The organism is Bacillus sp. PK6-16 (assembly GCF_056530295.1).
Window position 1 is genome coordinate 829,228 of the sequence record NZ_CP096511.1, and the last position, 57,671, is coordinate 886,898.

The window sequence follows — 57,671 nt, forward strand, 5'->3', positions numbered from 1 at the left end:
AGTCTCTGAAAGATTGAAGGATGTATTTGGTATTCATAAGTTTAACTTAGCGATGAAAGTACCATCAGAATTAGAAGACATTAAAGAAGGTGCATTAGCAGCTTTCTTACAAGTAAAAGGTGATGTGAAAACATTTAAAATTACTGTACACCGTTCTTATAAGCATTTCCCAATGAGAACGATGGAATTATTACCTGAGATTGGCGGACACATTCTAGAAAACACAGAAGATATTACAGTAGATGTTCATAATCCAGATGTAAATGTACGCGTAGAGATCCGCAGTGGCTATAGCTATATCATGTGCGATGAGCGTATGGGAGCTGGTGGTTTACCAGTTGGCGTTGGCGGAAAAGTAATGGTACTTCTTTCTGGTGGTATTGATAGCCCAGTAGCAGCTTACTTAACGATGAAACGCGGCGTATCTGTGGAAGCAGTTCACTTCCATAGTCCACCTTTCACAAGTGAGCGTGCAAAACAAAAAGTAATCGATTTAGCGCAAGAGTTAACGAAGTATTGTAAACGAGTAACGCTTCACCTTGTTCCGTTTACAGAAGTGCAAAAAACGATTAATAAAGAAATCCCATCTAGCTATTCAATGACGGTTATGCGCCGTATGATGATGCGTATTACAGAACGTATTGCTGAGGAGCGTAACGCACTTGCAATTACGACTGGTGAAAGTCTTGGACAAGTAGCAAGCCAAACGTTAGATAGTATGCATACGATTAACGAAGTAACAAACTATCCAGTTATTCGTCCGCTTATTATGATGGATAAATTAGAGATTATTAAAATCGCTGAAGAAATCGGCACGTATGATATTTCAATTCGTCCATATGAAGATTGCTGTACTGTATTCACACCAGCAAGCCCAGCGACGAAGCCGAAACGTGAAAAAGCAAATCGTTTTGAAGCGAAATACGATTTCACACCATTAATCGATGAAGCTGTAGCGAACAAAGAAACAATGGTATTACAAACGGTAGAAGTAGTGGCGGAAGAAGAAAAATTTGAAGAACTTTTCTAAAACCATAAATTACCATATCTAAAACGTGTATGAAGTCATGTTATTTATCACACTCTATACTCACAAGGAGGTGATATAACATGTCACGTAGCACAAATAAATTAGCGGTTCCTGGTGCTGAATCAGCATTAGACCAAATGAAATACGAAATCGCTCAAGAGTTTGGTGTTCAACTTGGAGCTGATGCAACAGCTCGCGCTAACGGTTCTGTTGGTGGTGAAATCACTAAACGTCTAGTTTCACTAGCTGAGCAACAATTAGGCGGTTTCCAAAAATAATCCCATATGATGGCTTAGAAAGAGCGGGTTCTCCCGCTCTTTCTTTTTTTGTGTTGTGTCGCTATTTGTCGGTAAGTCGATGTAATTTCGTTTACTAATTCGACAGAACTGAAAAATTTGTCAAAAGAAGAGGGTTCAAAATTAACAGAAAATTCTTTATTATATAAAGGAGGCATAAAGAAAAGGGAGGATATTTTATGAAGCGAGAAGAATTGTTGGCGCCACCGTCTTATAATTTAGTTTCTGAAATAGAGAAATATACAGGTGATAAAGGGAAGTTAGCTTTAATTTGGCAAGATGATAAAGGGAATCGAAGGGAAGTTACATACGCTGAATTAATGCAAGGTGCGAATAAAATTGGAAACGCTTTTATAAAAAGTGGTTTGCAAAAAGGGGACAAGCTTCTCATTATGATGCCGCGTTTAATTGAAGCGTACATGACGTATATTGCTGCTATTAAAGCAGGATTTGTCGTAATTCCAAGCTCGGAAATGTTACGTAAAAAAGATATAGAATATCGAATTGGACATGGAGAAGTAAAAGCGATAGTAAGCTATGAGCCGTATATTAGGCAGTTTGATGATATAGAAGCGATGGAATCTCTTCGAAAATTTGTCCTGAGCGAGCAGTCAGTAGATGGATGGGTTAATTTAAAAACAGCGTTAGAAACAGAGAGTGACATGTTAGAAATGGCGAAGACAGATAAAGAAGATATGGTCTTTTTATCTTACACGTCAGGAACGACAGGAAATCCAAAAGGTGTCGTTCATACACATGCGTGGGCATACGCTCATTTACGTACGAGCGCTCCAAATTGGCTCGGAATTGAAGAGAATGATATTGTATGGGCAACAGCTAGTCCAGGCTGGCAAAAGTGGATTTGGAGCCCGTTTTTAGCAACTTTAGGATCAGGGGCAACAGGGTTTGTATATCACGGTAAGTTTGAACCGAAAACGTACCTGAATTTATTAGACGATAATAAGGTGAATGTGCTTTGTTGTACACCGACTGAGTATAGATTAATGGCAAAGGTAGAAGATTTAAGTCAGTACAATTTAGAGGCATTACATAGCGCTGTATCCGCAGGAGAACCGTTAAATAGAGAAGTTATTGAAACATTCCAAAAGCACTTTCATATTACAGTAAGAGACGGCTATGGGCAAACGGAAAATACATTACTTGTTGGTGTAATGAAAGGGATGGATATTAGACCAGGATCAATGGGGAAACCAACGCCAGGTAACCACGTCGATATCGTAAATGAGGAAGGTACTCCAGTTAAAGTAGGCGAAGTTGGTGATATTGCAGTTCACATTGAAACGCCAGCCCTCTTTAAACAATATTACAAAGACGATGAACGTACAGCGATGCAATTTCGCGGTGATTATTATATTACAGGGGATAAAGCGAAGAAAGATGGAGACGGCTACTTCTGGTTTGAAGGGCGCGGTGATGATATCATTATTAGTTCTGGTTATACAATCGGGCCGTTTGAAGTAGAGGATGCTCTTGTAAAACATCCGTACGTAAGAGAATGTGCAGTTGTCGCAAGTCCTGATGAAATTCGTGGAAGTGTCGTGAAGGCATTTATCGTATTAAGAGAGAATATAGAAAAGAACGAAGAAACATTAATTCCAACACTCCAACAACACGTCAAAGAACTCACTGCACCATATAAATACCCTCGCAAAATTGAATTTGTAGATGAACTACCAAAAACGATTTCTGGAAAAATTCGCCGTATTGAACTTAGAAAACAAGAGATGGAGATTCCGTCAAAATAATTTTGAAAACAGTGAAGTAAATAGTTGAATGAAATGCAAAACAATGATAATATAAAAACGAACACAAGTTCGATTTTATAAACTTAAAAAAGAGGTGTCCGTATGATTTTAGGTATTAATCCGTACTTAGTTTTAGATGGTAGTGGGCAAGAAGCTGTACAGTTTTATAAAGAGGCTTTAGATGCAAAAGTAGAAGTTATGCAAACTTTTGGTGACATGCCTGAAAATCCAGAATACCCGATTCCAGCTGAAGCGAAAGAGCGCGTTTTACACGCTACTTTAAAAGTTGGTAATACGGATCTTATGATTTCTGATACATTCCCAGGTCAAGGGCATGCAATCGGATCTCAAGTAACAATCGCAATTCAAATTAGTAATGCAGAAAAAGCAAAAGAAGTATTCGATAAGTTACAAGAAGGTGGAGAAGTTATCATGCCACTTCAAGAAACATTCTGGAGCCCAGCATACGGACAAGTAAAAGATAAATTTAATATTGAATGGCAAGTTACAACGTCTACTACTGAACAAAAGTAATTTTTAGAAAAGCACCATGTTTTGAAATGGTGCTTTTTTTTATACAATAAAAAATAAAGGAGATGGGATATATGGGAGAAATTTGGTATGGCGGCACCATTTACACAATGAGAGAAGAAAATGAAAAAGTGGGCGCTGTTTACGTTGAAAACGGTACGATCGTTGATGTTGGAAGTAAAGAAGAGTTAGAAAACCAATATGCCGCGGTTACATTGCACGATTTAAAAGGCAAAACAATGATTCCAGGTCTCGTTGATAGCCACATGCATCTTATTGGGCATGGGGAGAGATTGCTTCGTTTAGATTTATCAAATTGCACATCTTATGGTGAAGTGCTTACTCTTGTTCAGAAGCGAGTGGAAGAAGCTCCAAAGGGCTCTTGGATTATTGGAGAAGGATGGAATGAAAATAACTTTACAGATACGAAAGATGTTCATGCGCGTGATTTAGATGAAATTTCGAAAGAACATCCCATTTTATTAAAGCGAGTTTGTCGTCACGTTACATGGGTGAATGCATACATACTGCAAGAAGCGAATATAACAGAAAAGGCAGAAGATCCAAAAGGCGGAAAAATTGGCCGTGATTCATCAAATATGTTAACAGGGCTTTTATATGAACAAGGACAAGAGTTAATTAAACATGTGCAGCCTGAAATTGATGAAGCTTATTTACAAAGCGCTTTGCAAACAGCGATTAAAGATTGCTGGCAATACGGACTAGTTGGAGGGCATACGGAAGATTTAAATTATTACGGTGGTTTTAGAAAAACGCACAATGCGTTTTCTCATGTCATACAAGAAATGCCATTTAAAGCCCATTTGCTCGTTCACCATGAAGTAGCAAATGAACGAAAAGAATATGAAAATGAACATTATATTGAATTTGGAGCAATGAAAATTTTCTCTGACGGTTCTTTTGGCGGAAGAACAGCATTATTAAGTGAACCGTATGAAGATGCGAAGGAAACAAATGGAGTTGCGATTTTCTCACGTGAAGAACTTGCGGAATTAGTAAAGAAAGCACGAGATTTACATATGCCAGTTGCGATTCATACTATCGGTGACTTATCGCTTGAATATGTCATTGATGCACTCGAATTATATCCACCAGCAGAAGGGTTACGTGACCGCATTATTCATTGTCAGCTTGCTCGTGAAGAGTTGATAGAAAGAATGAAAAACTTGCAAGCCATTATCGATATACAGCCAGTCTTTCTTTCATCAGATTTTCCGTCAGTCATTGAAAAACTAGGCGAGCACCGTCTTCGTTATGCGTACGCTTGGAAGACGTTACTGGAAGCAGGATTACACTGCAACGGTGGCTCAGATGCTCCCATTGAACAAGTGAATCCGTTTTTAGGCATATATAGCGCTGTTACACGTAGAAGTTTTATTGACGGTATATGCTATATGCCTGAGGAAAGATTAACGGTATATGAGGCTGTTTCTTTATTTACAACAGGAAGTGCCTATGCAATTGGAAAAGAAGCGAAGCGAGGGCAAATTACAAAAGGATATGAAGCAGACTTTACAATATTAGACCGCAATATTTTTGAAATTGAGGCAGAAGAAATAAAAGAAGTACAAGCAGAAATGACCGTAATAGATGGCCAAGTTGTCTATAGAAAAGATGCGTAAAAATATATGAGCGGTTTTCGGAATATATCGAATTACCGACAAAAACTGACAAGAATAACGGCCGGATAGTAAGAGAGTATTGTTCGCGTCAATCGGGGTAAATAAATAACCGCAGAATTATGGAATTCCATAATTCTGCGGTTATTTTAATCCTATAAAAACGTTCTCTGTACTTTTTCCCAGAAAGAATTGTTTTTTAATTTAACTGTTTTAATTTGTTTATCGCTTAAGCGTACAACAGCTTTTTCCACTTGTTTAATGCTAAGCGCTTCGTTATCCATGCCGATAACAGGATAATCGTTGCCGTCTGGTCTTAGTTTTAAAGTTAATGTACGTTCGTGATTTAAAATGAAAGGTGAACCGAGCGTACGGTAAGTGTTGTTGTTTAAAGATGCTAGTTCGCTTACTTGGAAACATGGGATAAGCGGGTCAACAACTGCACCATGCAATGATTTATTGTAAGCAGTACTTCCTGTTGGGGTAGAAACTACTAAACCGTCACCTCTAAATGTTTCGAAATATAAATCATCAACGTGAACATCTACAACGAATGTTTTAATAATGCTAGAACGTAATGAGAACTCATTTAAACAATGGAAAGATGTACTGCCATCTACATCTACCTGAATTGTTGGATATTTTCGCACTTCAATTTCATTTTTTGTAATTTCTTGAAGGGCTGTATCAACGTGATCAATATGGAAATCGCAGTAGAACGAAATTTCATCTTTCGTAGAAATCCCTGCGTATAAGCAATCTTCTCTAAAACCAGTTTTACGAACGGCTTGTAAGAAGGTTGCATCATCTCCAACACTGACGATAGCGTTTGCATTTTTTGGATGATCTAATATGGTAAATCCATTCTCTTCTAAAATACGATAGATTGGTTTCATTTTTTCAACGAGCGTTGCTTTGTCATCACCATAAAAGAAAAATAAATTGCGACGATCTGCCATTATGTATCCCTCCACTGCAGTTAAATTTTCTGTTTTTCGTGCTACATATCATTAGAGTCCGTTCCCTGATGATATGTTCAAATAATATATTTCGATATAAATTGTCAAAATACCTTTTTATTTTTAGAAAAATTTTTATATTCAATCTTATAAAACTCTGTTTAACGATGAATAAACTTGTCGATAATGGGTACGGAGTGAAAGGATGATACGTATGAAGTGGCTCGTAATTGGAATAATAATTCTTCTTCTATTTATTTTGTTTATACTATTGTCGAAAATAAAGCTTAAGGTGACATTTTTATATTCAGAAATGGAAAAGCAATGTTTGCTTCAAGTGAAAATATGGATGATTCGATATACATTTGATGTGTTGGAAAGAATTGAAAAACAGCAGAAAAAGACAGGACAGAAAATCGAAAAAGCTGAAGAGGACGGCGGACTCGATAATAAAATTATGGCGCAACTTGACAGCATTGGTGAACTGATAAAAAAGCTTCAAGAAGTTCATACTATTGTTAAAGATTTTCTCAAACGAGTGAAAATCAATGGTTGGAAATGGCATACACAAATTGGAGCAGGCGATGCAGCTAGTACTGGAATTGTCACTGGATATGCATGGGGGACAAAAGGTATGGCTGCTGGAGTTGTCGGACAATATATGCATATTGTCGACGTACCAGAATTTGAAATTACCCCAGTTTTTCAAGGGAAAGGATTTGCATCAAGATGCGAGTTAACAGCATCTTTTCGTATATTCCGCGCTATAAAAACTGGCGTCAAATTACTCGTATTTATGAGAAGACAAAGATCTGGTATGACAGAAAAATCTGTTCAAGCATAGGGGGGATATAGAATGGACCATCCAATTCAAGGTTTAATGACAACAGCAATGCAGCATTTAAAACAAATGACTGATGTAAATACAATTGTTGGTGACCCAATTAAAGCGGCAGATGGAAGCGTAATTCTTACAGTTTCGAAAGTAAGTTTCGGATTTGCTGCTGGTGGAAGTGAATTTGGTAAAGTAGAACATTCAGGCCGTCATCCATTTGGCGGGGGAAGTGGTGGAGGAGTTTCTATTAATCCTGTTGCCTTTCTTGTTATAAATGGAGATGGTGTGAAAGTATTGCACTTAGATAAACAAACACACGTCATCGATAAAATAATTGAATTAGCGCCACAAGCTGTTGATAAAGTGAAAGAAATGATGGATAAACGAAAAGAAGATGATCCTGAATTTCAAATTTAACGAATAAAGAAGCTAATCAATAGGTTAGCTTCTTTAATTTTTTTGTAAATAAAGCGATTTTATTTGCATTATCGATAGGGACAAACTATCATTTACATTGTACATATTTTGTTTAAATAAGGGAGGATTTTCAAGTGGCAAACGTAACTTTTAAAGGTAATCCAATGACTTTAGTTGGAACAGAAGTTAAAGTTGGCGATCAAGCGCCAAACTTCCAAGTATTAGCAAACGACTTATCTCCAGTAAGTTTAGAAACATACAAAGGTGAAGTGAAATTAATTAGTGTTGTACCTTCAATCGACACAGGTGTGTGTGATGCACAAACTCGTCGTTTTAACCAAGATGCAGCAGGTATTGAAAACGCGAAAGTATTAACAATTAGCGCTGATTTACCATTCGCTCAAAAACGCTGGTGTGCAGCAAACGGTTTAGAAAATGTTGTAACACTTTCTGACCACCGCGACCTTTCATTCGGTGAAGCTTACGGCTTAGTAATGAAAGAGCTTCGTTTACTTGCTCGTGCAGTATTCGTAGTAGATAGCAATGACAAAGTAGTTTACGCAGAATACGTAAGCGAAGGTACAAGCCATCCAAACTATGAAGCAGCATTAGAAGCAGCTAAATCTGCGAAGTAATGTGAAGAGAATGACCTCTTATAAAGAGGTCGTTTTTTCTCATATATTGCTCTGTAACAGCATCGATATATGAGAAAAAACGTTATATCATATATAACTAAAGGGGAGCTCTTTACAGGAGGTCGCTTTTTCTTTTTGGAAAAAATCACTTTGTGGTATGATATAAGTTATGTGTAAAAGAGAGAAGGAGGAATGTACGTGAGTCAGACAGTAGAAACATTATTTTCTATTTTTGATTCTTCTGCGGTAGTTTTACGTAAAGAATTAGATGTAACATATTTAGAGGCGCTTGTAGAAACAGGTGATAACTTGTTTGAGGGAGCGATTTTACAAGAGGAATTATCCGAATCAGCAATTGAAAGGCTGAATCGTGAATATAGTACGTTTAATGAAGAAACATATAAAGGTGAAGAAATTCGTAAAGCATTTCAGTTAGCCATCTTAAAAGGAATGAAAGAAGGCGTACAAGCGAATCACGAAATGACACCTGATGCAGTTGGGATGTTCATGAGTTACTTATTCCATAAATTTATGCAAGGTCAAAATGAAATTACAGTTTTAGATCCTGCAATTGGAACAGGTAACTTAATGACTACAGTGTTTAATAGCGCCAAAGAAGGACTAACAATGAGTGGATTTGGTGTAGAAGTGGATGAAGTGCTAATTAAACTTGCTTTAGTAAATGCAAATTTACAAAAGCATGCAATCGAATTCTTCCATCAAGATGGACTAGCACCACTTTATATCGATCCAGTTGATGCAGTCGTTTCAGACTTACCGGTTGGTTATTATCCAAACGAAATCGGTGCAAGTGAATATAAATTAAAAGCAGATGAAGGAATGTCGTATGCCCATCACTTATTTATTGAACAAAGTGTGAAACATACGAAAGAGGGCGGTTACTTATTCTTCTTAGTACCAAACTTCATTTTTGAAAGTGACCAGGCACCAAAATTACATGCATTTATTAAAGAAACATGCTTTATTCAAGGGTTATTACAGCTTCCTGTTTCCATGTTTAAAAACGAGAAAAATGCAAAAAGTATATTTGTTCTCCAAAAGAAAGGCGCTAATGTAACAATGCCAAAACAGGCGTTATTAGTGGAGTTGCCTAAATTCTCTAACATGAAGGCGATGGAAGACATTATGGATCAATTAAATACTTGGTTTGCAACACATAAATAAAGCTAGGTATATGTAACAGCATTAGTGATTCGTGTAGTACAGTTTTATATAATATGTCATATTTTTAAATATATACAAGATTTAACTGAATTTTTTTGAAATCTGTAATATATATTTTTTCTTGGTGTTACAATTTTTTCACTTGAAATATATGTCGTACGATGTTTAAATTAAAATCGTGAGTATAAAATTTGCTAATGATGAAACGTTTTCATATTTGGTGAATTTGATCAGATAAAATCGAGCGGTTTGTGGAAACATCCACACAACTACCAAGAGAAAAAGGGGCGAAAGACTAGATGTCAAAAATCATCGCGATTAACGCAGGAAGCTCTTCCTTAAAATTCCAATTATTTGAAATGCCAAGTGAAACAGTATTAACAAAAGGTTTAGTAGAACGTATCGGTTTAGAAGATAGTATCTTCACTATTACTGTAGATGGCGAAAAACAAAAAGAAATTACAAACATTCCAGATCACGCAGTAGCAGTTAATATGCTTCTTAAAAAATTAACTGAAAACGGAATCGTTAAATCTCTAGATGAGATTGGCGGTATCGGTCACCGTGTTGTTCACGGCGGCGAAAAATTTGCTGACTCTGTTTTAATTACTGATGAAGTATTAGCTGATATCGAAGAATTAAGCGATTTAGCACCACTTCATAACCCAGCAAACGTTGTTGGTATTAAAGCATTCCAAGAAGTATTACCAAACGTACCAGCAGTAGCAGTATTCGATACAGCATTCCACCAAACAATGCCGGAATCTGCATTCCTATACAGCTTACCATATGAGTACTATGAAAAATTCGGCATCCGTAAATACGGTTTCCACGGAACTTCTCATAAATATGTAACTGAGCGTGCGGCTGAATTATTAGGTCGTCCAATTGAAAGCTTAAGCTTACTTTCTTGTCACTTAGGTAACGGTGCAAGTATCGCAGCAGTAGAAGGCGGTAAATCTATCGATACTTCTATGGGCTTCACTCCACTTGCTGGTGTAACAATGGGTACACGTTCTGGTAACCTTGACCCTGCGTTAATTCCATACATCATGGAAAAAACAGGCCAAACAGTAGAAGAAGTAGTTAACGTATTAAACAAGAAGAGTGGTATGTTAGGTCTTACTGGTTACTCTAGTGACCTACGTGACATCATTGCGAAAGAAGAAGAAGGCGACCACCGTGCGAAAGTAGCACTTGATGTATTCGTAAGCCGTATCCACAAATACATCGGTTCTTACACTGCTCGTATGAAAGGTGTAGACGCAATCATCTTCACAGCTGGTGTAGGTGAAAACAGTGCGATTATTCGTGAGCGTGTATTAGAAGGCCTTGAGTACATGGGCGTATACTTCGATGCAAAACGTAATAACGTATTCGGTGAAGAAGCATTCATCAGCTTCCCACACTCTCCAGTAAAAATTATCGTAATTCCAACTGACGAAGAAGTTATGATTGCTCGTGACGTACTACGTCTTGGAGATATTGGTTAATATATGAAAAGAAAGACGAGATCCTATAGGATTTCGTCTTTTTTCTTTTGGATGTATTTTAAAACTCCATCTGGATATAATATTTTTTCTTTCTGAATGAATGCCGTAATAGGAATCCATTTCGCATACGCTACTGTTTCTTCATCTTGTATATTTAATATTTTCATTTCATATAGTGACGTGTCTAATAAACGCAAAGAATATAGTTGAATGATTTCATGACCAATGTCTCCATCGAGATGAAAGACATTTTCTAAACACCCTAAATAATTGGTGATTTCTATCTCCGTATGAAGCTCTTCTTTAAACTCCCGAATAACAGTATGTGCTGATTTTTCACCAAGTTCAATTGAACCGCCAAGAGGACGATAATATATTTCGCCTTCTGTATAATATTCTTGTACGAGAAGGCGATCTTGATGTACAGCAAGACCGAAAGCTTTTGCACGTGGATACATATAGAATCACTCCTTATTTGTTTTGTATAAGGACGATTATAATGTATGGTGTGATAAAAGTATCGTGTATTTAAGTGTGCGGTCTAATTGTAATTCCATCAAATAAGTCTTTCCAAAATGCTTCATTGTATTGGTATACATCCATAATAGGACATTTCATAACGCAAATACGTTGTAATCCCCAATCTTCTTGGGTGATAGTTGGTATATCGGCAGGAATTAGTAACAGGACAGAGAATGTATGTGTAACGATTTGAGATAAACTTTGTTCTAGGGAACATGCTTCTTCATATGTTCCTCCAGTTCGAATAAATAATATGGATTCTGCCGTTTCAATTGTAGCTAGAAAACGATTAATACGATGTTCATAGTTTAACTTAATTTCTGTATAAGAAGGCCAAGAAGTTGGTGTATTTACATCTGTTTTAAAGTCATGACAGGAGTCAATTTCATAAAGGTTGTCCCTTAATCTTAATTTTGCATCATCATCCCAAAATGAGATGAAGGATAAATTTTCGAAATTTAAAAAGCGGTCAAATCGATTTTGTAATAATACATTCACTTTTTCTAATGAGGGACTTAGCATAAAATCAATAACGCCAAAAAATGGTGATAATTCTAATTGATATAATGCCCAAGCGGGCCAGCAGTTTTGTCCTAAGCTGAATACCGCATTATATTCTTTTTTTATATCGGATAGATTCATGTGATTTATCTCATCCTTTTTGTTAATATTTTATGCCATTCAAAAATGGTATGTGAATAAAGATAGACAAGCATATTTGCAAAGAATAAGCAGAAATATGTTACAATAGAAAAAAATCGAACGAGGTGGTTGTTACGATGCGATCGAAGCGAGAACAAGCCATTTTAGACAATATAAAAGAATGGGAAGCGCAATTAGTTGAGCAAGAAGCGACCGATTTTCAAAAAGTGTTTGATAAATGGTTACATGCTACAGTTGCGAAATTACCTGAGAAAAAGCGAAAAGAATTCTTCACGAAAGCAGATGGATGGCTCTTTCATTTGCATGCATTTATTCAAAGTTCACAAGCACAGTTAGATGCACGTAATCGGATTTTAGGAACATCAAGGTTATTTGATGAATCGATTGAACAGCTTGAAGATTTGAAAGCATTATCTATTGATCAATTAACATACATAGCAGAGCAGCAAACAGCACGTCATCGTCTATATTCATTTGTACAAGGTGGGGCAACAGGTGCTGGAGGTTTATTATTATTAACGGCGGATTTTCCGGTTATGATCGCGTTAAATGTGAAGGCAGTCCAACTTATTGCAACATCATTTGGACATGATGTGAACAAGCCGTATGAAATGATGCTTGCGTTAAAGGTGTTTCATGCGTCATTACTACCAGGAAGACTTCAGCAATATGCATGGTACAATTTATTGCAAGAGCTGGAGCAAGAAGATTCGTTCTTTTACGAAGGAGACGAAGCAGTGCTACAAACAGCTTCTACTGAGGTTGTGTTAAAACAAATTTTGAAGACATTTTCGATTTATGCTCTTCGTCGTAAATTATTCCAAGGTATACCGGTAATTGGAATGGCAATTGGATCTACAGTGAATTATCGTTTAACAAGAAACGTTACTGAATTTGCAAATAGATTTTATCAAGTGCGCCATATAGTCGAGAAAGAAAAAAGAGCATAAAAAAAGCGAGAGGCCGAAGCCTTTCGCTTTTTTAATTTGTTGCATGTTTTTTGGACATTGGAACAGATACTGGCTGCTTTTCTGCTGTTTTTGGATAATAAATTAAATCCAATGTTTTTGCCTGTACGGCAATCGAAAGAATAGTAAAAGCAATTTCTGTCCAATTTAAATAATATAATGAAAGCGCAAGAACAATCGCGTCAAAGACGAAGAAAATTTGCCCAATTGTAAAACGAGTTCGTTTACTTAATACAATTGTTAAAATATCGTCTCCACCGGTTGCACCGCCAAATCGTAATATAAAACCGAGTCCAATACCAGCTAACGCACCGCCAACTACTGCAGCTATAAATAAGTTATTTGATAAATCTACCGTAAATGGAGAATAATTTTCCATAAAGGAATAAAATACTCCGAATGAAATTGAACCTAGGAATGAATAACCAACCATTTTTCTACCTAAAAATGAAGCGCACAGTAAAATAATTGGGATATCCATTAATACAGTTGAAATAGATGGTGAAATATCATAAAAGTTTTGAATGAATAGTGCAATTCCTACAAATCCACCTTCTGTTAAGTGGTTTTGGAAGTGAATGTGATATAGCGCTGCTGCTAAAATAAATGAACCGATTAAAACCATAAAAATTTCTTTAATAATTTGCCGACTTTGGATGTTCCTCATCGTTATTCCTTCTTTCCGTAGTTAGTAGTCCTTTTTGTGTTGTAAACTAACTACGAGCTCACATGTAGCTTTCAGTTAGTTTACGAAAAAACTAACTACGCTATATGTCGCTGAAGAAATAACGAATAATCCTCTCGTCCATCAATTCTCCCTACCTTCGTTTTAGTTTAAGTCTTAAAACGACTAAACAAAACGTGGAGTAGGATTCGTCATTTAGCAATCCTGCTCTTCTTTGTTTTGTTTAGTTAGTAACAATTAAGTCCTAAACAAAACGCTATGTGTAAGAAGAGTCTTTTTTTTGCCAAATTATCCTTCGGGCAATCATAATTTCCCCACTCTCGTATTTTTTTCGCTAGACTAAAGTATCTGAGCTGAAAAATACGCTACGTGTATGATTCGTCAATACGATGCCACATGCTCCTTCGAGCGATCATGATATCAAAATCCCTTCCTTCAAGATTTATACTATTATATCATACTTTTAAAAAATGTATGCGGATGGAAACCGACAATAAACGGAGGGAATCTACAAAAAATGTTATGTTTAAATATTTTTGTAGAAAAGCCTAAGTTATTTCGGAGGATTGGACAGTTTATAACGGTTTGTCCAATAAGTAAGAAAAAAGGGTTTTATTCCGTTGTGTTCTTTTCATCACTTTTATCTTTAAAAAACGCATCCCAACTAATTACACTTAAAAAAGTTAAAGTGATAATAACGAAAGCACGCATAATTTTTAAACCTCCTTTTGTACATAGTATATGAATCATTCGATTCAGAATGTGTCATTTTTTTACAAGTCTTAACTATTATGAGAGTATATTAATATAGATAGATGAAGGGGAGAGTGAAGGTATGCTAAAAGACATGTTCAAAAGAAAAGAATTAATATGCATTTCATGTCAGAAAAAAATTCAATATGAAGAAGAGCTTGTTGCTTTTGTAAAGTTGCCGAAAGAAAGAAGTATATTAGTTGGTCCATTCGATGTATGTTTGGCGAAAACAGCACAAGAAATATATTGTAAATCATGTTATGACAAAAAAAGCATGACCCAAAGTTATTGAGGGGCATGCTTTTTTCATTGGTGTGCTTTCCCCTCAGATACATTTTGAGTGAGTCGATACCAAAGCCAAAGGTCATTAATGATGGAAGCAAGATCGGCAATTTCTGAATTTAGTTTACAAGAAACTTCGAAGTCTTCTTCGTTATTTAAATAATGTTGTTTTGTATTAATATAGTGCTCAAGTTCTTTTATACGATCAGGAATTTTCCCGCGAACTTGTTCCCATTTTAGTAAAATAGCATGTTGCATTTTTTCGGGGATTTCTTCCCAGTCTTCTTGTAAATGTGGAATTTCAATTCCTAGATGTTCATCGTATAAGAAATACTTTTCCATAAGTTCACCCCCGTTTTCCTGCTTATATTGTACATAAAAACAGAAAGAAGTTCGACGAAATTGTTTGAAAAAATTTGAAAATGACTCTTGATACATTTTGTGAAAGGTGGTAAAGTGTGAATTATTATAAAAGAAAATGAATATTTATTCTTTAGGGGGGATGCAAAATGGAGAAGAAAAAAGTTGTATTAGCATATTCCGGAGGTCTTGATACTTCCGTTGCAATTAAATGGTTACAAGAGAAGAATTATGATGTTATCGCGCTTTGTTTAGACTTAGGGGAAGGTAAAGACTTAGCATTTGTAAAAGAAAAGGCACTTTCAGTAGGTGCAATTAAATCATATATGATTGATGTTCAAGAAGAATTCGCGAATGAATATGCATTGATGGCGATGCAAGCACACACATTATACGAAGGGAAATACCCTCTTGTCTCTGCATTATCTCGTCCGCTTATTGCGAAGAAATTAGTAGAAATCGCAGAACAAGAAGGCGCAACTGCAGTTGCACACGGATGTACAGGGAAAGGAAATGACCAAGTTCGTTTTGAAGTTTCTATCCAAGCATTAAATCCTTACTTAGAAGTGATTGCGCCTGTACGTGAATGGAAATGGTCACGTGAAGAAGAAATTGCATATGCAAAAGAAAACGATGTACCAATTCCGATTAATTTAGATAGCCCGTTTTCAATCGATCAAAACTTATGGGGACGCAGCAACGAATGTGGAATTTTAGAAGATCCATGGGCAGCGCCGCCAGAAGATGCATATGAGATGACATTGGCATTAGAAGATACACCGAATAAACCAGAGTTTGTAGAAATCGGATTTGACGCAGGCGTACCGACTACTTTAAATGGCACTGCATATTCACTTGCAGAATTAATTAAAACGTTAAATGCGCTTGCTGGAAAACACGGCGTTGGACGTATTGATCACGTAGAAAATCGTCTTGTCGGTATTAAATCTCGTGAAGTATACGAATGCCCAGCAGCAATGACGTTAATCACTGCGCATAAAGAGTTGGAAGATTTAACACACGTAAAAGAAGTAGCGCATTTTAAACCAGTGATTGAACAGAAAATAACAGAACTTATTTATAACGGTTTATGGTTCTCACCTTTAAAACAAGCGCTTCATGCATTTTTACAAGAAACGCAAAAGAATGTAACAGGTACAGTGCGTGTGAAATTATTTAAAGGTCATGCGATTGTAGAAGGACGTAAATCTGAATACTCTTTATACGATGAAAAATTAGCAACATATACTGCTCAAGATGAATTTAATCATGATGCAGCAGTTGGATTCATTTCATTATTCGGTTTACCGACGAAAGTATACAGCCAAGTGAATCAAAAGAAGGTGGAAGCGTGAGCAAACTTTGGGGCGGACGTTTTACAGAAGAAGCGGAAGCATGGGTTGAAGAGTTCGGAGCATCCATCTCCTTCGATCAACAATTAGTAAATCAAGATATAAAAGGAAGTATTGCGCACGTCACGATGCTAGCAAAGCAGGGCATCGTGACGCAAGAAGAAGCAGAGAAAATAAAGATAGGTCTTCAATATTTATTGAAAGAAGCAAAAGAGAATAAGCTACAATTTTCAGTAGAAGCAGAAGATATTCATTTAAACATCGAAAAAATGTTAATTGAACAAATTGGCGAAGTAGGAGGAAAACTTCACACTGGCCGAAGTCGTAATGATCAAGTAGCGACAGATATGCATTTGTATTTAAAAGAAAAGGTAGAACATATTATAAAAGCTATAAAACAATTGCAAACTGTTCTTGTTCAACAAGCAGAAAATAATATTGAAACCATTATGCCGGGCTATACGCATTTGCAACGTGCTCAGCCGATTTCATTTGCTCATCATATTCTCGCTTACTTTTGGATGTTAGAGCGTGATGTAAATCGTTATGAAGATTCGTTAAAGCGTATTAATATCTCCCCATTAGGAGCAGGAGCGTTAGCTGGAACGACATTCCCGATCGACCGAGAGTATAGTGCGGAGCTTCTTGGGTTTAATGGAATCTATGAAAATAGTTTAGATGCAGTAAGTGATCGTGATTTTATCCTGGAGTTTTTAAGTAACTCATCTATGCTTATGATGCACTTATCGCGCTTTTGTGAAGAACTTATTTTATGGAGTAGCCAAGAGTTTCAATTTATTGAAATGAGCGATCAATACGCAACGGGAAGCAGCATTATGCCGCAAAAGAAAAATCCGGATATGGCGGAACTAATCCGTGGTAAAACAGGCAGAGTATACGGTAATTTATTTAGTTTACTTACAGTAATGAAAGGATTACCACTCGCTTACAATAAAGATTTGCAAGAAGATAAAGAAGGAATGTTCGATACAGTAAAAACAGTAGAAGGATGCCTTCATATTATGGCAGGCATGCTAGAGACGATGACTGTAAACAAAGAAAAAATGGGGCAAGCTGTGACGCAAGATTTCTCCAACGCAACAGAAATTGCTGACTATTTAGCGAACAAAGGACTACCATTCCGTCAAGCTCATGAAATTGTTGGAAAGTTAGTGCTATATTGCACACAAAAAGGAATTTATTTATTAGATGTCTCTCTTGAAACATATAAAGAAATGAGCTCCTTATTTGAAGAAGATTTGTATGAAGTGCTGTCACCATATGCAGCTGTAAAGCGTCGTAACAGTGCTGGCGGGACTGGGTTTGAACAAATCAAAAACGCTTTGGAGAAGGCGAAGGGGTTAACGAAAGAAGTTATTAAGAGTTGAGTTGGGAAGTACGCCAGTCTATTAAAGTCTGGCGTACTTTATTTTTTACTAGCATTTAAGTTAAAATGTAGTAAAAAATAACAATTTAGGGGAAGTCTATGAAAAAAATAGTGTTGATCATTGTACTGTTAATTAGCTTAATTGCAAATGCTAAAGTGTTTCTTTTGGACAAATATATATATGTTGGTGAAAAAGAAAAGCGAGAAGAAGCGGTTATCGCAACGATGTGGCATTTGCAAGATAAAGGATATAAAGAAAGTGATATTTTATATATAAAACCGGCCTTTTATAGCAAAATGGATTCGTATGGTATGAATGTACAGTTTAAAGATGAACCAAATGAATCATATACATATAGAGTTTTAAAAGATGCGAAAACAAATAAACTAACTGTACACCAAGATAGTAATGAGCCAGGTGGTATGGGCGGGAAGCATCAAGAGCTTAAATAAAGAAAGAAAACGACTGATGGCATTCGCCTGCAGTCGTTTTTCTTTTAATCATACTTATGTCGATCTTCTGTAATTCGAATATACTCTATATCCATCAAATCACGAAGTAATGCACCATTACTTAGTTCAACGCCGTGCTTCTCTTTAAAATGAGTGCGAATCGTATCTAGCATTTCAATTTCTTTGCCGTTCACATCTAAAATAATGCGTTCAGAATCATCCATATAGCATCCTCCTTTTTTACACATATATATTTTGTCCGTCTATTTCTAAAAAATGTATGTTAACGTAATGTTAGGAAATAAGAAAGGGATGGAAAATGAGACGTATTTATTTTATAGGGCTAATTTTGTATACATTCATTGTATTACATGTTGCATTCCCAAATATCTTTTCATTTGAGGATTTAGAAACAGTACACGTTGCGATATTTATTTTTGCTCTATTTGTAGTAGATTGCTTTATTTCTATATGGCTTTCGAAAAGAAAAGATATACAAGGCAAAAAAGAAATGGAACGGAAAAAGAGAAAACGTTCCTTTTGGATGATGACATACTGTTTGTCTTTAGTGCTTACTGCTGCTTTTTTTAGTGAACATATTCCATTAGAAAGAGTAAATATTGGATTTGGAGCATTCGTATTCGCATACTATTTTTTTATGCACTTTCTTCCTTATATGAAAGAAAAGCGAGGAGAAGAGGAAAATTCGCTTGTAGAAGAAGCGAAAGAACAAGAGCATAAGAGAATAGAAGGGGATATAAAGAAACTTGGAGAACAAAAGTGGTATTTAAAATCAAAAATCATATACGTTCTTTGCTTTATTACGCCGCCAATTGGTTATTTGTATGTTTTCTTATTTCGTAAAAAAATGACAGAAGGTGCAAGGCGAACGTACTTAACGGTTGCGACGATTATGATGGCATTATGGTCTTTGAAGTTTCTTCCGCCTTATGTGTTGGCAATTACCGTTGTTGTCGTAGCATGTCTTGTGTTTATAGTGAAGTTTATAAAATGAAAAACACCAAGCCTATGTGGACTTGGTGTTTTATCTATAAATTAAAGCTCACCTTGCTCTTCATCACCACGAACAACAAGGACATCGCATTTCGCATAGCGAATAATATGTTCAGAGACGCTACCAATTAGGAAACGCTCAACAGCATTTAAACCAGTCGCACCACACATAATCAAATCTACTTTATGGTTTGGAGCGATTTCTTTTGAAATTTTTGATTTAGGATTACCGAATTCTAATACAGTTTCAATTTTTTCAAGACCAGCTTCAAGCGCAGTTTTTTTGTAGTCTTCTAATAAGTCTTCTGCAAATAGATTTGCACGTTCCGCAATTGCACGGCTATAAGCTTCTACGGCTGAGTATGCTTTTACATCAACGATATGAGCGATTGTTAATGTTGCATTGTTGCGCTTTGCGACTTGAATTGCTTTTTTAAAGGCTTTTTCTGCTTCTTTAGAACCATCCACCGCGATTAAAATATTTGTATATGTATTATTCATAGTAAATTCCTCCCAATCTGTTTTATAACTGTTTACAACTTAATTATAAAACAAATTTTGGTAACGTGCTTGCCAGAAACGTTACAGAATTTTGAAAACTCTGTTTCAATTCATTTTAGTTGTAATTAGAGCGAGAACTTGTTACATATGAAGTATAGCAATTTAAAAGGGGGCAGTTTTGTGAGACATGCGCTCATTACAGCCGGTACGAAAGGTTTAGGAAAGCAAGTAACAGAAAAGTTATTGGCTAAAGGCTATTCAGTAACAGTAACGTACCATAGCGATATCACGGCTATGGAAACGATGAAAGAAACATATAAAGATGTGGAAGAGCGTCTACAATTCGTGCAAGCGGATGTCACGAAAAAGGAAGATTTACATAAAATAGTAGAAGAAGCGATGAGCCGTTTTGGCAAAATTGACTTTTTAATTAATAATGCTGGTCCATATGTATTTGAACGAAAAAAGTTAGTTGATTATGAAGAAGATGAATGGAATGAAATGATTCAGGGAAATTTAACAGCGGTATTTCATTTATTAAAACTTGTCGTTCCGGTCATGAGAAAACAGAACTTTGGCCGTATTATTAATTACGGATTTCAAGGGGCGGATAGTGCACCGGGATGGATTTATCGTTCAGCTTTTGCCGCAGCGAAAGTAGGACTTGTTTCATTAACGAAAACAGTTGCTTATGAAGAAGCGGAGTATGGTATCACTGCGAACATGGTATGTCCTGGTGATATTATTGGCGATATGAAAGAGGCAACTATTCAAGAAGCACGTCAGCTGAAAGAGCATAACACACCGATTGGTAGATCTGGAACAGGTGAAGATATTGCAAGAACCATTTCGTTTTTATGTGAGGACGATTCCGATATGATTACCGGTACAATTATTGAAGTGACTGGTGCAGTGGATGTTATTCATAGACATCGATAGAATAAAATAAGATGAAGTTTCGAATAATTGGACAGTTTATCCATTGTGCTGAGAGGTGCGGATAATACTGTCCTTTAATATAAAATTAAATCTATCGGAAAACTCGTGTTATTTTTTTGTCAAATATTGAGATATTATGTTAAAATATAAGAGCGTAGAAAGCGCTTTAAAAAATGATTCAGGGGTCATTTCATAACTCAAGGGGGAACTAATCATGCGTATCGGTATTCCAACAGAAATTAAAAACAATGAAAACCGTGTGGCAATGACGCCAGCGGGAGCAGTACATTTAGTACAAAATGGTCACGAAGTTTTTGTTCAAAAAGGAGCAGGTTTAGGATCTGGCTTTACAGATGAAGAATACGTACAAGCTGGTGCGAAACTTGTAGAAACTGCTGAAGAAGCATGGAATCAAGATATGGTTATGAAGGTAAAAGAGCCAGTAGCAAGTGAATACGGCTATTTCCGTGAAGGCTTAATCTTATTCACATACTTACACTTAGCTCCAGAACCAGAATTAACGAAAGCATTAATCGATAACAAAGTTGCATCAATCGCATACGAAACAGTACAATTAGACAATCGTTCTTTACCATTACTTGCACCTATGAGTGAAGTGGCTGGTCGTATGTCTGCACAAATCGGTGCACAATTCCTTGAGAAAAACAAAGGCGGTAAAGGTATTTTACTTGCAGGCGTTCCAGGGGTAAAACGCGGCAAAGTAACAATCATCGGCGGTGGTCAAGCTGGTACAAACGCAGCTAAGATTGCAGTAGGTTTAGGTGCAGATGTAACAATCATTGACTTAAGTGCAGAACGTCTTCGTCAATTAGATGATATTTTCGGTAACCAAGTAAAAACATTAATGTCTAATCCATACAACATTGCAGAAGCTGTTAAAGAATCTGACCTTGTTATTGGAGCAGTATTAATTCCGGGTGCAAAAGCGCCAAAACTTGTAACTGAAGAAATGATTCAATCAATGGAACCAGGTTCTGTCGTTGTAGATATCGCGATTGACCAAGGTGGTATTTTCGAAACAACTGATCGTATTACAACTCATGACAACCCAACTTACGAAAAACATGGCGTTGTTCATTATGCAGTTGCTAATATGCCAGGTGCAGTTCCACGTACGTCAACTCTTGCGTTAACAAACGTAACAGTACCATATGCAGTACAAATTGCTAACAAGGGCTACAAAGAAGCTTGCTTAGGCAACACTGCATTATTAAAAGGTATTAACACATTAGATGGTTATGTAACATTCGAAGCAGTTGCGGAAGCTCACGGCTTACAATACGCTGATGCAAAAGAGCTTCTTGAAAAAGCTCCTGCTTTATCATAATAGAAATACATTTGAGACCTTCCTTTTCGTGAGGAGGGTCTTTTTTATATGGAGAAATAACATGTGAATAATTGTTATTTATTGGTGTAAATCGATTTTTATTATGATAATTTAGAATTATATAATAAAAAGAGGGGATTCGATGGGGAGCAAAAAGAGGAAGAAAAAACAGGCAAAGAGACAAAGGTATATAAAGAACAAAAAGGAACAGAACATACCTTTTTCACAAAAAGTAGTCATTACGATAGAGAAAACATTTCGGTATATTTGTATGGCTCTGTATGTAATTTTGTGTATGTATTCATTTGGAGTGTTTTACAGTTTTGAGATAATTTCTAATATTATTGAAAGTATTTTAGGATTTCTCCTTGTTGCAATAGAATTAGTCTTATTCTTTATATTATTTGATAAAGTATGGCCTAGTCATGAAAGTAAAAAAGATAGAAAAAGAAGCAAAAAATCTTCATACGCTTCAAGCTCATCAAGTGGATTCGGTGACTACAGTAGCAATGACTGTAGTAGCTCAAGTGATGGTGGAGGAGATTGCGGAGGTGGTGGAGATTAAGTTAGTTTTTTAGAAGAACGACTAATGAAAGGATGGGACGAAAGATGGAGACTGTGAACTTAATAGAATTAACAAAGGATATTAAAGATCAACATAAAAACTTCGTCGTTTCAAATATAAACAGTCATTGATTACGAATCGCTGTATTTACTGGTGAATATGATTGGCACTATCATTCTAATTCGGATGAATTATTTATTGTTCTAGAGGGAGAGTTACTTATTGATTTTGAAGATGGAGAAACGGCGGTTTTAAAGCCAAATGATTCTATTTTAATTCCAGCATGTACGATTCATAGAACGAGAGCATTAAAGAGAACGGTAAATCTTTGTTTTGAACATATAGAGGCTGATACGATTATAGTGGAGCAATTATGAAAAAATTATCTGTAGCCGAGTATAGAAAAGTTCTTCCGGTTTTAGAAGGTAATACAAGAACGATGACATTTGCTTATGCGGTATGTGATCAAGTGGTAGATGGTGAGGTTTTTGTAAACGGGCAATTAACAGCAGGATTAATTATTACAGCTAACGGTATCTATTATTTATTTGGTGATACTGATGATCAAAATTATAACGAAGAGTTATTTTCATATTTAAAAACGGCTATTGAAAAAACAGAGAAGAGATTTACACTCTTTACTTCAAGTGAAGAGTGGGAAATGATGTTAGAAGAGCGTTTTAGTAATACACTTCGGAACATCCCGCGAATGAAATTTCAAAGGGTAACCTTTGAGGAGAGAAAACGAGATTTTAACAAAAATACATATGAAGTGAAGCGTATTGATAGAAGAGATATAGAGCGAAGCAGTGAATTTAAAGAGGAGTACTACAAAGAATATTGGGGATCAAAAGAAACGTTTTTGAATAGTGGTTTTGGATTTTGTATAGAACAAGATGGGATAATTGTAGCTGAATGTGTCTCGATATTTAGTGGGAATGGTTATGCTGAAATAGATATTGCAACACATGAAGCGCATCAAGGAAAAGGATTAGCTCAAGCTGTTGCGACACGGTTCATTGAACATTGCATGCAAAATGATATTATACCGAGCTGGGATTGTTATGTAGACAATATTCCTTCGCGAAAATTAGCTAGTAAATTAAGTTTTTATCATCCAATAGAATACAGTTTGTTTGTACGTAAGAAAACGGGGGAATAAAAATGAATGTAGAATTAACGAGATTTAAAGTTAAGCCTGGTAAGAGTCATCGAGTAGATGAATGGATGCAGCTTCTTAATGACAATATGAAAGAAGTCCTTTTGACATTAAACGACGAAAAGATGTATGTTGAGACAATTTTCCGGGAAATAAGAGATGGAGAAGAGTACTTATATTGGTATTCTGTGCAAGGAGAAGGCGGGGCTCTTGTCGAAAATTCTCATTATGAAATCGATAAAAAGCACTTAGCGTTTTGGTATGAATGTATCGATGAAGAAGCACCGTCTATTGATATGAAAACAGAAGTTGTTATGATTCAAGATGTTGTGAAGGAAGCGATGGAATAATAGAGTAATATTTTGTGAAAAAAAACAGTCTTAATTTTTTCGCTGAAATATATATTATTGGAGATGCTATAGGATGAGGATTAGTAATAAATATATCACTCTCGATGAAATAGAGATAATAAGAGAATCCTTAAATAAATTGCATAAATATCATAATAATAAATCAAAATATTTTTCTGGCGATTACCCAAGAATGACATTTGAGGAACGTATTGAAAATTATAAAAAGAACTCAAAGTACGGAGAATATAGAATTGAATTATTGATTGAGTCAGAAACAGATAATATATTAGGATTTTGTATAGCTTATAGTAAAAGCGTAAGCGGAAAGATTGAAGTTTTATTTGTTGATGAAAAATACCGAAGAAACGGATTTGGCTTAAAATTAATGAATAGTGCAGTGGAATGGTTTAAAGCGAAGAAGATAGATGAGATTGAATTAACAGTAGTGTATGGAAATGAAGCTGTATCGTTTTATGAAAAGTTGGGGTTTTATCCTCGTTCAATTATTATGGCAACTAAGTCATAACGATAGTATGGGGAGAGATGAGTGGGAGTTTTTATTTCAAAAAAATGATTCATATTTTACTAAAATATATGTGAAGAGCGCATCAAAATGGATGTGCTTTTTATTATGAAAAAATTGATAAAAGCTATATTTGGATATCTTTAAGTGAAAATAAGGAGGGATATCGAGAATATTTTAGGATAAACTATAAAGTGAAACTTTAATCAGTGGGGGGCATCCCCCACTGATTATCAGCCCTCACCAATCGGGCTTTTACGGGCAGTTCGACCCCAACCTAACTTCTTTGCTTCCGCTGAGTTTTGATGTGGGGTCTTACTGCCCGTTAATGCGGGATAAAGAAATAAAAAACACAAAACCAAAAAACTTACCAATATAAGGTGTATTCGTAACAGGAAAAACAGAGGATTTACAAAGTTTACAAGGGTCACCGTATATTAAGGCTGCTGTAAGAGGTGTAACAGTTGAGAAATATTGATTACAAGTAATTAATGTGAATAATCAGAAAATTTATGTTATAATATGGGAAAAGGAGGTTTATATGAGGCAAATACATGGAGCAATTTATATTTACATAACAATGTTTTTCGTGGCGGTATCCTATGGATTGGGGCACGTGTATTCGCATCCTATACTAACTTTTTTAAGCGGAGCATGTATGGCGTTTGCGCTTCTTGTCCACCTTTTCTCGGTTTGGATCGTGAAATTTCAATTAAATATTAGTGAAATAGAAGAAGGCACTTTTTGAGTGGCCTTCTTTTTTAATAATATTTAAAGGAAGAAATAGACAATAAATATGTGCATTTGAATGGAGGGGACATTATGAAGAGAGCATTATTCTTTTTCATTAGTATTTTCTTTTTAGGAAGCTGTTCCATTTCGTATGTTACTTTTTCTAGCGAGAGCAAAAGTTGGACTGGACAATATAAAGGGCATATTAAGGATGACAGTGAAGATGGGATATTTACGTTTCAATATAAGGGCGGGGATGGAAAGACAGAATTTAAAAACTTAGAGATTGCTATTAATGGAGCCTTTAGTACAATGACACAAACGTCAGAAGTTCATAGAGGAGCAAAGGTTGAAATGAAGTCTTCTTGTGTAAGTTGCGCGCCTATCTCTAAAGATGGACCAATAGAGATTGTGATTAAATGGGATGATAAGTATGAGGAGAAGATGGTGCTAAATTTGAAATAGTAGGGAAATAGAAAAAGGCAGCACTCCCGCTGCCTTTTTTATTATTTTACAAATTGTAACTCTTTCGGGAATTTCGTTAAAATTTCTGATCCGTCTTTTGTGATGTAAATATCATCTTCAATACGAACGCCACCTACGTTTGGTACGTAAATACCAGGTTCGATTGTGAAGACCATACCTTCTTTTAATGGAGACTCGTTACCAGCTTTTACATCTGGATATTCGTGTACGCTAATTCCAAGTCCATGACCAAGTCGGTGCGGGAAGAAGTCTCCGTAACCTGCATCTGTGATAACAGAACGAGCAGCATTATCGATTGCGCCAAGTGTAACACCTGGTTTACATGCTTCAACTGCTTGTAGTTGTCCAGCAAGTACAGTGTTGTAAATGCGAGTTTGCTCTTCAGAAATCTCACCGAATGCTACTGTACGTGTAATATCAGAGCAATAACCATCAATGATTACGCCTAAATCAAATAGTACGAAATCGCCGCGTTTCATTTTGTTTGCGCCAGGAATACCGTGTGGAAGAGCTGAGTTCGCACCTGCTAATACCATCGTATCAAATGACATTTTATGTATGCCTTTTGTTTTTAATTCGTGTTCAATAATTGCTAATACTTCTAGCTCGCTGCGGTTTTCTTTAATTGCATTTACACCAACTTCAACAGCATAGTCCGCCATTTTAGCTGCTTCGCGTAAAATAGAAAGTTCTTTTTCATCTTTAATTAAACGAAGTTCGCGAACTTTCTCCTCAGCTGATTTGAAAGCTGCATTTGGGAATAATTTCGTTAATTCTTCGTAGCGCTCTACGTTTAAATGTTCTTTTTCAATTGCAACTGCATTTGCATTGATGCCGCGGTCTTTAATTGCTTTTGCAATCATATCCCATGGTCTGTCAGTATCAGTAAATCCGATAATTTCATGTGCCCAGCCAGCGTTACGTGCTTGACCTTCTTCCATTTTAGGGCAAATTAAAATAGGTTCTTTTTCTTGGAATACAAACATACCAAGTAATCTTTCGTGTGGTTCACAGTGGAAGTTTGTCATGTAGAAGACGTTCGGTGTAGAAGTTAAGAAAGCAGCTTCTACGTTTTTTTCTTTTAGCCATTGCATTAAATTTTCTAATCTAGCATTCATCGATTGGCACCCCCGAGATATTTAATTACAAATATAACTTTAACTCGGAAGAAAGCGTTATGACAAGTAAATAGATGTTAGAAAAGACAGGGAATTGAAAAATCATGTAGAATAAAAAGTGAGAATGTGAATAGGGGAGGAATGTAATAATGAAAGTATCTTATCATGGACATTCAGTTGTGAAAATTGAGGCGAATGGAAAAGTTATTTTAATTGACCCGTTTTTAACAGGGAATCCGAAAACAGATTTAAAAGCTGAAGATGTAAAAGTGGATGCAATTCTTTTATCGCATGGACACGGTGATCATGTTGGAGATACAGTAGAACTTGCGAAGAAAAATAATGCAGTTGTTGTAGCGCCATTTGAACTAGCAACATTTTTAAGTTGGCAAGGTGTAAATACACACCCGATGCATATTGGTGGTTCACATGAATTTGACTTCGGAAAAGTGAAGCTTACACAAGCATTCCACGGCTCTAGTTATATTGATGAAGAAAATAAGACGATTACATATACAGGTATGCCAGCAGGTATTTTATTTACAGCAGAAGAGAAAACTGTATACCACGCAGGAGATACTGCACTATTCTCTGATATGAAGTTAATTGGAGAATTAAATAAAGTTGATCTAGCATTTTTACCAATTGGTGATAATTTCACAATGGGACCAGAAGATGCTGTACTAGCGGCAAAATGGATTAATGCGAAAACTGTTGTACCGATGCATTACAATACGTTCCCAGTTATTGAACAAGATCCATATCAATTTGTAGAAAAGCTACAAAATTGTACAGGGAAAGTATTAGAAGCTGGAGAAAGTATTACACTATAGAAAAGAAACCCTTCATTTGAAAAGAAAAGTGAAGGGTTTTTTACGTGTGTAGGACAGCTTTTAATGCTTGCATTTGTTTTGTTGATTCTTTTCTTTTGGTACGTGGTTGTTCAGGTGTTTCATTCAATTCCATTGCAACTTTTTTCCCATCTACGAAAGCTAAAAATACAGCACCTACAACCTCTAAAAATTTTTTCATCATGTGTTCGCTCCTTTGTTTTATTTCTTGTCTTAATTGTATAGGCAATTAAGTGGGCGAACTATCGAATGAGATGACAATAGCATTACATTGTTGTAATAGAATGACTGGTGGAATGTAAGTGTCATTTTGTTATAAAAAAAATAGTACAGGTATGCAAAGAGAGAGTGTAACAGTTTTGAAAATATAGTATACTGAAAGTACAACACATGAAGAATTTAGGGAAAAGAAAGTATGGTGAAACCATTTGGCTACCAAGCATAACCAAATTTTAGAACATATTAATAGCCTGCCAGTAGGCCATAAAATTTCTGTAAGACAAATTGCGAAAGATTTGAGTGTAAGTGAAGGGACCGCTTACCGTGCAATTAAAGATGCAGAAAATAAAGGATATGTTAGTACAATTGAACGTGTCGGAACAATTCGAATTGAACAAAAGAAGAAAGAGAATATCGAAAAACTGACATATGCAGAAGTCGTTAACATTGTCGACGGTCAAGTACTTGGAGGCAGAGAAGGACTACATAAAACATTAAATAAATTCGTAATCGGAGCTATGAAATTAGAAGCGATGATGCGCTATACAGAAGCTGGGAATTTACTCATTATTGGTAACCGTACCAATGCACATGAATTAGCGCTAGAAACTGGAGCCGCTGTATTAATTACGGGCGGATTTGATACGGAAGATCATGTGAAGAAATTAGCAGACGAATTAAAGCTGCCGATCATTTCAAGTAGCTACGATACATTTACGGTCGCAACGTTAATTAATCGTGCAATTTATGACCAACTTATTAAGAAAGAAATTGTACTCGTTGAAGATATTTTAACGCCAATTGAAGAAACGTTATATTTAAAGCCGAGTGATACAGTACAGCAATGGCATGCATATAACGAAGAGACAATGCACGGAAGATATCCAATTGTCGATGAAAGTAACAAAGTACTAGGAATCGTAACTTCAAAAGATATGATCGGAGTAGCGAAAGAAACACCAATTGATAAAGTAATGACAAAACACCCAATTACAGTGAACGGTAAAATGTCTGTCGCAGCTGCGGCACGTATGATGGTGTGGGAAGGAATTGAATTACTTCCTGTCGTTGAGGAAGGAAACAAACTGCAAGGTATTATTAGCCGTCAAGATGTACTTCAGGCACTGCAAATGATTCAACGTCAGCCACAAGTTGGAGAAACCATTGATGATATTGTAACGAATCAATTTATGACACCAAAAGAAGCGAAGAATGAGCATCTATATCAATTTTCGGTGACGCCGCAAATGACGAACTCAATCGGGACGTTATCGTACGGTGTATTTGCAACAATTGTGACAGAAGCGACAAATCGCGTCATTCGTGCGCAAAAGAAAAGCGATTTAATTGTTGAAAACTTAACGATTTATTTCGTAAAGCCGGTTCAAATTGATAATGTTGTATCTGTTCATCCGAAAGTATTAGAAATTGGACGTAAATTTGGTAAGGTCGATGTAGAGGTGCATCATGAAGGTAATGTTGTTGGGAAAGCATTACTTATGGTTCAGTTAATTGATAAATAAAAAGATGGAACAAATCGTTTTGATTTGTTCCATCTTTTTTTGTTGTTTTAAATTTGAAAGGCATGATTTTAGATGGGAGTTTTAGTGAAATATGTATGGGATGGAGTGGAAAAGTAATGTGAGAAAAGACGGAATAATAATTCAATTCAGTTGTATATTGTGTTATGATTATATTGTAAGAAAATGGAATCGTGAGAGGTGGTATGCATTATGTCGTCAGCCGTACTCTTTTTTGGTAGTATCGCACTATTTTACTTTCTTGTAATGATACCGATTCAATATTTATATTTACAAGGTTTACATGAAAAAAAGGAAAAGACAGGATTATCTCAGCGAGAGCTATATGAAAAAATGTCTTTTGGAGAAGAACAATTACATTTTCACGTACAAGGGAACCCATTTAATATACCATCTGCGTTTGTTGCGTATATGATTTTGAAAGTTAAGGGACGTAAAAAAGCATCACAATATTGATGCTTTTTTACGTTGCTTCATAGACTTCAGCTTCTTTAACTGCTAATGGCAAGAAATGTTTGTATTGGCGAAACCCGTTAAATACACTTGCACTACCAAATAGAACGAATAAAACACCAACGATAATACGAGCGGTTGAAAGTTCTAAAAAGAATTGGTTTATCCCGAAAAATAAAACGAATGAACCGAGTGCCATTGCGGATTTTCCTGAGAGCCAACCTTTCTCCATTGGGCGGTTTGTACGAAAGTATTTTGTTTTGTAAAAGAGGTATAACATAAATGAGACGATAATACAGAAGACTAATACTGGCATAATGAACACTCCCATCGCTTTGTGAAAAATAATAGAAAAGAAAAAGAAATATCTAAACTTTCTAACTTTTATTATAAAGCAATTGTTCGCATGTATGAAATACTTTCCGTTATAATGGAGGATAAAGTGAAGAAGTTGATTAAAAAGGAGATTATACATATGCATGAGCAAATTTTAGGAGCAATTAAAGAGTTTGATACAATTATTATTCATCGCCACGTGCGTCCGGATCCAGATGCGTTAGGTTCACAGGGTGGTCTTGGTACAATTCTACAAGAATCGTTTCCAGAGAAAAATATTTATACGGTTGGGTACAATGAACCGTCACTAGCATACTTACGAGTAATGGATGATATTGAAGATAGTGTATACGAAAATGCGCTTGTTATTGTTTGTGATACTGCGAATCAAGAACGTGTTGACGATCAACGCTATACAAAAGGGAAGATGTTAATTAAAATTGATCATCATCCAAATGAAGATCCATATGGAGATATTACGTGGGTAGATACGACAGCGAGTTCTACAAGTGAAATGATTTATGAGTTTTATAACTATGGAAAAGATAAAGGATTAAAAATAACAAAAGAAGCAGCCCGCCTTATTTTAGCAGGAATTGTTGGAGATACAGGTCGTTTCTTATTCCCGAATACGACAGCAAAAACACTTCGTTACGTAAGTGAGCTTGTTGACATGGGTGTGAAATTCACAGATTTATACAATGAGATGTATAAGACAAAAGAAAAAATTGCTCGTTTAAACGGTTATATTTTACAAAACTTTACGATGGTAGAAGAAGGAGCAGCTTACATTAAATTAACGAAAGAAGTATTAGAAGAGTTTGATGTACTTCCTTCTGAAGCATCTGGTGTTGTTGGAGCGCTTGGCAATATTGATGGATTAAAGGCGTGGGTTCTATTTTTAGAGGAAGACGATGTAATTCGTGTTCGTCTTCGTTCAAAAGGACCAGTTATAAACAAATTAGCAATGCAATATAACGGCGGGGGGCATCCGATGGCTTCTGGTGCGAAGGCATCTTCTTGGGAAGAAGCGGATCGTCTTTTTGCTGATTTACGTGAGATTTGTAAATAAGAGACTATATGTTAGAACGAAAAGAAGGAGCGGCGCTAAAGCCCTCCTTCTTTATTTTTCTTTCTCTATAGTAATGCTAATTTCAAGCACTGTATCAAAAGATATTGTATCGACTTTAAAACGGTATAGCCGATCGTAATGTTTGTACGTTTTATTTTCGATTACCTTTTTAAGTAGGTCTTTATTTTTTGCGATACTTTGAATGTTTTTCGTTAAAAGATGTTGGAGGTCATTATGGATAGATGTAGTCATATTTTCGAGTGTGAGATTGTCTAAATCGTATTTTTCTCGATTGATAAGTTTTATTTTAATCTCTTGAATGGTTAAGAGCCGTTTATTTTCAGTGTTCAATTTTTCTTGATCTTCGAGAAGGACGTGGAGCTTTGCTTCTTGTTTTTCTATAATTTCTCTTTGTTCTGCTATTTTACTAGCTTGTTCTTCTTGAAAAACACCGTATATGTACAAAAAAATAAACCAGCTCAACACGCCTCCAACAGCAGCCCCAGCTAATACTAAGTACCATCTTTTTGCTGTATTGGCACTTGGTACTCTCATACATGTTCCTGCGTTAGCCATTTAATAATAATGAGACCTGTTTGCATACCACCAGTTGCGAAAAAAATAAGGAGAATTTGCTTTACGATATCTTTCATATCTCCGCCAAAGAAACTTCTTTCAAAGCTATAAAAGGTATCGAATGTTCCGCCGATTGCTGCAACGAGTGCCCAAATTCTTAAATTTTGGGCGAATTGATTAATGTAAGTTAGAGCTGGTTTTCCGATAAGAAACGCACCAAATCCACCAATTAATGAACCGCCAAGTATAACCCCAAAGGCAATAAAATAACTAATAATAAGCAGAGAGAAAAAAGTATGTTCTCTTACATCCATCGTCATTCCCCTTTCTTCTTCATATATATGGACAAAGTATAAGAAGTATGTTTTGATTTCCGCTTTCCTCATCACCTATAATAAAAGTAGTCAAATAGGTAAAGAGAGGGTACAACAGTGAAGTTTGTGCATTTACAATGTCAAACCGTTTTTAGTTTATTAAAAAGTGCTTGTAAAATTGATGAGCTTGTAGTCAGGGCGAAAGAACTCGGTTTTTCATCGCTGGCTATTACGGATGAAAATGTTATGTATGGCGTTATTCCGTTTTATAAAGCATGTAAGAAACATGGTATACAGCCCGTTATTGGATTAACCGCTTCTATTTTTAGTGAAGAAGAAGAAAGGTCTTATCCGCTTGTATTACTTGCTGAGAATGAAATAGGCTACCAAAATTTATTAAAGATTTCTAGCAGTATTATGACAAAGTCCAAAGAAGGTATTCCTAAGAAGTGGCTTGCGCATTATGCGAAAGGATTAATTGCAATTTCACCAGGTAAAGATGGCGAAATTGAGCAATTATTACTAGAAGACAATGAGAGTCAGGCTGAAGAAGTAGCTCGCACGTATCAAAATATGTTTGGCCATTTTTATATGAGTTTGCAGCATCATGCGATTCAAGATGAGTTGCTTTTACAAGAGAAACTACCTGAATTTATTAGTAGGGTTAATATTCCAGTCGTTGCAACAAACGATGTGCGCTATATCAATCAAAGTGACGCGCTTGTTCACGAATGTTTACTATCTGTTGAAAGTGGAACGAAAATGACGGATCCAGATAGGCCGAGGCTGAAAACAGATCAGTATTATTTAAAGTCATCGGATGAAATGGAAGCACTATTTTCCCATGCGCCGGAAGCAATCCAAAATACAATAAAAATTGCAGAGCGTTGCCAAGTAGAAATACCGTTCCATGTAAATCAACTTCCGAAGTTTCCTGTTCCGTCTAATGAAACGAGTGATATATACTTGCGTCGTGTTTGTGAAGAAGGTTTGCGGAAACGATATGGTGAACCGAAAGAAGTGCATATAAAGCGTTTGGATCATGAATTAAATGTTATTTCTCGTATGGGATTTAGTGATTATTTCCTCATCGTATGGGATTTTATGAAGTATGCACATGAAAATCATATTCTAACAGGACCAGGTCGTGGATCGGCAGCTGGTTCACTCGTTTCATACGTATTAGAAATTACAGATATTGATCCAATTGAATACGATCTATTATTTGAAAGATTTTTAAATCCTGAACGTGTGACGCTTCCCGATATTGATATTGATTTTCCAGACGTAAGACGTGATGAGATGATTCGCTATGTGAAAGATAAATACGGTCAGCTCCGTGTTGCGCAAATTGTAACGTTTGGTACGCTTGCAGCAAAAGCGGCAATTAGAGACATTGCCCGCGTAATGGGGCTTCCGCCGCGAGATATTGATATATTTTCAAAACTTATCCCATCAAAGCTTGGTATAACGTTAAAAGATGCATATGAAGAATCACAATCACTTCGTGAGTTTATACAAGGGAATCTTCTGCATGAGCGTGTATTTGAAATCGCAAAACGTGTAGAAGGTTTACCACGTCATACGTCTATTCATGCGGCTGGTGTTATTATGAGTCAAGAACCGCTAACAGGAAGTGTAGCAATTCAAGAAGGACATAACGATGTTTATGTTACGCAATATCCAGCCGATGCGCTAGAAGAACTTGGTTTGCTTAAGATGGACTTTTTAGGATTACGTAATTTAACGTTACTTGAAAATATTATAAAATTTATCGCGAACAAAACAGGGAAAGAAATCGATATAAGAAACTTACCTCTTCAAGATGAAAAGACGTTCCAATTATTAGGGAGAGGGGATACAACAGGTGTATTCCAGCTTGAGTCGGGTGGTATGCGAAATGTACTTCGCGGGTTAAAACCGAATGAGTTTGAAGATATCGTAGCTGTTAACTCGTTATACAGACCAGGACCGATGGAACAGATACCGACTTTTATTGAATCGAAACATGGAAAAAGAAAAATTGAATATTTACATCCGGATTTAAAGCCAATTTTAGAAAGAACATACGGCGTCATTGTATACCAAGAACAAATTATGCAAATTGCATCGAAGTTAGCTGGTTTTTCGCTCGGAGAAGCAGATTTACTGCGCCGTGCGGTGAGTAAAAAAAATCGTGATATTTTAGATCAGGAACGTAAGCATTTCGTCCAAGGATGTTTGCGAAATGGTTATGATGAGACATCCGCAGAGAAAATTTATGATTTAATTGTAAGATTTGCGAATTACGGTTTTAACCGAAGTCACGCTGTAGCTTACAGTATGATCGGATATCAGCTTGCCTATTTGAAAGCGAATTATACGCTGGAATTTATGACGGCATTATTATCAAGCGCAATTGGAAATGAAGATAAGATTGTACAGTATATACGAGAAACGAAGCGGAAAGGTTTTCACGTTTTGCCACCGTCTCTTCAGAGGAGTGGCTACAACTTCCAAATAGAAGGGAATGCGATACGTTACAGTTTACTTTCGATCCGAAATATTGGAATGGCTACAGTGACGGCATTATTAGAAGAACGAGAGAAAAAAATGTTCGAAGATTTATTTGAATTTTGTCTTCGTATGCCGTCAAAGTTCGTAACGGAGCGTAATTTAGAAGCTTTCGTCTGGTCGGGATGTTTTGACGATTTTGGTGTTTCGAGAACGAATTTATGGAAAAGTATTAAAGGGGCGTTAGAGTACGCGAATCTCGCACGTGATTTAGGAGATGCTGTTCCAAAATCAAAATATGTACAAGGAGAAGAGTTATCTTTTATTGAACAACTAAATAAAGAGAAGGAAGTACTTGGCTTTTATTTATCAAGTTATCCGACAGCGCAATATGTGAAGTTAGCAAAAGAATTAGAAATTCCATCTCTCGCTCAGGCGATGCGGCACAAGAAAAAAGTACAAAGAGCTATTGTGTATATAACAAGTGTGAGAGTGATTCGTACGAAAAAGTTTCAAAAGATGGCATTTATTACATTCTGTGATCAAAATGATGAAATGGAAGCGGTCCTCTTCCCGGAAACGTATATACATTTCTCTGATAAGTTGCAAGAAGGAGCAATTGTTTTAGTTGACGGTACGATTGAGCTGAGAAATCATAAGCTGCAATGGATTGTAAATGGACTATATCCGCTAGAGGAAATGGATGTTTATGAAGAAAAGAAAGACGCATCTGTTTACGTGAAATTGCCGTCTCAGTATGAGAAAAAGCTTTTAAATCAGGTTACGAAAATATTGTTCGACTATTCAGGTTTTGCGAAAGTACTAATTTATTATGAAAAGGAACATAAAATGGTACAATTATCTCGGAGTTTATCGATTCATCCAAGTGAAGAATGTTTAGGAGCACTTCGTGAAATTGTCGGGGAAGAAAATGTAGTTGTGAAAATATAATGGACAATTTCCCTACACTTCGATTATTATAGTAGTAGTGTTCGTGGTCAGACCACTTGGAGAAATTGATATCAGCAAGAATAATTTGAGGAGAGTGGATAGTTTGTCAACACTTCGTGAAGAAGCACTTCACATGCATAAAGTGCATCAAGGAAAATTAGAAACTGTATCAAAAGTAAAAGTAGAAAATGCAAAAGATTTAAGTCTTGCATATTCTCCAGGGGTTGCAGAACCTTGTAAAGAAATTTATGACGATAAAAGTAAGGTATATGAATATACGATGAAGGGAAATATGGTAGCAGTTGTGACAGATGGAACAGCTGTACTTGGTCTTGGTAACATTGGACCTGAAGCATCTCTTCCAGTAATGGAAGGTAAAGCTGTATTATTCAAGAGCTTTGCTGGTGTAGATGCATTCCCAATTGCCTTAAATACAAACGATGTAGATAAAATTGTTGAAACTGTAAAATTAATGGAGCCAACTTTTGGCGGCGTTAACTTAGAAGATATCGCAGCACCAAACTGCTTCATTATTGAAGAGCGTTTGAAAAAAGAAACAAATATTCCTATCTTCCATGATGATCAACACGGAACAGCTATTGTAACAGTAGCAGGTCTTGTAAATGCACTGAAATTAGTTGGAAAGAAAATGTCTGACATTAAAGTTGTCGCAAATGGCGCAGGTGCAGCAGGTATTGCAATTATTAAACTTTTATATCGCTATGGTGTACGCGACATTATTATGTGTGACCGTAAAGGCGCAATCTATGATGGTCGTCCTACAGGTATGAATCCGGTGAAGGATGAAGTTGCAAAATATACAAATAAGAATCGTATAGAAGGTTCTTTAGCTGATGTTGTAAAAGGTGCGGACGTATTTATTGGTGTATCTGCAGAAGGTGCATTAACAGAAGAGATGGTTCGTACAATGAATGACGATGCGATTATTTTTGCAATGGCGAATCCAGTTCCAGAAATTATGCCAGAATTGGCAAAAGCAGCGGGCGCAGCTGTTGTTGGAACAGGTCGTTCTGACTTCCCGAACCAAGTAAATAATGTACTGGCGTTCCCTGGTATTTTCCGCGGTGCACTTGACGTACATGCGACACAAATTAACGAAGAAATGAAGATGGCAGCTGTACAGGCTATTGCTGAGCTTGTAGCAGAAGATGAGTTAAATGCAGACTATATCATTCCGGCACCATTTGACGCGCGTGTAGCGCCTCAAGTAGCGGCTTACGTTGCAAAAGCAGCAATGGAGACAGGAGTAGCTCGCCGTCAAGTAGATCCAAATGAGATCGCTGAAAAAACAAAACAATTAGCGCTGATTGGTAAAGAATAAGCGAGGAATTTCCATTGACATCATCAAATACAAAAGTATATCTCGAAATTGTAAAAAAAATCCGTTCCATTATGGAAGAGGATGGTTTGGTGGCGGGGGATCGTTTGCCGTCTGAGCGTGAGTTAAGTTCACGCTTAAACGTAGGACGTTCCTCTGTAAGAGAAGCATTGCGTGCTTTAGAACTGGTAGGATTGATTGAAACGAGACGTGGTGAAGGGACGTTTATTCGAAACTTTTATGATAACGGTCTTGTACAATTAATTGCCCCGTTCTTATTGCAAGATGAGAAAACAATTCGTGATTTATTACAAACGAAACGATTACTTGAGAAAGATATGATTCGAATTGTATGTAATTTACCGAAAGAAACGTTTTCTAAAGTACTAAGTAGATTACACCAAGTACTTCAAGGAAATGAAAGCTCAGTCCCAACGCTTCATCAAACGTTCTTTAAAACACTTATTGAACAAGTCGATAATTATTTACTATATCGCATTTGGATGATCGTAAATGATTACGTAGCAACTCTTTCTTGTAAAGTTTCAAGAGATTCTATCGATATGTATAGAAAGCTTTATGCTACTTTGGAAGAAAAACAAGAAAATGATGCACTAAAAATTTACGATGAATTAGTAGAGAATATACAGTTTCACTCGTAATGTATAAAATTTGTCGAAATGACCATGACACGTTATGACAAACATTCTACCGCTTAGCGGTTAAAGTTAAACGTAAAGAGTGAGGTTATTAGACAGATTGAGAAGATAAGGCTAACATCAAACTTTGGTGTTAGCCCCATTTTCTTCTTACGCTAACCTTAGCTCTCAACGAAGGGGGTCAAATTGTGCTAAGAGATTTATTCGTGAAAAAGAAAAAGTACGCTGCAATACCTTCAGAACAAGTACGAAAAGATGTACCAGATGGCGTTATGACAAAATGTCCGGAATGTAAAAAAATCATGTATACGAAAGAACTTCTAAAAAATTTAAAAGTATGTGTGAATTGTGGATATCATCATCCTATGAATGCATGGGAACGTCTTGATAGTATATTGGACGAAGGGTCATTCCGTGAGTATGACAAAGAAATGGTTTCGTTAAATCCACTCGAGTTTCCAGGTTATGAAGAGAAACTAGAGAGCGATCGTAAGAAGACTGAATTGAACGAAGCGGTTGTAACTGGTGAAGGAACAATTGATGACATGCTTGTTGTTGTTGCAGTAATGGATTCTCGTTTTCGAATGGGGAGCATGGGCTCTGTAGTAGGAGAAAAAATCGCCCGTGCGGTTGAAAAGGCGTACGACTTACAAGTTCCATTTATTATCTTTACTGCTTCGGGTGGTGCCCGTATGCAAGAAGGTATATTAAGTTTAATGCAAATGGCAAAAACAAGCGTAGCTTTGAAAAAGCATAGTAATGCAGGAGGATTATTTATTTCTGTTATGACTCACCCAACGACGGGCGGGGTTTCAGCGAGTTTCGCTTCACTTGGTGATTATAATCTTGCAGAACCAGGTGCACTTATCGGATTTGCTGGTAGACGTGTAATTGAACAAACGGTGCGTGAGAAACTACCAGAAGATTTCCAAACGGCAGAATTCTTACTAGATCATGGTCAATTAGATGCGGTGGTGCATCGTGATGATATGAGAGAATCACTTCGCAAGATTTTAGAAGTTCATCAAGGAGGGGAAATGGCTGTATGGCAGAGCTAGAATTTGAAAAACCAGTTGTTGAGCTAAGAAATAAGATTCGTGAACTGAAAGACTATACGAAAAACAGCCAGATGGACTTCAGTGAGGAGATTCGTATTTTGGAAGAAAAGCTAGAAAATTTAGAGGAAGATATATACGGCAATCTGAAAGTATGGGACCGTGTTCAAATTGCTCGTCATGCAGAACGACCGACAACGCTCGATTATATTGAGCACTTATTTACTGATTTTTTCGAATGTCATGGAGATCGTCTATTTGGCGATGATGCAGCGATTGTCGGCGGCATTGCGAAATATAAAGGGATGCCTGTAACTGTAATTGGGCATCAGCGCGGAAAAGATACGAAAGAAAATATTCGCCGTAACTTTGGAATGCCTCATCCAGAAGGATATCGAAAAGCATTACGTTTAATGAAGCAGGCGGAAAAGTTCAATCGTCCTATTATTTGTTTTATTGATACGAAAGGAGCTTATCCTGGTAAAGCTGCTGAAGAACGTGGTCAAAGTGAAGCTATCGCCCGCAATTTATTTGAAATGGCAGGTTTAACGGTACCTGTTATTTGTATCGTTATCGGCGAAGGTGGTAGTGGTGGTGCGCTAGGCCTTGGAGTTGGAGATTACATTCATATGCTAGAAAATTCCACTTATTCTGTTATTACACCAGAGGGTGCAGCGGCAATTCTTTGGAAAGATGCAGGAAAAGCAAAGGAAGCTGCAGAGGCAATGAAAATTACAGCAGCAGATTTGAAAGAATTAGGTGTAATTGACGAAATTATTCCAGAAGCAAGAGGCGGAGCTCACCGTAATATTTTGAAACAGTCAGAAAATATAGACTTAATGATTCGAAAAACTTTTGAACAATTAAACGGAATTTCGAAAGATGAATTAATCGAAAAACGTTATGAAAAATATATGAAAATTGGGCAAGTTTCGTTTTCAAACGCTTCCATTTGGATAAAATAAGAAAAGCGTGCGTTCCACTTCGCGAATGCACGTTTTTATTATGAAAAGACACATCTTCTCCATTGTATTTTTATATTTTTTCGTGTTATTTTATTATAAGGCAAATAATCTTTATGAGGTGAGTACAAATGAAACGTATTGGTGTATTAACAAGTGGTGGAGATTCACCTGGTATGAATGCTGCCATTCGTGCAGTTGTTCGTAAAGCGATTTTCCATGATATTGAAGTATATGGTATTTACCATGGATACGCTGGATTAATTTCTGGTCACATTGAAAAATTAGAACTTGGTTCTGTTGGCGATATTATCCACCGCGGTGGTACAAAATTATATACAGCAAGATGTCCTGAGTTTAAAGATCCAGAAGTACGACTAAAAGGTATCGAGCAATTAAAGAAACACGGTATCGAAGGACTTGTTGTTATTGGTGGAGATGGTTCTTACCAAGGCGCTAAAAAATTAACTGAACAAGGATTCCCATGTGTTGGTGTACCAGGTACAATCGACAATGATATCCCTGGAACAGACTTCACAATTGGTTTCGATACAGCTTTAAACACTGTTATTGATGCAATTGATAAAATTCGTGACACAGCTACATCTCATGAACGTACATATGTTATCGAAGTAATGGGACGTCACGCTGGTGATATCGCATTATGGGCTGGTTTAGCTGATGGTGCGGAAACAATCTTAATTCCAGAAGAAGAGTATGACATGGATGATGTTATCGCTCGTCTGAAGCGTGGTAGTGAACGTGGTAAAAAACACAGTATTATCGTTGTAGCTGAAGGTGTTGGAAGTGCAATTGACATCGGTAAGCACATTGAAGAAGCAACAAACTTTGATACTCGTGTAACTGTATTAGGTCACGTACAACGTGGTGGATCACCAAGTGCACAAGACCGTGTATTAGCAAGTCGTCTTGGCGCAAGAGCAGTTGAATTGTTAATTGCTGGTAAAGGCGGACGTTGTGTAGGTATTCAAGATAACAAACTTGTTGATCATGATATTATCGAAGCGTTAGCTCAAAAGCATACAATCGATAAAGACATGTATCAATTATCTAAAGAATTATCCATCTAATCGGCGTAATGTCAGATATTTGGGAACGGTTTCATAATTTTCGGAGGTGCAATATGCGTAAAACTAAAATTGTATGTACTATAGGTCCTGCTAGTGAAAGTATTGAAAAATTAGAGCAATTAATCGAAGCAGGTATGAACGTTGCTCGTTTAAACTTCTCTCATGGTAGCCATGAAGAGCACGGAGCTCGTATTAAAAACATTCGTGAAGCTTCAAAGAAAACTGGTAAAACAGTTGGTATCTTACTTGATACAAAAGGTCCAGAAATCCGTACTCACGACTTCGTAGACGGACAAGCTGAGCTTGTAACAGGTGCAGAAGTAGTTCTTTCTACTGAGCAAGTATTAGGTACTGCAGAGAAGTTCTCTGTATCTTATGCTGGTCTTTATGACGATGTAGACCCAGGTTCTCGTATTCTAATCGATGACGGTCTTATCGAACTAGAAGTAATCGAAAAAGCTGATGGAAACATCCGTACAAAAGTTCTTAACAGCGGAACTGTAAAAAATAAAAAAGGTGTTAACGTACCAAACGTAAGCATTAAGCTTCCTGGTATCACTGAAAAAGACGTAAAAGATATCATCTTCGGTATCGAGCAAAAAGTTGATTTCATTGCAGCTTCATTCGTACGTAAAGCGTCTGACGTATTAGAAATCCGTGAATTATTAGAAGAGCATAACGCTCAATACATCCAAATCGTACCAAAAATCGAAAACCAAGAAGGTATCGACAATATCGATTCAATCTTAGAAGTTTCTGACGGTTTAATGGTAGCTCGTGGTGACATGGGTGTAGAAATTCCACCAGAAGAAGTACCGTTAGTACAAAAACGTCTAATTAAAAAATGTAACGTGTTAGGTAAACCAGTTATTACTGCAACACAAATGTTAGATTCTATGCAACGTAACCCACGTCCAACTCGTGCGGAAGCAAGTGACGTAGCTAACGCAATCTTCGATGGTACAGATGCAATCATGCTTTCAGGTGAAACAGCTGCTGGACAATACCCAGTAGAAGCAGTAACAATGATGGCTAACATTGCGGTACGTGTTGAAAAATCATTACAATATGAAGATATGTTCAAAAAACGTATTAAAGAGTTCACTCCAACAATTACAGATGCAATTAGCCAATCTGTTGCACATACAGCACTTGCTCTTGATGTAGCTGCAATCGTAGCTCCAACAGAAAGTGGATATACTGCGAAAATGATCTCTAAATACCGTCCAAAATCTCCAATCGTAGCTGTAACATCTGACGAGCAAGTAGGACGTCGTCTTGCACTTGTTTGGGGTGTACAAGCATTTATGGCTGAGAAGCGCGCAGCTTCAACTGACGAAATGTTAGATACAGCAATTCAAACAGGTATGGATGCAGGTCTAATCGGACTTGGAGATACTGTAGTGATTACTGCTGGTGTTCCAGTTGCTGAAACTGGTACAACAAACTTAATGAAAATCCACGTTGTTGGTGAAGAAATTGCTAAAGGACAAGGAATCGGTCGTAAAGCTGCAAAAGGTAAAGTAGTTGTAGCGCAAACAGCTGCTGAAGCTGTAGCGAACGTAAACGAAGGTGATATCCTTGTTACAACAAGCACTGATAAAGATATGATTCCTGCAATCGAAAAAGCTGCAGCTTTAGTTGTAGAAGAAGGTGGCTTAACAAGCCATGCAGCTGTTGTAGGTGTATCAATCGGTATTCCTGTTATCGTTGGTGTAAACGGCGTAACAGCAACTTTAAAAAATGGCCAAGAAGTAACAGTTGATGCAGCACGCGGAATTGTTTATAATGGACATGCGGAAGTGCTATAAGTAATACGGAGAGAAGGATCGGAGTCCTTCTCTTTTTTTTACACAAAAACGAGATAGAATTAGCTTAAAGCGCCTAGAATTGCTTTTAAAAGCTGTTTGTTATGGGTTTTAATATGAAAGGGTATCTATATTTCATATGATGTATATAGGCATTGTGAGGGCGTTAAAAGTGAGATGTGAGAGAGGTGTAGAACTATGAAGTGGTTACTATTCTTGTTTATTTTAATACCGGCGATTGAGATTACGGTCTTAATTGGATCAAGTCATGTAATAGGTTTATGGTCTACGTTCGCTATGATTGTATTTACAGGTGTTGTAGGTGTGTATTTGGCGAAAAGACAAGGGTTTAAAGTGCTTGGAGAGATTCAATCTAAGTTGAATAGAGGGGAAATACCAGGTGAGGCGGTACTAGATGGTATTTTTGTATTTGTAGGAGGTATTCTCTTAGTGCTTCCTGGGTATGTGACAGATATGCTAGGGTTTATCTGTGTGATCCCTATTACGAGAGCTTTATTGAAGCCGCTTGTTATGAAGTGGATGGAATGGAAATTTAGAAAGAATTCTACTATTATTATTCAGAAATAGCACTTAGATTGTAGAAATCTAAGTGCTATTTTTTGTCTTGTAAGAGGAGAGGGATTTTCTGATTGAAGCTTTGCTTTACCGCGCTATTTGTGGGGGGGAATTTCTATCTCAAAGCTGGGCCGCTCGTAAGTGTCTGATGTGGAGCGAATGATGAGTGGGGATGAACAAAACGTTCGCTTATTATATTTGCTATATAATTTTCGTTTGAACTCTTGTGTGTACTTCGATTAAACTTGTGGTTTTTTAGTGCTATTAATTTAGATGAATAAGATGGAGGGAAACACGGCTAAATTAAAGTTTTGCTTTCTTATATAGAGGAACGATTGGTGTAAAAAATTCATATAAAAAGGCGGAGATTGTTAGTTGAAGTCTTATTTTGTGCTATTTTGTATATTTATTCATTTACATAAAAAGTAATAAATGTAAATGATAATTATAAAATAAATAGAATAAATATGTAAAAACACCACGGAATATGCGTTTTTCATGCAAAAAAACAAGAGAATTATCTTTTTTGAGTGCAATTCTCTTGTTTTATGTAATAAGTATGAAAAATAAGTACAAGGAATAATCAGTGGGAATTTCCCACTGATTACAGGTAATTTTTTTGTTGTGTATGAATTAGAAACTATTATTTTGAAGGTGAACCTTTAATATATTTCCACAAGTCATGGAAGACATTAGCTTTGTGTAATGTATTAAGTAGTACTAAGGTGACTGGGCCGATGATTAATCCTAAAAAGCCAAAAAGTTTAAAGCCGACAAATAGAGCGACGAGTGTTGCTAATGGATCGAGACCGATGTTAGATGAAAGTACTTTCGGCTCCATAATTTGTCTTTGGACAATCACGACGATGTATAAAATGAGAAGACCAATGGCGAATGCGGTATCGCCAGTGAAAAATACGTATATAACCCATGGAACAAAGACTGCGCCTGTTCCTAAATATGGTAGTAAATCTACACCCCCTGTAATAATCGCGATAGTAATGGCGTATGGTACGCGTAATATTAAAAGCCCGATTAGTACAATGACAGTTGTCATAGATACGAGTGTAAGTTGTGCTTTCACAAAACCAAACAAAGCTTTTCTTAAGTCGACAAAAATAGTTTTTCCATAGCCATGTACACGATTCGGTAGCAATTTTCTTGCTTTCTGAGCAAGACGGTGCCAATCGTAACTAATGAAGAAAGTGGCTAATAAAATGAATACAAGGACAGTTAAAGTTGTTGGCAGTGCACTAATGAAATTCGTTAACCCGCTTATAATGGCGGTTAAAAGTTCTTTCATTTGTGTTGTTGCCTCTGTTCCTAAGTTTTGAATGTTTTGTGTAATTGTATAGCGCTGTGGTTCTCCAAGATGATTAAATTTAGAAATTAAATCATCGTAGAGAGGCATAATATGATTAAGTGCAAATTGCTGAGCGAATGTAACGATATCTGGAAACTTTACTGTAACAAGTTGTAGTAAGTATGTTGTGGCAGATATTGCTTCAGTCACAAGATATGTAACAAGTCCAACGATAGCTCCAAATACGAGAATTAAGCTAACGAGTACTGCTAGTGCGCGAGGAAATTGTAGTTTTTGATTAAGGAAATTGACGACAGGATTAATCAAATAAGCAAATGCAAAAGCGATAATAAAAGGATAGATAAGCCCTGACATGTATAGTAATACATAGAACCCAGCTACCGTTGCTACAATGACAAATATGAGTCGCAATATCATATATAGTAAGTTTCGGTTCAAAGATGTATACCTCCCATTCCAATTTGGATTATCCTAATTCGTTCAACTTATAACGAGTGTGCCCCACTGATTAAAGTTTCACTTTATGTTATAGTGGAATGATGGATTTTTCCTGCTTTTTCAGTATGTGAGTGACTGTGAAAGCTTGGTGTTGATGCTTCTACTATATGGTAAAAACTTCATTTTATCTTCTTTTTATTTTACCTGTTTCTAATTAGAAAAGAAAGAAGAGACGCCCGTTTTTTAAAATGTATACACGCTTAAATTTTGCTGGTGAAAGTCTCAGTTTTTCATTTTAAAATACATAAAAAATGAAGTGATTCATGTTGAATAGGCATCGATATAGCATGTATAACGATAGGTTTAAAGGTATTTTTGTTTGGAAATGAGTTCATTATTTTCAGAAAGGAAGTGCAAACATGATTAGTCAGTCAACGTTATTTTTATTCATACTACTTATTATAGGACTTATTGCTAAAAACCAATCGCTTACTGTGGCTATTGGTGTGTTATTTTTATTGAAGTTTACGTTTTTAGGAGATAAGGTCTTTCCTTATTTACAAACGAAAGGAATTAACCTAGGTGTAACGGTCATTACAATAGCGGTTCTCGTACCAATTGCGACGGGGGAAATAGGTTTTAAACAACTTGGAGAAGCGGCAAAATCTTATTATGCGTGGATTGCTTTAGCTTCAGGTGTAGCGGTCGCTTTGTTAGCGAAAGGCGGAGTACAATTGTTGACAACGGATCCTCACATTACAACTGCGCTTGTTTTTGGGACAATTATAGCGGTTGCGCTATTTAATGGGGTTGCTGTTGGTCCGTTAATTGGGGCTGGAATTGCCTATGCGGTTATGAGTATTATACAAATGTTTAAATAAGGAATTTTATAGTAATATAAAATTTTTGAATTCTTTCTGTTCACAAAAGTCAGATAATTGTTTATAATAGGATTAGAAACTTTGAAAAGTTACATAACAGCAGAGACTTTACACCAGATAAAATAAAAATAACATAAAACAATTTTATAATGATATTGTTTTATGTTGTTTTTATCATAAAACTCTTCGGAATGTATTTTCCTCACTAACTTGTTGTTTTGAGCGTGAGGATTCGGGGAGACATTCACGCTCATGCTTTCCATGTAGACAATGGACAATAAGAGGGGAACATCGCAACAAATTTGCATGATCGTGCATTTTGCTTGCCTAAAGAGTGAACGGGCGTTCATAATTCATAAGGGGAGCAAATAGATATAAGGAGCAAGGTTGGGAGAATTTTCAGGAAAAGGAGAGAATGTCATGACTGTTATTCGAGGTTTAGAAGGGGTAGTAGCAACAACATCATCTGTGAGCTCTATTATTGATGATACATTAACTTATGTTGGGTATAATATTGATGATTTAGCTGAGAATGCTACGTTTGAAGAAGTAGTGTACTTATTATGGCACCGCAAGCTTCCTAATGAAAAAGAACTAGCGGAATTTAATGAAATTGTATCAGAATACTATAAAGTTCCAGGTGAGATTTTAACATATTTGAAACAAGTAGATTTAAAAATTGCACATCCGATGTCTGTTTTACGAACTGCAATTTCCATGCTATCATTATACGATGAGAGCGCTGAAATTATGGATGAAAAGTCTAATTATTTGAAAGCGGTTAAATTACAGGCGCAAGTCGGAACTTTAGTTGCTGCTTACGCGAGAATCCGTAAAGGTTTAGATATTGTTGAGCCAAGAAAGGATTTATCATTAGCTGCAAACTTCTTGTACATGTTAAATGATCGCGAGCCAAATGAAGTTGAAATTGAAGCTTTTGATAAGGCACTTGTACTTCATGCAGATCATGAGTTAAACGCTTCTACATTTACTGCACGTGTTTGCGTAGCTACACTTTCAGATGTATATTCTGGTATTACAGCAGCAATCGGTGCATTAAAAGGTCCTCTTCACGGTGGGGCAAATGAGAATGTAATGAAGATGTTAACTGAGATTGGTGAAGAAGAAAATGTAGAGTCATATATTCATAATGCTCTTCAAAATAAAGTGAAAATCATGGGCTTTGGCCACCGTGTGTATGAGCAGGGTGATCCACGTGCAAAACATTTACGTGAAATGTCTAAGAGATTATGCGTGCTTTTAGGAGAAGAGAAATGGTATAATATGTCTATCAAAATTGAAGACATTGTAACAAAAGAAAAAGGTCTTCCACCAAATGTTGATTTCTATTCAGCTTCTGTATACCATTGTTTAGGAATTGACCATGACTTATTTACACCTATTTTTGCAATTAGCCGTATGTCAGGCTGGTTAGCTCATATTCTAGAACAATATGAAAACAACCGTTTAATTCGTCCGCGTGCTGATTATAATGGACCAACGCATCAAGTGTATGTTCCAATTGCACAACGATAAGCGAATAACACTATTTTGATAGTGAAAATACGCTTTCAAAAGTCTGATTTTTTCGGAAAGATGTAATGATTAGAATATTTTAATTTGACTAACGGTTTGAACTGAGGGGTTATTCCCTCAGTTTCATACATATGAAATTTCAAACATGGGGGTTATCACATTGACGACAGGTGAAAAAATTACTGTAACTAATGGTGTTATGAATGTACCAAACAATCCGATTATTCCATTTATCGAGGGAGATGGAATTGGTCCTGATATTTGGGCAGCTGCATCTCGCGTACTAGAAGCAGCAGTTGAAAAAGCTTATGATGGTGAGAAGAAAATCGTTTGGAAAGAAGTGCTTGCAGGGGAAAAAGCATTCAACCAAACAGGCGAGTGGTTACCAGAAGAAACTTTAAACTTAATTCGTGAATATTTAATCGCGATTAAAGGTCCACTTACAACTCCAGTTGGCGGTGGTATCCGTTCTCTAAACGTAGCACTTCGTCAAGAATTAGATTTATATGTATGTCTACGTCCAGTTCGTTATTTTGAAGGTGTTCCTTCACCTGTAAAACGTCCGGAAGATACTGATATGGTTATTTTCCGTGAAAATACAGAAGACATTTATGCTGGAATTGAATATGCGCAAGGATCTCCAGAAGCAGAAAAAGTTCTTGCTTTCTTAAAAGAAGCAATGGGTGTTAATAAAATCCGCTTCCCAGAAACATCTGGTATTGGTATTAAGCCAATTTCAGAAGAAGGGACAAAGCGTCTTGTTCGTGCTGCAATTCAATATGCAATTAACGAAAAACGCTCTTCTGTTACATTAGTTCATAAAGGAAACATTATGAAATTTACAGAAGGTGCTTTCAAAAACTGGGGTTACGAAGTAGCGGAACAAGAATTCGGCGACAAAGTATTTACTTGGGCTGAATACGATCGTATCGTTGAAAAAGATGGTAAAGATGCAGCGAATAAAGCGATGGCAGACGCTGAAGTGGCTGGAAAAATCATCGTAAAAGATTCTATTGCAGACATCTTCTTACAACAAATTTTAACTCGTCCACGTGAGTTCGATGTTGTTGCAACAATGAACTTAAATGGTGACTATATCTCTGATGCACTTGCTGCACAAGTAGGTGGAATTGGTATTGCACCTGGTGCAAACATTAACTATGTGACTGGACATGCTATCTTTGAAGCTACACACGGTACAGCTCCAAAATATGCAGGTTTAGATAAAGTAAACCCATCTTCTGTTCTTCTTTCAGGTGTATTATTATTAGAACACTTAGGATGGAACGAAGCTGCGAAATTAGTAACTGCTTCTGTTGAGAAAACAATTGCTTCAAAAGTAGTAACTTATGATTTCGCACGCTTAATGGAAGGTGCAACAGAAGTGAAATGTTCTGAGTTCGCTAATGAACTTATTAAAAACATGGATGTAGCGATAATCAAAAACGCATAATTAAAGCGGGGGGTAAATTATGACAATCAAACGCAAGAAGGTTTCAGTCATCGGTGCAGGATTTACAGGAGCAACAACGGCATTCTTATTAGCACAAAAAGAACTTGCAGATGTTGTATTAGTGGACATTCCACAACTGGAAAATCCAACAAAAGGGAAAGCGTTAGATATGTTAGAAGCGAGCCCAGTACAAGGTTTTGATGCTAACATTATTGGAACATCTGATTACGCAGATACTGCTGATTCTGACGTTGTCGTTATTACAGCAGGTATTGCACGTAAGCCTGGTATGAGCCGTGATGACTTAGTAGCAACAAACTCTAAAATTATGAAAAGTATTACGCGCGACATTGCAAAACATTCACCAAATGCAATTATTGTTGTGTTAACAAATCCAGTTGATGCAATGACATATTCTGTATTTAAAGAAGCAGGATTCCCGAAAGAGCGTGTAATCGGCCAATCGGGTGTATTAGATACAGCTCGTTTCCGTACATTCATCGCACAAGAATTAAATCTTTCTGTAAAAGACATTACAGGATTTGTACTTGGCGGACACGGTGACGACATGGTACCTCTTGTACGTTATTCTTATGCAGGCGGTATTCCGTTAGAAACGTTAATTCCGAAAGAGCGTTTAGAAGCAATCGTAGAACGTACACGTAAAGGTGGCGGTGAGATTGTAGGCTTATTAGGAAACGGTAGTGCATATTACGCACCAGCAGCTTCTTTAGTTGAAATGACAGAAGCAATCTTAAAAGATCAACGCCGTGTATTACCAGCTATTGCGTACCTTGAAGGTGAGTATGGTTATAGTGACCTTTACTTAGGGGTGCCAGTAATTCTAGGTGGTAACGGAATTGAAAAAATTATTGAATTAGAACTTCTTGCAGATGAAAAAGAAGCGTTAGATCGCTCTGTAGAATCTGTACGTAATGTAATGAAAGTTCTTGTTTAATAATTGAATAGTAGTGAAAAAGATTCGGGATTCCGAATCTTTTTCTACTATTTACCGAATTGTTTTTTTGAAATAATATGAAAACGCTATCATTTGTAATATCCTATAATGAAACTGTAGATTTATACTATACATTGCCCTCATCATAGTAAATTTCGGATAAGGTATCGCTTTTAGTAGGATAATAAGGTGAAAAAATCGGAGGGGGTTGTAACATGTTAAAGAAAAAAGTTCAAATTGGTCGTAAAATGGATGAAATTACAGTAGGAGAGAAATTATCTATCACTGAAAAAATTGAGGATAAAGATTTGTTATTGTACTTAGGGTTAACGAATGATGCCAATCCATTATATATTCAGCATGATTACGCATCCCAAACTCCGTATGAAAAGCCGATTGTACCAAGCATTATGCTAACGGGAATGATTACAACGGCGGTTACGAAATATTTACCGGGTCCAGGAAGTCATATTACGAGAAAGGACCTTACATTCGTGAAACATGTTCACCATTATGAAACGTTACAAATCCACTTTGAAGTTGTGGCTGTTTCTGAGGAGGAACATACAATTGATATGCTTGTATCTGCTCATGATGAAAAAGGAGAAACTGTTGTGAAAGGTTCATTAACAGTAACGCCACCTTTTAAATCTGTTTCTATTATGGAAAAAGCATTAGATAATTTTTAAAAGATGAAAATATGAATAGCGCTAGCATACCTTTCATAAGGATGCTAGCGCTATTTTTAGTTGAAGAACCCTTCTTTGAACCCTTCAGCAAATTCTGAGCACCCCGTTTTAATCGTATCCCAGCTCGGAGCGTTAAAAGCAAGGATACATGTGACTGCTAAAGATAGAATGGATAGTATTAGTCGCATAATAGACCTCCTTATATTATTAATTTGTATATTAAGATTAATGATATAATTATCGGTAATTGAAGTCAATTAAAGGAGTGGTTTTTTAGGTGAGGTGGAAAAGAGAAGACGTAATCTTTGAAACGGTAAGAGAAGCTGAAGTGTGGGCAGACGGGGTTGCGAATGAAATGTACGGGAGAGTATTTGATGGATATGAAACACCAGATTATAAAATAGCGTATGCTCTTTCGTTTTTCCTAGCACAAAATCAAGATTTTATAGTTCATACGGAAGTGAGCTTTAAAGAAGAGAGGGCAATCTATAAAGTTTGGCAAAATCCTGTGTAGTTGCAGGTGAATTGTAATTACTTTTATTTTCTCAATTCTACACAAACGATCTCCATGAATAGACAATTATATTGAGAGGGACCTTGTTTTCTAGTATGATGAGAATAACGGGGAAAATACTAGGATGAAGAAGGTTTCAAGTCTATAACTTGGAGGAAAAGAATGAACAATCGTATTTTAGTAGTTGATGATGAGGAATTTATCTTAACTTTAATCGAATTTAATTTACAACAAGCTGGGTTTGAAGTTATAACAGCGATGGATGGAGAAATGGCGCTTCAAAAAGCGACAACAGAACGCCCAGATTTAATTATATTAGATTTAATGCTTCCGAAAATGGATGGTATGGAAGTGTGTAAAGAATTACGATTGCAGCGCGTTATGACGCCGATTTTAATGTTAACGGCAAAAGATGATGAGTTTGATAAGGTGCTAGGCCTTGAACTTGGGGCAGATGATTATATGACGAAGCCATTTAGTCCAAGAGAAGTTGTTGCTCGTGTGAAGGCGATTTTGCGCCGTACGAAATTACAACAAGAAGAACAAGTTGCAGAAGCGCCAGATGAAGATAGCATCACAATTGCAGAACTTAAAATTTTACCGGAGTTTTATGAGGCTTATTTCCAAGGAAGAAAGCTTGAATTAACACCAAAAGAATTTGAACTACTTGTGTATCTTGCGAAAAATAAAAGTCGCGTGTTGACACGTGATCAATTATTAAGTGCTGTATGGAATTACGATTTTGCTGGTGATACACGAATTGTTGATGTTCATATTAGCCATTTGCGCGATAAAATTGAACAAAATACGAAAAAACCGACGTACATTAAAACGATACGTGGTTTAGGATATAAATTAGAGGAGCCAAAAGGGAATGAATAAATTTCGTTCCAGGCTTCTTTTTACATTTGTTTCTCTTATTGTATTTATTTTAGTTGGACTAGGTTTATTACTAGAAACTGTGTTTGAAAACTACTATATAGATCATGCTAAAGAGAGAATGGTAAAAGAGACAGAGTATGTTGCGACGTTAGCAGAAGAGCAAGGTTTTGATAATGTCTTAAAAAATCCATACGTATTTGAAAAGTTAGAAGAAAAAATACCAGCTTCTATCGTATTTTTGGATGAAAAAAAGAAAGTTCAATATAGAAAAGGACAAGAATTGGCATTTAGTCCAGAGACGATTAAAGAACTTTCTTCGGAAGTGGCAAAACAACGAAGTAAAGTGATTACGAAAGAAACGGATCGAAAGAATGAATTTTATCATGCGGTGTTCGTTCAAGATGTAGAAGGAAAACAAGGATACATTTTGGTGAAAAGTATAATTGATCCTTTAAGAGACGTACATCAAAAAACGTGGGGATTATTAATTATCGGATTTGTCATTGCTTGTCTCGTAGTTGTATTTTTAGGTATGAAAATTACAGGGCAATATATTAGGCCAATTGAATCGGTTACGAAAGTTGCAATTGAATTGGCAAAGGGCAATTATAAAGCACGTGCATACGAAAGTCATTCGGATGAAACTGGAATGCTGAGTAAAGCGATTAATATTTTAGCTCGAAATTTACAAGAGATGACACTTGAACAAGAAATGCAGCAAGATCGTCTGCATACGTTAATTGAAAATATGGGAAGCGGAATGATTTTAATTGATAGCCGAGGATATATAAACCTTGTAAACCGCTCTTATAAGGAAACTTTCCACGTAACAGATGAAGAATATTTAGATCGCTTATATTATGAATCGTTTCATCATACAGAAATTATTGAGCTTGTAGAAGAAATCTTTATGACAGAAGTGAAAGTGCGTAAACAAATGTTATTGCCACTTGGAATTGAACGGAAGCATTTCGAAGTATATGGAGCGCCGATTATCGGGACAAACCATGAATGGAAAGGGATTGTTCTCGTATTCCATGACATAACAGAGTTAAAGAAATTAGAACAAATGAGAAAAGACTTTTTAGCGAATGTTTCTCATGAATTAAAGACACCGATTACTTCTATTAAAGGTTTTTCAGAAACACTCTTAGACGGAGCGATGGATAATAAAAAATTCTGCGAACATTTCTTGCACATTATTTTAAAAGAAAGTGAGCGCATGCAAGGATTAATTGAAGATTTATTAGATTTGTCGAAGATCGAACAACAAGGATTTAAATTAAATATGGGAACCGTTGATATGAAGGGGCTGCTTGAAGATATTCATATGGTACTTGATAATAAAGCAGGAGAAAAAGAAATCTCTTTACAAGTGAATGTATTAAAACGTGCCTCTGTTATTGGAGATCCAAGTCGTTTGAAACAAATCTTTATTAATTTAATTAATAACGCAATCGTATATACACCGGCTGGAGGCGTTGTTTCAGTAGAGTTAGCGGAAGATAAATATAATGCTTATATAAAAGTATCGGATACTGGAATTGGTATTAGTAAAGAGGAAATTCCGCGTATTTTTGAACGTTTCTACCGGGTGGATAAAGCAAGAAGTAGAAATACTGGTGGTACCGGCCTTGGATTGTCGATTGTAAAACATTTAGTTGAGGCGCATCAAGGTACGATTACAGTAGATAGTGAAGTTGGAGAAGGGACAACGTTTACAGTTGTTTTACCGAAATCAGCAACTGAAAAATAGGATGAAGGATGTTTACAATATATTAACAATGGCTTAATTAAATATTAATAAAGCTCTGTTAATATAATACATGAAAACCCCTTCATCCAAGGAGTAATTTTGGACGAGAATAGTTAAGCTGTTCTCGTCACTTCCCTTTATGCCAATATAAGTCTGTTTTATATATGAAAGAAAATAGCCGTTATTTTTCTTCTCTCTATTAGTCATGTTAATATAGAGAGAGGAAAGGAACGGTTTTTTTTCTGTGAAAAAAATCATTTCAAATTTGTATGGGGAGGTTTCAATTTTGGAAAAAAAGGTCGTATTAGTAGATGGTAATAATATCGCGTATCGTGCTTTCTTTGCACTACCGCTTTTAAATAACGACAAAGGTATACATACGAACGCAATTTACGGTTTTACAATGATGTTAATGAGAATATTAGAGGAAGAAAAGCCAACTCATATGTTAGTGGCGTTTGATGCAGGCAAAACAACGTTCCGTCATAAAACGTATAGTGAGTATAAAGGAGGACGTCAAAAGACTCCACCTGAATTATCAGAGCAGTTCCCGTTTATTCGTGAGATGCTGGATGCGTTCAATGTACCGCGTTATGAATTAGAAAATTATGAAGCGGATGACATCATGGGAACGTTAGCGAAAGAAGCGAGTGAGCAAGGGGCAAGTGTAAAAGTTATTTCAGGAGATAAAGATTTACTTCAACTTGTTTCTGATAACACGCTTGTATGTATTCCGCGAAAAGGGATTACAGAAGTGGATGAATATACGAAAGAAGCTTTATTTGAAAAATACAGCTTATCACCAAAGCAAATTATCGATATGAAAGGTTTAATGGGAGACCAGTCAGATAATATACCGGGTGTACCAGGAGTTGGTGAAAAAACGGCAATTAAATTGTTAACACAGTTTGGAACGGTTGAAGCGGTGTATGAAAATATAGATCAAGTAAGTGGGAAGAAATTAAAAGAAAAACTGGAAGAAAATAAAGAACAAGCTCTTATGAGTAAGGATCTTGCAACTATTATTACAGATGCGCCGATTACAGTTCATGTGGATGATATGGTGTATAAAGGATATGAAGCAAGTGATGTCATTCCAATGTTCGAGAGTTTAGGATTTACATCTCTTTTAAATAAATTAGGCGTTACGCCAGAAGAAACAGCTCCAGCTGAATTAGATGATATTACATTTGATATTGTGGAAGAAGTTACAGAAGAAATGCTTCAGCAAGATAGTGCGCTTATCGTTGAAGTACAAGAAGATAACTATCATAAAGCAGACATTCAAGGTTTCGGTATTCAAAATGAAAATGGATGTTACTTTATTCAGACAGACATTGCTCTTAAGTCAGATGCTTTTAAAGAGTGGCTTGCAGATGGAGAAATGAGAAAGCATACATTCGATGCGAAGCGTGCAATCGTTGCACTGAAATGGAATGGGATAGATATGCAAGGGATTGACTTTGATCTATTAATCGCTGCTTATTTACTTGACCCGGCTGATACAGATAAAGATTTCCGTACTGTAGCGAAAATGAAAGAAACGCATGCTGTGAAATCAGATGAAGAAGTTTACGGAAAAGGTGCGAAGCGTGCGGTTCCAGAGTTAGAGGTAATCGCGGAGCATGTGGCTCGTAAAGTGCATGTATTATATGATGTAAAGCAAACATTCGTTGAAGAGTTAAAGAAGAATGAGCAATATGAACTGTTTACAGAGTTAGAATTGCCGCTTGCACGTGTATTAGCTGATATGGAAGTAAAGGGTGTAAAAGTTGATACAGAGCGTCTTCGTAATATGGGAGAAGAACTTGCGGGTAGATTAAAGGAAATGGAACAGGAAATTTATAAGCTTGCGGGAACAGAATTTAATATTAATTCACCGAAGCAGCTTGGTGTTATTCTGTTTGAGAACTTAAACTTACCGGTTATTAAAAAGACGAAAACAGGTTATTCTACGTCAGCTGATGTACTAGATAAGCTTATGAATCACCATGAAATTATTCCAAATATTTTACATTATCGTCAATTAGGGAAGCTAAATTCAACTTACATTGAAGGTTTACTGAAAGTTGTACATGAAGATTCATCTAAAATTCATACTCGCTTTAATCAAGTGTTAACGCAAACAGGTCGATTAAGTTCAACGGATCCGAACTTGCAAAATATCCCGATTCGATTAGAAGAAGGAAGAAAGATTCGTCAGGCATTTGTTCCATCAGAAGAAGGATGGATTATGTATGCGGCTGATTATTCACAAATCGAACTGCGTGTATTAGCTCATATTGCAAATGATAAAGGGCTAGTTGAAGCGTTCCAACATGACATGGATATTCATACGAAAACAGCTATGGATGTATTTGGCGTTGAAAAAGATGAAGTAACTTCAAATATGAGACGACAAGCGAAAGCTGTTAACTTCGGAATTGTGTATGGTATTAGTGATTATGGTCTTTCACAAAACTTAGGAATTACAAGAAAAGCAGCAGCGGAATTTATTGAAAAGTATTTAGAAAGTTTCCCTGGTGTACAAGAATACATGGAGGACATCGTAAAAGATGCGAAACAAAAAGGATATGTAGCTACATTATTAAATCGTCGCCGTTATATTCCAGAAATTACGAGTCGTAATTTTAACTTGCGTAGCTTCGCTGAGCGTACAGCGATGAATACACCAATTCAAGGTACTGCAGCAGATATTATTAAAAAAGCGATGATTATTATGGCAGATCGTTTAGAAGAAGAAGGATTACAAGCGCGTCTTCTTCTGCAAGTACACGATGAATTAATATTTGAAGCACCAAAAGAAGAAATCGAAAAATTAGAGCAGCTTGTACCTGAAGTAATGGAACATGCGATTGAACTTGCAGTTCCGCTGAAAGTTGATTATTCTTACGGTCCAACTTGGTACGACGCAAAATAAGGAAGTGATGAAATGCCTGAATTACCAGAGGTTGAAAACGTCAGACGGACACTTGAAAATCTTGTAACAGGAAAAACGATTGAAGATGTTATTGTTACTTATCCAAAAATAGTGAAACGACCGGATGATGCAGAAATCTTTAAAGAAATGCTAAAAGGCGAGAAGATTGAAAATATAAAGCGAAGAGGAAAGTTTTTGCTTTTATATGTAACGAATTATGTCATTGTTTCACATTTGCGTATGGAAGGTAAGTTTTTATTACATCAAGAGGATGAGCCGATTGATAAACATACGCACGTCCGTTTCTTATTTACAGATGGAACGGAATTACATTATAAAGATGTGAGAAAGTTTGGTACGATGCATCTCTTTAAGAAAGGTGAAGAAATGAACCAAATACCTCTTGCTGACTTAGGTCCGGAGCCATTTGATGCTGAAATGACACCGCAGTATTTACAAGAAAGATTACAAAAGACAAATCGTAAAATAAAAGTTGTGCTACTGGACCAGCGTCTTTTAGTAGGGCTTGGAAATATATATGTAGATGAAGTTTTATTCCGTTCTCAAATTCATCCAGAACGAGAAGCTTCGTCTTTAACAGTAGAAGAAATTGAGCGGATTTATGAGGCTACCGTTACAACGCTAGGCGAAGCAGTAAAGCGTGGTGGAAGTACAATTCGGACGTATATCAACTCACAAGGGCAAATTGGTTCGTTCCAAGAACTCCTAAATGTATATGGGAAAAAGGGAGAGCCGTGCGTAACTTGTGGCACGATATTAGAAAAAACAGTTGTTGGCGGGCGAGGAACGCATTACTGCCCAATTTGTCAGCCTAGAATATAGAAAAGAGATAACATCGGATAGGCATTTGTCATATACATACAGCAGAGCTATGTATAAGGGAGGAGCTTACCGATGTACCTTTATTTATCTCTTATTTTATTAGCTTTTACATTAAGCTTAGATAGCTGTAGTGTAGGGCTAACATATGGTTTAAGAAGCGTAAGAATTCCACTAAGATCAATTATAATTATCGGAATGTGTTCAGCGGCTGTTATGCTTGTTTCAATGGGA

61 protein-coding genes and 1 pseudogene (2 of these 62 only partly in view) are annotated in these 57,671 nt (G+C 36.4%); 48 read left to right on the top strand and 14 right to left on the bottom strand.

Annotation, left to right across the window (positions count from 1 at the left end; translation table 11 throughout):
• From thiI to M1D66_RS04265, 5 genes are all read left to right on the top strand, one after another.
• Positions 1 to 1,030, top strand: partial view of a tRNA uracil 4-sulfurtransferase ThiI gene (gene thiI, locus M1D66_RS04245; protein WP_242555013.1) — the 3' portion only. 185 nt of this gene lie to the left of the window's left edge; the window shows 1,030 of its 1,215 coding nt (coding positions 186–1,215); the start codon falls outside the window, past its left edge; its stop codon occupies positions 1,028 to 1,030.
• A gap of 80 nt (positions 1,031 to 1,110) precedes the next feature.
• On the top strand, positions 1,111 to 1,308 hold the full coding sequence (locus tag M1D66_RS04250; RefSeq protein WP_000091639.1) for an alpha/beta-type small acid-soluble spore protein: 198 nt from the start codon (positions 1,111 to 1,113) through the stop codon (positions 1,306 to 1,308).
• A gap of 197 nt (positions 1,309 to 1,505) precedes the next feature.
• Entirely contained in the window at positions 1,506 to 3,092 is a 1,587-nt protein-coding gene (gene mbcS, locus M1D66_RS04255) for an acyl-CoA synthetase MbcS (RefSeq protein WP_098582937.1), read from the top strand.
• Between the two features lie 102 nt (positions 3,093 to 3,194).
• Positions 3,195 to 3,626, top strand: a complete 432-nt coding sequence (locus tag M1D66_RS04260; protein ID WP_000600350.1) for a VOC family protein — start codon at positions 3,195 to 3,197, stop codon at positions 3,624 to 3,626.
• Positions 3,627 to 3,697: 71 nt separating this feature from the next.
• Positions 3,698 to 5,266 (top strand): amidohydrolase, encoded by a 1,569-nt coding sequence (locus M1D66_RS04265; protein ID WP_086386079.1) that lies wholly within the window; start codon positions 3,698 to 3,700, stop codon positions 5,264 to 5,266.
• 152 nt (positions 5,267 to 5,418) lie between these two features.
• On the opposite strand, the gene M1D66_RS04270 is transcribed toward M1D66_RS04265, so the two are convergent.
• Complete coding sequence (locus M1D66_RS04270; RefSeq protein WP_000785177.1) at positions 5,419 to 6,222, bottom strand: NAD kinase; 804 nt, start codon at positions 6,220 to 6,222, stop codon at positions 5,419 to 5,421.
• Positions 6,223 to 6,427: 205 nt separating this feature from the next.
• On the opposite strand from M1D66_RS04270, the gene M1D66_RS04275 reads away from it, so the two are divergent.
• The 5 genes from M1D66_RS04275 to ackA all read left to right on the top strand — a co-directional run bounded on the left by M1D66_RS04275 (position 6,428) and on the right by ackA (position 10,787).
• Positions 6,428 to 7,066 (top strand): DUF2953 domain-containing protein, encoded by a 639-nt coding sequence (locus tag M1D66_RS04275; RefSeq protein ID WP_002164419.1) that lies wholly within the window; start codon positions 6,428 to 6,430, stop codon positions 7,064 to 7,066.
• Positions 7,067 to 7,078: 12 nt separating this feature from the next.
• Positions 7,079 to 7,474 carry a GerW family sporulation protein gene (ytfJ, locus tag M1D66_RS04280; RefSeq protein ID WP_000350003.1) on the top strand — a complete coding sequence of 132 codons (396 nt, stop codon included), beginning with the start codon at positions 7,079 to 7,081 and terminating at the stop codon, positions 7,472 to 7,474.
• Positions 7,475 to 7,608: 134 nt separating this feature from the next.
• Positions 7,609 to 8,109 carry a thiol peroxidase gene (gene tpx / locus M1D66_RS04285; RefSeq protein WP_000024525.1) on the top strand — a complete coding sequence of 167 codons (501 nt, stop codon included), beginning with the start codon at positions 7,609 to 7,611 and terminating at the stop codon, positions 8,107 to 8,109.
• 198 nt (positions 8,110 to 8,307) lie between these two features.
• The gene (locus M1D66_RS04290) at positions 8,308 to 9,294 is read left to right on the top strand and encodes a class I SAM-dependent methyltransferase (protein WP_000084367.1); all 987 of its coding nucleotides are present in this window, start codon (positions 8,308 to 8,310) and stop codon (positions 9,292 to 9,294) included.
• Between the two features lie 299 nt (positions 9,295 to 9,593).
• Positions 9,594 to 10,787, top strand: a complete 1,194-nt coding sequence (gene ackA / locus M1D66_RS04295) for an acetate kinase (protein ID WP_000034575.1) — start codon at positions 9,594 to 9,596, stop codon at positions 10,785 to 10,787.
• Positions 10,788 to 10,810: 23 nt separating this feature from the next.
• Here ackA and M1D66_RS04300 read toward each other — a convergent pair whose 3' ends face one another.
• Both M1D66_RS04300 and M1D66_RS04305 read right to left on the bottom strand, forming a co-directional pair.
• A complete protein-coding gene (locus M1D66_RS04300; protein WP_000283500.1) occupies positions 10,811 to 11,245 on the bottom strand; it encodes an NUDIX hydrolase in 435 nt (144 codons plus the stop codon).
• Positions 11,246 to 11,315: 70 nt separating this feature from the next.
• Entirely contained in the window at positions 11,316 to 11,951 is a 636-nt protein-coding gene (locus M1D66_RS04305; protein WP_001053734.1) for a DUF1796 family putative cysteine peptidase, read from the bottom strand.
• Between the two features lie 137 nt (positions 11,952 to 12,088).
• On the opposite strand from M1D66_RS04305, the gene M1D66_RS04310 reads away from it, so the two are divergent.
• Entirely contained in the window at positions 12,089 to 12,922 is an 834-nt protein-coding gene (locus tag M1D66_RS04310; RefSeq protein WP_001256850.1) for an EcsC family protein, read from the top strand.
• Between the two features lie 31 nt (positions 12,923 to 12,953).
• Here the strand turns inward: M1D66_RS04310 and M1D66_RS04315 are convergent, their stop codons facing one another.
• Positions 12,954 to 13,607, bottom strand: coding sequence for a YitT family protein (locus M1D66_RS04315; protein WP_063220474.1), 654 nt, complete (start codon positions 13,605 to 13,607; stop codon positions 12,954 to 12,956).
• Positions 13,608 to 14,460: 853 nt separating this feature from the next.
• On the opposite strand from M1D66_RS04315, the gene M1D66_RS04320 reads away from it, so the two are divergent.
• Entirely contained in the window at positions 14,461 to 14,670 is a 210-nt protein-coding gene (locus tag M1D66_RS04320; protein WP_000910274.1) for a hypothetical protein, read from the top strand.
• Between the two features lie 14 nt (positions 14,671 to 14,684).
• On the opposite strand, the gene M1D66_RS04325 is transcribed toward M1D66_RS04320, so the two are convergent.
• Positions 14,685 to 15,002, bottom strand: coding sequence for a hypothetical protein (locus M1D66_RS04325; protein ID WP_000417218.1), 318 nt, complete (start codon positions 15,000 to 15,002; stop codon positions 14,685 to 14,687).
• A 167-nt stretch (positions 15,003 to 15,169) separates the two neighbouring features.
• Between M1D66_RS04325 and M1D66_RS04330 the strand changes: the two genes are divergently transcribed.
• The 3 genes from M1D66_RS04330 to M1D66_RS04340 all read left to right on the top strand — a co-directional run bounded on the left by M1D66_RS04330 (position 15,170) and on the right by M1D66_RS04340 (position 18,212).
• Complete coding sequence (locus M1D66_RS04330) at positions 15,170 to 16,375, top strand: argininosuccinate synthase (RefSeq protein WP_242555014.1); 1,206 nt, start codon at positions 15,170 to 15,172, stop codon at positions 16,373 to 16,375.
• On the top strand, positions 16,372 to 17,760 hold the full coding sequence (gene argH, locus M1D66_RS04335; RefSeq protein WP_242555015.1) for an argininosuccinate lyase: 1,389 nt from the start codon (positions 16,372 to 16,374) through the stop codon (positions 17,758 to 17,760). The genes M1D66_RS04330 and argH overlap by 4 nt, the downstream gene beginning before the upstream one ends.
• A gap of 98 nt (positions 17,761 to 17,858) precedes the next feature.
• Positions 17,859 to 18,212 carry a DUF3139 domain-containing protein gene (locus tag M1D66_RS04340; RefSeq protein ID WP_242555016.1) on the top strand — a complete coding sequence of 118 codons (354 nt, stop codon included), beginning with the start codon at positions 17,859 to 17,861 and terminating at the stop codon, positions 18,210 to 18,212.
• Between the two features lie 44 nt (positions 18,213 to 18,256).
• On the opposite strand, the gene M1D66_RS04345 is transcribed toward M1D66_RS04340, so the two are convergent.
• Positions 18,257 to 18,436, bottom strand: a complete 180-nt coding sequence (locus M1D66_RS04345; RefSeq protein WP_000342760.1) for a hypothetical protein — start codon at positions 18,434 to 18,436, stop codon at positions 18,257 to 18,259.
• 95 nt (positions 18,437 to 18,531) lie between these two features.
• On the opposite strand from M1D66_RS04345, the gene M1D66_RS04350 reads away from it, so the two are divergent.
• Positions 18,532 to 19,227: a hypothetical protein gene (locus tag M1D66_RS04350; RefSeq protein WP_098771146.1), complete on the top strand. Its 696-nt coding sequence runs from the start codon at positions 18,532 to 18,534 to the stop codon at positions 19,225 to 19,227.
• Positions 19,228 to 19,268: 41 nt separating this feature from the next.
• Here M1D66_RS04350 and M1D66_RS04355 read toward each other — a convergent pair whose 3' ends face one another.
• The gene (locus tag M1D66_RS04355) at positions 19,269 to 19,727 is read right to left on the bottom strand and encodes a universal stress protein (RefSeq protein WP_001066673.1); all 459 of its coding nucleotides are present in this window, start codon (positions 19,725 to 19,727) and stop codon (positions 19,269 to 19,271) included.
• A 147-nt stretch (positions 19,728 to 19,874) separates the two neighbouring features.
• Between M1D66_RS04355 and M1D66_RS04360 the strand changes: the two genes are divergently transcribed.
• The 9 genes and pseudogenes from M1D66_RS04360 to M1D66_RS04400 all read left to right on the top strand — a co-directional run bounded on the left by M1D66_RS04360 (position 19,875) and on the right by M1D66_RS04400 (position 25,811).
• Positions 19,875 to 20,666 carry an SDR family oxidoreductase gene (locus M1D66_RS04360; protein ID WP_002024902.1) on the top strand — a complete coding sequence of 264 codons (792 nt, stop codon included), beginning with the start codon at positions 19,875 to 19,877 and terminating at the stop codon, positions 20,664 to 20,666.
• Positions 20,667 to 20,880: 214 nt separating this feature from the next.
• A complete protein-coding gene (ald, locus tag M1D66_RS04365; protein WP_001219403.1) occupies positions 20,881 to 22,014 on the top strand; it encodes an alanine dehydrogenase in 1,134 nt (377 codons plus the stop codon).
• Between the two features lie 142 nt (positions 22,015 to 22,156).
• On the top strand, positions 22,157 to 22,579 hold the full coding sequence (locus M1D66_RS04370) for a hypothetical protein (protein WP_242555017.1): 423 nt from the start codon (positions 22,157 to 22,159) through the stop codon (positions 22,577 to 22,579).
• A gap of 44 nt (positions 22,580 to 22,623) precedes the next feature.
• Positions 22,624 to 22,956 (top strand): annotated as a pseudogene (locus M1D66_RS04375) (cupin domain-containing protein).
• Positions 22,953 to 23,741: a GNAT family N-acetyltransferase gene (locus M1D66_RS04380; protein ID WP_086386087.1), complete on the top strand. Its 789-nt coding sequence runs from the start codon at positions 22,953 to 22,955 to the stop codon at positions 23,739 to 23,741. The pseudogene M1D66_RS04375 and the gene M1D66_RS04380 overlap by 4 nt, the downstream one beginning before the upstream one ends.
• A 2-nt stretch (positions 23,742 to 23,743) precedes the next feature.
• Positions 23,744 to 24,088 (top strand): DUF6176 family protein, encoded by a 345-nt coding sequence (locus M1D66_RS04385; RefSeq protein WP_086386088.1) that lies wholly within the window; start codon positions 23,744 to 23,746, stop codon positions 24,086 to 24,088.
• A 73-nt stretch (positions 24,089 to 24,161) separates the two neighbouring features.
• Positions 24,162 to 24,617, top strand: coding sequence for a GNAT family N-acetyltransferase (locus M1D66_RS04390; protein WP_086386089.1), 456 nt, complete (start codon positions 24,162 to 24,164; stop codon positions 24,615 to 24,617).
• A 538-nt stretch (positions 24,618 to 25,155) separates the two neighbouring features.
• Positions 25,156 to 25,362, top strand: a complete 207-nt coding sequence (locus M1D66_RS04395; RefSeq protein WP_001248908.1) for a hypothetical protein — start codon at positions 25,156 to 25,158, stop codon at positions 25,360 to 25,362.
• Between the two features lie 74 nt (positions 25,363 to 25,436).
• Entirely contained in the window at positions 25,437 to 25,811 is a 375-nt protein-coding gene (locus M1D66_RS04400; protein ID WP_242555018.1) for a hypothetical protein, read from the top strand.
• Positions 25,812 to 25,852: 41 nt separating this feature from the next.
• On the opposite strand, the gene pepQ is transcribed toward M1D66_RS04400, so the two are convergent.
• Complete coding sequence (gene pepQ / locus M1D66_RS04405; RefSeq protein WP_000994033.1) at positions 25,853 to 26,950, bottom strand: Xaa-Pro dipeptidase; 1,098 nt, start codon at positions 26,948 to 26,950, stop codon at positions 25,853 to 25,855.
• Between the two features lie 149 nt (positions 26,951 to 27,099).
• Here pepQ and M1D66_RS04410 point away from each other — a divergent pair, with 149 nt between their 5' ends.
• A complete protein-coding gene (locus M1D66_RS04410; RefSeq protein ID WP_000868926.1) occupies positions 27,100 to 27,783 on the top strand; it encodes a metal-dependent hydrolase in 684 nt (227 codons plus the stop codon).
• Positions 27,784 to 27,823: 40 nt separating this feature from the next.
• On the opposite strand, the gene M1D66_RS04415 is transcribed toward M1D66_RS04410, so the two are convergent.
• Positions 27,824 to 27,985, bottom strand: a complete 162-nt coding sequence (locus M1D66_RS04415; RefSeq protein ID WP_086386090.1) for a hypothetical protein — start codon at positions 27,983 to 27,985, stop codon at positions 27,824 to 27,826.
• A gap of 244 nt (positions 27,986 to 28,229) precedes the next feature.
• On the opposite strand from M1D66_RS04415, the gene M1D66_RS04420 reads away from it, so the two are divergent.
• Positions 28,230 to 29,543 carry a CBS domain-containing protein gene (locus M1D66_RS04420; protein ID WP_000201572.1) on the top strand — a complete coding sequence of 438 codons (1,314 nt, stop codon included), beginning with the start codon at positions 28,230 to 28,232 and terminating at the stop codon, positions 29,541 to 29,543.
• Positions 29,544 to 29,753: 210 nt separating this feature from the next.
• Positions 29,754 to 30,017 carry a DUF3949 domain-containing protein gene (locus tag M1D66_RS04425; RefSeq protein WP_000093045.1) on the top strand — a complete coding sequence of 88 codons (264 nt, stop codon included), beginning with the start codon at positions 29,754 to 29,756 and terminating at the stop codon, positions 30,015 to 30,017.
• 7 nt (positions 30,018 to 30,024) lie between these two features.
• Here the strand turns inward: M1D66_RS04425 and M1D66_RS04430 are convergent, their stop codons facing one another.
• Complete coding sequence (locus tag M1D66_RS04430; RefSeq protein WP_001144776.1) at positions 30,025 to 30,330, bottom strand: YtpI family protein; 306 nt, start codon at positions 30,328 to 30,330, stop codon at positions 30,025 to 30,027.
• 159 nt (positions 30,331 to 30,489) lie between these two features.
• Between M1D66_RS04430 and M1D66_RS04435 the strand changes: the two genes are divergently transcribed.
• On the top strand, positions 30,490 to 31,422 hold the full coding sequence (locus M1D66_RS04435; RefSeq protein ID WP_000545136.1) for a DHH family phosphoesterase: 933 nt from the start codon (positions 30,490 to 30,492) through the stop codon (positions 31,420 to 31,422).
• Between the two features lie 51 nt (positions 31,423 to 31,473).
• Here M1D66_RS04435 and ytrI read toward each other — a convergent pair whose 3' ends face one another.
• Positions 31,474 to 31,977 (bottom strand): sporulation membrane protein YtrI, encoded by a 504-nt coding sequence (gene ytrI / locus M1D66_RS04440; RefSeq protein ID WP_001265736.1) that lies wholly within the window; start codon positions 31,975 to 31,977, stop codon positions 31,474 to 31,476.
• On the bottom strand, positions 31,974 to 32,387 hold the full coding sequence (locus M1D66_RS04445) for a YtrH family sporulation protein (protein WP_002005839.1): 414 nt from the start codon (positions 32,385 to 32,387) through the stop codon (positions 31,974 to 31,976). The genes ytrI and M1D66_RS04445 overlap by 4 nt, the downstream gene beginning before the upstream one ends.
• A gap of 42 nt (positions 32,388 to 32,429) precedes the next feature.
• Here M1D66_RS04445 and dnaE point away from each other — a divergent pair, with 42 nt between their 5' ends.
• From dnaE to M1D66_RS04485, 8 genes are all read left to right on the top strand, one after another.
• Complete coding sequence (gene dnaE / locus M1D66_RS04450; RefSeq protein ID WP_242555019.1) at positions 32,430 to 35,756, top strand: DNA polymerase III subunit alpha; 3,327 nt, start codon at positions 32,430 to 32,432, stop codon at positions 35,754 to 35,756.
• Between the two features lie 133 nt (positions 35,757 to 35,889).
• Positions 35,890 to 37,098 (top strand): NADP-dependent malic enzyme, encoded by a 1,209-nt coding sequence (gene ystJ, locus M1D66_RS04455; protein WP_242555040.1) that lies wholly within the window; start codon positions 35,890 to 35,892, stop codon positions 37,096 to 37,098.
• A 14-nt stretch (positions 37,099 to 37,112) separates the two neighbouring features.
• Positions 37,113 to 37,757, top strand: a complete 645-nt coding sequence (locus tag M1D66_RS04460) for a FadR/GntR family transcriptional regulator (RefSeq protein ID WP_000204450.1) — start codon at positions 37,113 to 37,115, stop codon at positions 37,755 to 37,757.
• Positions 37,758 to 37,942: 185 nt separating this feature from the next.
• Positions 37,943 to 38,812: an acetyl-CoA carboxylase, carboxyltransferase subunit beta gene (gene accD, locus M1D66_RS04465; RefSeq protein WP_000942856.1), complete on the top strand. Its 870-nt coding sequence runs from the start codon at positions 37,943 to 37,945 to the stop codon at positions 38,810 to 38,812.
• Positions 38,800 to 39,774 carry an acetyl-CoA carboxylase carboxyl transferase subunit alpha gene (gene accA / locus M1D66_RS04470; protein ID WP_000818804.1) on the top strand — a complete coding sequence of 325 codons (975 nt, stop codon included), beginning with the start codon at positions 38,800 to 38,802 and terminating at the stop codon, positions 39,772 to 39,774. Before accD ends, accA begins: the two co-directional genes overlap by 13 nt.
• A gap of 128 nt (positions 39,775 to 39,902) precedes the next feature.
• The gene (gene pfkA / locus M1D66_RS04475; protein WP_000821157.1) at positions 39,903 to 40,862 is read left to right on the top strand and encodes a 6-phosphofructokinase; all 960 of its coding nucleotides are present in this window, start codon (positions 39,903 to 39,905) and stop codon (positions 40,860 to 40,862) included.
• Positions 40,863 to 40,915: 53 nt separating this feature from the next.
• Complete coding sequence (pyk, locus tag M1D66_RS04480; protein WP_086386091.1) at positions 40,916 to 42,673, top strand: pyruvate kinase; 1,758 nt, start codon at positions 40,916 to 40,918, stop codon at positions 42,671 to 42,673.
• Between the two features lie 195 nt (positions 42,674 to 42,868).
• Positions 42,869 to 43,258, top strand: coding sequence for an FxsA family protein (locus M1D66_RS04485; protein WP_086386092.1), 390 nt, complete (start codon positions 42,869 to 42,871; stop codon positions 43,256 to 43,258).
• Between the two features lie 631 nt (positions 43,259 to 43,889).
• On the opposite strand, the gene ytvI is transcribed toward M1D66_RS04485, so the two are convergent.
• Positions 43,890 to 45,008 (bottom strand): sporulation integral membrane protein YtvI, encoded by a 1,119-nt coding sequence (gene ytvI, locus M1D66_RS04490; protein WP_242555020.1) that lies wholly within the window; start codon positions 45,006 to 45,008, stop codon positions 43,890 to 43,892.
• 419 nt (positions 45,009 to 45,427) lie between these two features.
• Between ytvI and M1D66_RS04495 the strand changes: the two genes are divergently transcribed.
• The 5 genes from M1D66_RS04495 (at position 45,428) to M1D66_RS04515 (ending at position 50,525) form a co-directional block, all read left to right on the top strand.
• Positions 45,428 to 45,889: a DUF441 domain-containing protein gene (locus M1D66_RS04495; protein WP_000625507.1), complete on the top strand. Its 462-nt coding sequence runs from the start codon at positions 45,428 to 45,430 to the stop codon at positions 45,887 to 45,889.
• 387 nt (positions 45,890 to 46,276) lie between these two features.
• On the top strand, positions 46,277 to 47,425 hold the full coding sequence (gene citZ, locus M1D66_RS04500; protein ID WP_000503652.1) for a citrate synthase: 1,149 nt from the start codon (positions 46,277 to 46,279) through the stop codon (positions 47,423 to 47,425).
• Between the two features lie 160 nt (positions 47,426 to 47,585).
• Complete coding sequence (icd, locus tag M1D66_RS04505) at positions 47,586 to 48,878, top strand: NADP-dependent isocitrate dehydrogenase (RefSeq protein WP_000206898.1); 1,293 nt, start codon at positions 47,586 to 47,588, stop codon at positions 48,876 to 48,878.
• Between the two features lie 19 nt (positions 48,879 to 48,897).
• Positions 48,898 to 49,836 (top strand): malate dehydrogenase, encoded by a 939-nt coding sequence (mdh, locus tag M1D66_RS04510; protein ID WP_000153232.1) that lies wholly within the window; start codon positions 48,898 to 48,900, stop codon positions 49,834 to 49,836.
• A 215-nt stretch (positions 49,837 to 50,051) separates the two neighbouring features.
• The gene (locus tag M1D66_RS04515) at positions 50,052 to 50,525 is read left to right on the top strand and encodes a MaoC family dehydratase (RefSeq protein ID WP_000914180.1); all 474 of its coding nucleotides are present in this window, start codon (positions 50,052 to 50,054) and stop codon (positions 50,523 to 50,525) included.
• Between the two features lie 56 nt (positions 50,526 to 50,581).
• Here the strand turns inward: M1D66_RS04515 and M1D66_RS04520 are convergent, their stop codons facing one another.
• Positions 50,582 to 50,713: a hypothetical protein gene (locus M1D66_RS04520; RefSeq protein ID WP_001237022.1), complete on the bottom strand. Its 132-nt coding sequence runs from the start codon at positions 50,711 to 50,713 to the stop codon at positions 50,582 to 50,584.
• A gap of 89 nt (positions 50,714 to 50,802) precedes the next feature.
• Between M1D66_RS04520 and M1D66_RS04525 the strand changes: the two genes are divergently transcribed.
• The 6 genes from M1D66_RS04525 to ytaF all read left to right on the top strand — a co-directional run.
• Entirely contained in the window at positions 50,803 to 51,039 is a 237-nt protein-coding gene (locus tag M1D66_RS04525; protein ID WP_001267383.1) for a hypothetical protein, read from the top strand.
• A gap of 162 nt (positions 51,040 to 51,201) precedes the next feature.
• Entirely contained in the window at positions 51,202 to 51,921 is a 720-nt protein-coding gene (gene phoP, locus M1D66_RS04530; RefSeq protein WP_001065220.1) for a two-component system response regulator PhoP, read from the top strand.
• Positions 51,914 to 53,677, top strand: coding sequence for a sensory box histidine kinase PhoR (gene phoR / locus M1D66_RS04535; protein ID WP_001032106.1), 1,764 nt, complete (start codon positions 51,914 to 51,916; stop codon positions 53,675 to 53,677). Before phoP ends, phoR begins: the two co-directional genes overlap by 8 nt.
• A 286-nt stretch (positions 53,678 to 53,963) precedes the next feature.
• Positions 53,964 to 56,597, top strand: a complete 2,634-nt coding sequence (gene polA / locus M1D66_RS04540; protein WP_016123437.1) for a DNA polymerase I — start codon at positions 53,964 to 53,966, stop codon at positions 56,595 to 56,597.
• Positions 56,598 to 56,609: 12 nt separating this feature from the next.
• Positions 56,610 to 57,440, top strand: coding sequence for a DNA-formamidopyrimidine glycosylase (mutM, locus tag M1D66_RS04545; RefSeq protein ID WP_242555021.1), 831 nt, complete (start codon positions 56,610 to 56,612; stop codon positions 57,438 to 57,440).
• Positions 57,441 to 57,512: 72 nt separating this feature from the next.
• Positions 57,513 to 57,671 carry the beginning of a sporulation membrane protein YtaF gene (gene ytaF, locus M1D66_RS04550; protein WP_000281744.1) on the top strand. 474 nt of this gene lie beyond the right edge of the window, so only the first 159 of its 633 coding nucleotides appear in the window; its start codon is at positions 57,513 to 57,515; its stop codon lies off the right edge, out of view.

Excerpts from the sequence above, each read along its gene's own strand:
- M1D66_RS04250 (WP_000091639.1), top strand. The coding sequence starts at position 1,111 with ATGTCACGTAGCACAAATAAATTAGCGGTTCCTGGTGCTGAATCAGCA.
- M1D66_RS04360 (WP_002024902.1), top strand. The coding sequence starts at position 19,875 with ATGAAGTATAGCAATTTAAAAGGGGGCAGTTTTGTGAGACATGCGCTC.
- M1D66_RS04495 (WP_000625507.1), top strand. The coding sequence starts at position 45,428 with ATGATTAGTCAGTCAACGTTATTTTTATTCATACTACTTATTATAGGA.
- accA (WP_000818804.1), top strand. The coding sequence starts at position 38,800 with ATGGCAGAGCTAGAATTTGAAAAACCAGTTGTTGAGCTAAGAAATAAG.
- M1D66_RS04385 (WP_086386088.1), top strand. The coding sequence starts at position 23,744 with ATGAATGTAGAATTAACGAGATTTAAAGTTAAGCCTGGTAAGAGTCAT.
- pfkA (WP_000821157.1), top strand. The coding sequence starts at position 39,903 with ATGAAACGTATTGGTGTATTAACAAGTGGTGGAGATTCACCTGGTATG.
- M1D66_RS04520 (WP_001237022.1), bottom strand. The coding sequence starts at position 50,713 with ATGCGACTAATACTATCCATTCTATCTTTAGCAGTCACATGTATCCTT.
- M1D66_RS04305 (WP_001053734.1), bottom strand. The coding sequence starts at position 11,951 with ATGAATCTATCCGATATAAAAAAAGAATATAATGCGGTATTCAGCTTA.
- M1D66_RS04350 (WP_098771146.1), top strand. The coding sequence starts at position 18,532 with ATGAGACGTATTTATTTTATAGGGCTAATTTTGTATACATTCATTGTA.
- ackA (WP_000034575.1), top strand. The coding sequence starts at position 9,594 with ATGTCAAAAATCATCGCGATTAACGCAGGAAGCTCTTCCTTAAAATTC.
- phoR (WP_001032106.1), top strand. The coding sequence starts at position 51,914 with ATGAATAAATTTCGTTCCAGGCTTCTTTTTACATTTGTTTCTCTTATT.
- M1D66_RS04265 (WP_086386079.1), top strand. The coding sequence starts at position 3,698 with ATGGGAGAAATTTGGTATGGCGGCACCATTTACACAATGAGAGAAGAA.
- M1D66_RS04320 (WP_000910274.1), top strand. The coding sequence starts at position 14,461 with ATGCTAAAAGACATGTTCAAAAGAAAAGAATTAATATGCATTTCATGT.
- M1D66_RS04270 (WP_000785177.1), bottom strand. The coding sequence starts at position 6,222 with ATGGCAGATCGTCGCAATTTATTTTTCTTTTATGGTGATGACAAAGCA.
- M1D66_RS04260 (WP_000600350.1), top strand. The coding sequence starts at position 3,195 with ATGATTTTAGGTATTAATCCGTACTTAGTTTTAGATGGTAGTGGGCAA.
- M1D66_RS04330 (WP_242555014.1), top strand. The coding sequence starts at position 15,170 with ATGGAGAAGAAAAAAGTTGTATTAGCATATTCCGGAGGTCTTGATACT.
- pyk (WP_086386091.1), top strand. The coding sequence starts at position 40,916 with ATGCGTAAAACTAAAATTGTATGTACTATAGGTCCTGCTAGTGAAAGT.
- M1D66_RS04340 (WP_242555016.1), top strand. The coding sequence starts at position 17,859 with ATGAAAAAAATAGTGTTGATCATTGTACTGTTAATTAGCTTAATTGCA.
- M1D66_RS04390 (WP_086386089.1), top strand. The coding sequence starts at position 24,162 with ATGAGGATTAGTAATAAATATATCACTCTCGATGAAATAGAGATAATA.
- M1D66_RS04300 (WP_000283500.1), bottom strand. The coding sequence starts at position 11,245 with ATGTATCCACGTGCAAAAGCTTTCGGTCTTGCTGTACATCAAGATCGC.
- ald (WP_001219403.1), top strand. The coding sequence starts at position 20,881 with ATGCGTATCGGTATTCCAACAGAAATTAAAAACAATGAAAACCGTGTG.
- M1D66_RS04310 (WP_001256850.1), top strand. The coding sequence starts at position 12,089 with ATGCGATCGAAGCGAGAACAAGCCATTTTAGACAATATAAAAGAATGG.
- M1D66_RS04415 (WP_086386090.1), bottom strand. The coding sequence starts at position 27,985 with ATGATGAAAAAATTTTTAGAGGTTGTAGGTGCTGTATTTTTAGCTTTC.
- M1D66_RS04275 (WP_002164419.1), top strand. The coding sequence starts at position 6,428 with ATGATACGTATGAAGTGGCTCGTAATTGGAATAATAATTCTTCTTCTA.
- M1D66_RS04325 (WP_000417218.1), bottom strand. The coding sequence starts at position 15,002 with ATGGAAAAGTATTTCTTATACGATGAACATCTAGGAATTGAAATTCCA.
- M1D66_RS04345 (WP_000342760.1), bottom strand. The coding sequence starts at position 18,436 with ATGGATGATTCTGAACGCATTATTTTAGATGTGAACGGCAAAGAAATT.
- M1D66_RS04400 (WP_242555018.1), top strand. The coding sequence starts at position 25,437 with ATGAAGAGAGCATTATTCTTTTTCATTAGTATTTTCTTTTTAGGAAGC.
- M1D66_RS04370 (WP_242555017.1), top strand. The coding sequence starts at position 22,157 with ATGGGGAGCAAAAAGAGGAAGAAAAAACAGGCAAAGAGACAAAGGTAT.
- M1D66_RS04380 (WP_086386087.1), top strand. The coding sequence starts at position 22,953 with ATGAAAAAATTATCTGTAGCCGAGTATAGAAAAGTTCTTCCGGTTTTA.
- mbcS (WP_098582937.1), top strand. The coding sequence starts at position 1,506 with ATGAAGCGAGAAGAATTGTTGGCGCCACCGTCTTATAATTTAGTTTCT.
- M1D66_RS04395 (WP_001248908.1), top strand. The coding sequence starts at position 25,156 with ATGAGGCAAATACATGGAGCAATTTATATTTACATAACAATGTTTTTC.
- M1D66_RS04430 (WP_001144776.1), bottom strand. The coding sequence starts at position 30,330 with ATGCCAGTATTAGTCTTCTGTATTATCGTCTCATTTATGTTATACCTC.
- M1D66_RS04355 (WP_001066673.1), bottom strand. The coding sequence starts at position 19,727 with ATGAATAATACATATACAAATATTTTAATCGCGGTGGATGGTTCTAAA.
- ystJ (WP_242555040.1), top strand. The coding sequence starts at position 35,890 with ATGCATAAAGTGCATCAAGGAAAATTAGAAACTGTATCAAAAGTAAAA.
- ytrI (WP_001265736.1), bottom strand. The coding sequence starts at position 31,977 with ATGAGAGTACCAAGTGCCAATACAGCAAAAAGATGGTACTTAGTATTA.
- M1D66_RS04485 (WP_086386092.1), top strand. The coding sequence starts at position 42,869 with ATGAAGTGGTTACTATTCTTGTTTATTTTAATACCGGCGATTGAGATT.
- M1D66_RS04410 (WP_000868926.1), top strand. The coding sequence starts at position 27,100 with ATGAAAGTATCTTATCATGGACATTCAGTTGTGAAAATTGAGGCGAAT.
- pepQ (WP_000994033.1), bottom strand. The coding sequence starts at position 26,950 with ATGAATGCTAGATTAGAAAATTTAATGCAATGGCTAAAAGAAAAAAAC.
- M1D66_RS04515 (WP_000914180.1), top strand. The coding sequence starts at position 50,052 with ATGTTAAAGAAAAAAGTTCAAATTGGTCGTAAAATGGATGAAATTACA.
- phoP (WP_001065220.1), top strand. The coding sequence starts at position 51,202 with ATGAACAATCGTATTTTAGTAGTTGATGATGAGGAATTTATCTTAACT.
- mutM (WP_242555021.1), top strand. The coding sequence starts at position 56,610 with ATGCCTGAATTACCAGAGGTTGAAAACGTCAGACGGACACTTGAAAAT.
- M1D66_RS04315 (WP_063220474.1), bottom strand. The coding sequence starts at position 13,607 with ATGAGGAACATCCAAAGTCGGCAAATTATTAAAGAAATTTTTATGGTT.
- ytfJ (WP_000350003.1), top strand. The coding sequence starts at position 7,079 with ATGGACCATCCAATTCAAGGTTTAATGACAACAGCAATGCAGCATTTA.
- M1D66_RS04435 (WP_000545136.1), top strand. The coding sequence starts at position 30,490 with ATGCATGAGCAAATTTTAGGAGCAATTAAAGAGTTTGATACAATTATT.
- M1D66_RS04425 (WP_000093045.1), top strand. The coding sequence starts at position 29,754 with ATGTCGTCAGCCGTACTCTTTTTTGGTAGTATCGCACTATTTTACTTT.
- mdh (WP_000153232.1), top strand. The coding sequence starts at position 48,898 with ATGACAATCAAACGCAAGAAGGTTTCAGTCATCGGTGCAGGATTTACA.